This window comes from Micromonospora sp. PLK6-60 (assembly GCF_019890675.1).
Taxonomy (GTDB): Bacteria; Actinomycetota; Actinomycetes; order Mycobacteriales; family Micromonosporaceae; genus Micromonospora.
On record NZ_JAIOAA010000021.1, the window covers coordinates 1 to 57552 of the forward strand.

Genomic DNA, 57552 nt, shown 5'->3' on the forward strand with positions numbered 1-57552 from the left:
GGGCGGGGCTGCCCGGGGTGCCGGCGGGGGGGGGGGGGGGGGGGGGGGGCCGGCGGGGGGGGGGGGGGGGGGGGGGGGGCGGGGGGGGCCGCCCCCGCCAGCAGGGCTGATCCGGTGCCCTTACAGAGCGTTCAGGATCCGGTTGAGCAGCGCGACCAGACCGTTGAGCACGCCACCCAGGCCGCCGGTCGGGCCGTCGAGCAGCCCGGCGACCGCACAGAGCAGGTTGCCGAGCAGGTTGCCCGCGCCCTGGACGGCGGTGATGTCGAGGTTGATCTCGTTGAGCTGGACCCGCAGGCCGAGCAGGTTCAGGTCCAGCGGCCCGAGGTCCAGGTTGAGGATGTCGCAGGTGCCGTTGATGGCGGCCACGGGCACGGTGATCAGCTCCGTCACCGTGCCGAGCGACGCGCCGGCCGAATTCGTCAGGGTGCCGGTGAGCGTGCCGATGGCGGCGAGCTGACCGTTCTGGTTGACGAACCGGGTCGGCGTGAAACTGCCGGCGAAGGTGCCGGTGCCACCGAGCGCGTCGGTGAAGCTACCGGTGACCGGGGTGGTCACCGCCGACGCGGAGGGTGCCGCGGCCGCGGCCTGCGCCGGCTTGCTGGCCGGGGCGGCCTGCGCCACGCCGGTGCTGCCGAGGAACAGGGCGGCACCGGTGCCGAGGGCGACGAGAGTGGTGCCGAAGCGAGTTGCTCGCATGAAATTTCCTTCCTCTCTGGTTGCCTTGCCTGGATGTCGGTACCCCCGGCGTGGGTGATAAACCATGTGAATATTGCTCATCTCGGATCGATTGTGGCCGCTGATCTCGGTCTCCCCGCCCGAGAGCGGGCGACGAGGCGTCGGCCGTCCGGTCGGCGTCGGCTCGTCCGATCGGGCCTATCCGGCGTACGCCGGCTGGGGGACGGAATTCATCTGCCCGTCATGTCGGAAACGTCGGGAGGACTGGAGCGGGCTCCCTGACCCTGCTGTGCTGCTCGTGTCGACCGATCGCGGTACGGATGAGAGGCTGTCCCGGGCAGCGTCGTGACCCCCACCGCTGCCAGCCCGTGATCGACCCCTGTCACCGGCGTCCCCCCGCCCGGCGCGGCACCCGCCCGGGCATGTGCGCCGAATCTCACGAGGAGTTCCATGTCCATCCCCGGGATGCGTCGGGCCACCATCGGCCTGACCGCGCTCGCCGTGACCGCGCTCGGCGCCGTCACCGCCGCCCCCGACCAGGCGGAGGCCGGCCCGAAGCCGGTCGACGTCAAGCTGCTCGCCATCAACGACCTGCACGGCAACCTGGAGCCCCCGAACAGCGCCAGCAGCAGCGGCGTCATCAACGGGGTGCCCGCCGGTGGTGTCGAGTACCTGGCCACCCAGCTCGCCAAGCTGCGCGGCGACTCCAAGAAGGAGCAGAAGCACACGATCACGGTCGCCGCCGGTGACCTGATCGGCGCCTCGCCGCTGCTCTCCGCCGCCTTCCACGACGAGCCCACCATCGAGTCGCTCAACCTGGCCGGGCTGGACTTCGCCAGCGTCGGCAACCACGAGTTCGACGAGGGCGCCGCCGAGCTGCTCCGGATCCAGAACGGCGGCTGCCACCCGGTCGACGGCTGCGCCGACGGCACCCCGTACAAGGGCGCCGAGTTCCAGTACCTCTCCGCGAACGCCTTCAAGACCGAGACCGGCAAGCCGCTGCTGCCGCCGTACGCGGTCAAGAAGATCGACGGCGTCAAGGTCGGCTTCATCGGGATGACCCTGGAGGGCACCCCGGAGATCGTCAGCCAGCAGGGCGTCGCCGGCCTCACCTTCGCCGACGAGGCGGAGACCGCCAACAAGTACGCCCGCGTCCTGCAGGCCCAGGGTGTGCAGAGCATCGTCGTGCTGCTGCACGAGGGTGGCGTGCAGACCACCGGTTCCGACATCAACGGCTGCGCGGGCTTCTCCGGCCCGATCGTGGACATCGTCAACCGGATGGACCCGGCCATCGACGCGGTGGTCAGCGGGCACACCCACCAGGCGTACAACTGCGAGGTCAACGGCAAGCTGGTGACCAGCGCCAGCTCGTTCGGCCGCCTGGTCACCGACATCGACCTGTCCATCGACCGCAAGACCGGCGACGTGCTCACCGCCACGGCGAACAACGTCGTCGTCACCCGGGACGTGGCCAAGGACCCGGCGCAGACCACGCTGATCAACCACTACAAGACGGCGCTCGGCCCGGTCGCCACCAAGGTGGTCGGCCAGACCACCGAGGCGATCACCAAGACCCCCGAGGTGCTGATCGGCACCGCGCCCTGCGACTACAAGGTGATCAAGGGGTCCTGCGGTGAGTCCGCGCTGGGCAACGTGATCGCCGACGCGCAGCTCGCCGCCACCGACGACGAGCAGGGCGCGGTCGCCGCCTTCATGAACCCGGGCGGCGTCCGGGCCGACCTCGACGCCGGCCCGGTCACCTACGAGGAGGCCTTCACCGTCCAGCCGTTCGCCAACAACCTGGTGACGCTGGACCTGACCGGGGCGCAGCTCTACTGCATGCTGGAGCAGCAGTTCACCGCGGGCCCGACCCTGCTGCCGTCGTCGACCGTCCGCTACGTGGTCGACCTGAACGGCACCAACGGCACCACCGCCGACCCGTGCTCGGGCACCCGGATCGTGCGCGGCAGCCTCACCATCGGCGGCGCCGCGGTCACCGCCGACGCCACCTACCGGATCACGGTGAACAACTTCCTCTCCGGCGGTGGTGACGGCTTCACCGTCCTCACCGGCGGGAAGAACGCGGTCACCGGGGCGATCGACCTGGACGCCTTCGTGGCGTACCTGACCGAGAAGTCCCCGATCTCGGCGCCGGCCCTGGACCGGATCCGCACCACGGCCGAGGTTCCGGCCGCCTGATCCACCGCAACGCCCGAACGGGCCCCGGAGCACCCGCTCCGGGGCCCGTTCCACGTCCGCGTCCGCTGTCCCGGCCGACGTCCGCGGCTGGCGCCGGCCGGGTCGCGGGATGCGGCGTATCCCGGCCGAGGATGCCGCGACGTGCGGCATGTCGGCGTGTCGGCTTGGGCCGAGGGCGCCGCGACGTGCGGCATGTGGGCGCGTCCCGGGCCGGGGAGGCCGCGACTTGCGGCATGTTGGCCTGTCCCGGGGCGGGGGCCGCGATGTGCGGCATGTCGGCCTGTCCCGGGGCGGGGAGGCCGCGACTTGCGGCATGTCGGCCTGTCCCCGGACGGGGAGGCCGCGATGTGCGGCAGGTCGGCCTGTCCCGGGGCGGGAGGCCGCGGGATGCGGCAGGTCGGCCCGTCCCCGGCGGCCCCGACCGGGGCGGGCCGGGTGAGGTCAGGCGACGGGGGTCGGGTCGGGCGTGCGGGCGGGTGCCCGGCCGTCCTGGGCCGCGGTGAGCATCGGACGCAGCGACAGGGCCAGCAGTGAGGCGGCCAGGCAGCCGCCGACCACCAGCGCCACCCAGATCTTGCCGTCCGCCGCGCCGATCAGCGGGCCGGCGGTCACCGGGCCGATCACGCCGCTGATGCCGAAGATCATCGAGCTCATCGCGTTGTACCGGCCGCGCAGCTCGTCGGTGGCGAGCGCGTTGGTCAGCGCCGGCATCACCGGCGAGAGCATCGTCTCGCCGAACCCGAAGATCATCGCGCAGGCCACCACCGCGAGGGCAGCGAGCAGCGCGTGCTCCGGCCCGACCAGGCCGGCCACGCCGAGCACCAGCCAGGCCGCCGCGAAGAACCCGCCCACGGCGGCCAGCGCCCCGGTGCGGCTGCGCCCCTCGAGGTGCCGGAGCACCAGCAGCTGGGCCAGCACGATCATCATGGTGTTGGCGGCCAGCCCCCAGGCCACCACCCGGGGACTGACCTCGGCCACCCGGATGGCGAACGCGGTGAAGCCGACCTCGACCTGCGCGTACCCGCAGGTGGTCAGGACCAGGCCGAAGATCACCAGCCGGCGGAACGGGCGGTCCCGCAGCACGGTCAGGTAGCCGCCCGCGGAAGCCTGCCCGTCGGTCGCCCCGGCGGCGACCAGCCGGTGACCGACCCCGGGCAGGCTCAGCAGGATCAGCGCCGGCACCAGGTAGGTCACCGCGTCCAGCAGGTAGATGAGCTGGAAGGTGGCCGGCCGGGCGATGTCCACGATCGCCCCGGAGGTCAGCCCGCCGATGCCGATGCCGAGGTTGAGCAGGGCGAAGTTCAACCCGTACACCCGCTGCCGCTCGCCAGCGTCGGTGAGCGAGGCGAGGATGGTGTTCTGGCCCGACCAGATCGCCGAGCCGCCCACCGCCATCACCGTGGCCACCAGGAACGCCGACGCCGTCGAGTCGACAAGCGCCAGCGCGCCGGTGCCCGCCGCCTCGATCAGCAGGCAGGGCAGCACCACCCGGCGCGCGCCGAACCGGTCGATAAGCGTGCCGCCCAGCGGCGACAGGGCCAGGGTGACCGCGCCGTACCAACCGATGACCAGCCCGGCCCGTGGGTCGGAGAGACCGCGCACGTCGGTCAGGTAGATGAAGAGGAACGGCAGGGTCAGGCCCCGGCCGATCGCCGAGAGCAGGGTGCCGACCAGGATCCGGCGGGCTTCCGGACGGCGGGGCAGGGCGCGACGCAGCATGGCTCGGATTCTCTTCGTACGGTGTGACAGGCCGCGACCCCATTACGGCGGGCGTACGCTGTCGCCGACCGCGACGTGACCGAGCACACGGACCGTCGGTGCGGTCTGGAATGCTGGACCGGTGACCGTGACCTGGCGCCACCTGCCCGCCCCGGCCCGCGAGATCGCGGTCTCCGCCGAGGAGGCGGTGGCCGCCGCGCGAACCCGGGACACCGCGGCGTACGAACCGGCGGTCGCCCGGCTCGCCGCCACCGACCGCGCCGGTCTGGTCCTCGGCGCGGTGGTACGGCTGCTGCTGGAGGAAACCAACCCCGACGGTCTGGCCGGCGACGACGTGCGGCGGGTGCTGGAACGCTGCGTCCGGGGCGCCGCGCAGTGGCGGGCGGACGTCGACCCGCACGTGGTGCTGGTGCTGCTCGCCTCCGCCCTCGGCGTGTACGACCCGGGCGACGACGACGCCCCGCCCGACCCGGCCGCGATCGCCCGGCACGCGCCGCTGCTGGTGGCCGACCTGCTCGCCGCGTCGGGCCGCCCGCTGGACGGCTACCTGGACGCGGCCTTCGCCGAGGTCGCCCGCACCGAGCTGCACGACTGAATCCGGTCGGCGCCGACCGTCACCGCGGGCTCGGCTCCGCCGCGCCGGCCAGCAGGTTCTCGATCAGATCGCCGGCCGCCGCCGGACCGCCGGCGGCGGTGAGCGCGGCGCCCAGCTCACCGGCCCGGGCCCGGAACCGCTGCTCGCCCAGCACCCGCTCGACCGCGCCCCGGACCTTGGCCGCGGCGGGCCGGCCGGTGCGGAGGTCGAGCCCGACGCCCGACCAGGCGACCCGCCGGGCGACCTCCGGCTTGTCCAGCGAGTCACCGGCCACCACCAGCGGCACCCCGGCCTGCACCGCGCCGAGCACCCCACCCCAGCCGCCGTTGGTGACCATCACGTCGACCAGCGGGAGCAGCAGGTCGTGCGGCAGGAAGGGCGCGACGCGGGCGTTGTCCGGCAGCCCACCCAGGGTGGCGGCCGACGTGCGACCGGTGGTCGCCACCACCAACGCCGGATGCCCGGCCAGCCCGTCGATCGCCGGCCGGAGCAGGTCGGCGGGGTCGACGTCGAGGGTGCCCTGGGTGACGTGCACGACGGGCCGGCCGGCGGCCCGCGCCGCCGCCAACTCCGGCCACCAGGACGGCAGCTCCCGCGTCGCGGCCGGCCCCGGCGGCGGGGCGAGCCGCCCGACGAACCGCACCTGCCCGGGCAGGTCGCTACGGGGATACTCCAGCCCCGGCACCCCCTGCGCCAGCACCAGGTACGGCGAGTACAGGCCCTCCAGGCCGGCGGCCGGCGCCGGCCCGAGCCCCACCTCGGCGCGCGCCCGGTCCAGGCGCGGGTTGATGAACCGGCGCTGCGCGAGCCGCACCAGGTGGCGCAGCACGGCGTCCCGGACCCGGGCCACCGGGCTGCCGGACGGCGGGAACGGCAGGCCCGACGGGGCCAGGTCCCGGCTCGGGATGGTCAGGGGGGTCACCGCCACCGACACCCACGGCAGGCCGAGCCGTTCCCCGGCGAGCGCCCCGCCGAAGGCGAGCTGGTCGGCGACGATCAGGTCGAACGGCTCCCGGTGGGCCACGTCGAGCAGGTCCCGTGCCTGGCCGGCAGCGGTGCCGAGCAGCACCTGCTCGACGTTGGCCTTGCCGCCGCGCATGCCTTTGCCGTCGCCGACCTCGGGAAACGTGGCGGCCAGGTCGCTGTCGTCGAAATCCCGCGCGGCGCGCCACGACGTCCACTCGGCACCCGCGCCGACGAACCGGTCACGGTATTTGTGCCCCGAGTGGGCGACCACCCGGTGCCCGCGCCGGCGCAGCTCGGCGGTGAGCGCCGACAGCGGTCCGACATGCCCCGCGAACGGCATCGACGTCAACAAGATCCGGGCCATCTGGCCTCCTCGACGTTCGGTCGCGCTGTCCCGCGCGGCTTCCCTCGACAGCCTCCATTGTGGCCGGTGCGAGAGGTCCGGCGGTCACGGGCTGGCGGCGAGGAACACGAAGGCGGCCATCAGCACCAGATGCACCCCGCCCTGGAGCAGGGTCGCCCGGCCCGGGACCACGGTCAACACGCCGGCCACCACGGTCAGCGCGAGCAGCGCCATCTGGGTGCCGCCCAGGCCGAGCAGCAGCGGCCCCTCCAGCCAGATCGACAGCAGCGCGATCGCCGGGATGGTCAGACCGATGCTCGCCATCGCCGAGCCGAGCGCCAGGTTGAGGCTGATCTGCACCCGGTTGCGGCGGGCCGCGCGGGCGGCGGCCAGCGTCTCCGGCAGCAGCACCAGCAGGGCGATGATCACGCCGACGAACGACTGGGGCAGGTTGGCCGCCTGGACGCCCGCCTCGATCGCCGGGGAGACCGTCTTGGCGTCGCCCACCACCGCCACCAGCGCCACCAGCAGCAGGATCAGGCTGAACAGGGCGGCCCGGTTGGTCGGCGGGTCGGCGTGCCCGTCGCCGTCGGCGTCGACCGGACCGCCCTCGGCGTTGACCGGCAGGAAGTAGTCGCGGTGCCGGCCGGTCTGCACCATCACGAACAACCCGTACAGCGCCAGCGACGCGACGGCGGCGAAGGCGAGCTGGGGCGGGGAGAACTCCGGGCCGGTCCGGCTGGTGGTGAAGGTCGGCACCACCAGGCTCAGCGTCGCCAGGGTGGCCACCGTGGCCAGCGCCCCACCGGTGCCCTCCGGGTTGAACACCGCCACCCGTTGCCGCAGCGCCCCGAGCAGCAGGGACAGGCCGAGGATGCCGTTGCAGGTGATCATCACGGCGGCGAACACGGTGTCCCGGGCCAGCGACTGGGTCTCCTTCCCACCGCTGATCATCAGGGTCACGATCAGGGCCACCTCGATGACCGTCACGGCGACCGCGAGCACCAGCGACCCGAACGGCTCGCCCACCTTGTGGGCGACCACCTCGGCGTGGTGGACCGCCGCGAGCACCGCGCCGGCGAGCAGGGCGGCGACCACCGGAACCAGATAACCGGGAAGTTCCCGACCCCAGGTGAGAACGAGGATCAGCACCGCGAGTACGGGCGCGACCGTGCTCCAGTCGGCGAGGCGGGGGCGGGTCAGGGCGGACATGCGCTAAGCCTGCCAGGAAAAGTCGATCAACCGCCCGTGACCTTTCTCCTTCCGACCGTTACGGGGTCCCCCATGATCGGAAGGGTGGCCCCGGGCGACCGTTTCGGGGGGTGGCACGCCCCTGCTACCCAGGAGCCATGGAGACGATCGTGCTGCTGCCGTCCCTCTGCGCCACCAGCCGGGTGTGGCACCGCCAGGTCGAGGCGCTCGGCGAGCGGTACGCGGTGCTGACGCCCGACCTGCCGGGGCACGGCGACAACCCGGGCCCGTTCAGCTTCGACCGGGCCGTCGCCGACCTCGGTGCCCTGCTGGACCGTACGCCCGGTCCGGTGCACCTGGTCGGCCTGTCGCTCTCCGCGACGGTGGCGGTGCTCACCTGCCTGGCCCGGCCGGAGGGGGTCCGCAGCCTGGTGCTCTCCGGGGGCGTCCCCGGTCCGGTGGCCGCGCTGGCGGTGCAACGCGCGGTCGCCGCGGTCACCCCCGAGCGGGTCATCGTGCGCTCCGCCGTACGCGTGCTCGCCCCGACCATCACCTGGATGCCGCCGCCGCAGCGGCAACGGACCCTCACCGAGGCCGCCGAGGACTTCCGCACCACCGGCCGGCGCACCTACCTGGCCGCGCTGCGCGAGCTGGCCCGTACCGACCTGCGGCCCCGGCTGCCCCAGGTGGCGGTGCCGACGCTGGTGCTGTGCGGCTCGCGGGACCGGGTCAACCTGCCCGGCGCGCGGCAACTGGCCGCCGGCATCCCGCAGGCCCGGCTGGAGGTGGTGCCGGACGTGGGACACCTCTGGCAGCTGGAACGACCGGACCTGTTCTCCCGTACGGTCGCCGGTTTCGTCGACGAGGTCGCGGGCGCCTGACCCGCGCCCCCCGATCAGCCGTGCTGCGGCAACCAGAAGACCGAGACGGCGTGGAACTTGTCCGGGCCGGCGTTGCGGAGCTGGTGCGGCACCTCGCTGTCGAACGCCACCACGTCACCGGCGCGCAGCGCGGTGCTCCGGTCGGCCCAGGTCAACGTGCCGGTCCCGGACACCACGATCCACAGTTCACGGGACCGGTGCACGTCCAGGTCGTTGGCGGTTCCCGGGGCCACCGACCAGCGGGCGACCTCGAACGGGGCCGGGTCCGCCGGTGGGAACGGCAACCGGCCCCGGTGCACCGGTCCGCCCTCGGCGAAGGCGTACCAGGGGTCGAAGGTCACCGGGCCGCTGGTGAGAGCCGGGTTCGTGGTTGGCATGCCGTCGAGCCTGCCGGGTCGCGGGCGGGGAGTCCGGCGGTAATCGGACGTGGCGTCGCGGGGAGCGGCGCGCAGGCTGCGCGCCCTCCGCCGGGGAGCCGGGCTGCAGCGACGAGCTCATCGACTCGGTTCATGCTCCGGACAGTCGGCGGGGAGCCAGGTCGCGTCCAGGTCCTGGCTCGTGACGATCAGCCTGCCGGCGAGGCAGACGATCTCGTGTCGGCATCCGTGCTCGTGCGGCAGTGTCTCGTCCAGCATCACGTCGCCGAGCTGGGCCACGTCCAGCCCCCGGGCAGCCGGCTCCACCGTGAGGCTCTGCACGCCGCGGTAGCGGATCGTCAGATCCTCCTCGTGCTTCCAGCAATTGTGCCGCAGTTGCAGCTCAAGCCAGCGGCTGCCGTCCACCTCGCCGGACGACAGGCGCGCCGGCTTCAGGTCCTTCACGCACCGCCGGCCGAAGAAGTTGTAGTGGCCGGGGTCGGCGGCGAACCGACGTGCTCCCTCGGGCAGGGAGTCGGCAAGCGCCGGCAACTGCCGGAGGTACGCCTCGGGATCCAGCGACATGCCGTCACTGGTGCGCTCGATGATGACGTACCTCACTGCCGCGCCCTCCGATCCCGCCGGCCGCGTCCTGAGCCCCCGGCTCTGGATCAAGCCCGACCGGTCCTCGACGAAGCCTGACGCGCGCTCATCCAGGATGCACGAGAGGGCACATCCGTCGATCGGATGTGCCCTCTCACCTCTGGTCGGGGTGGCCGGATTCGAACCGACGACCTCTTCGTCCCGAACGAAGCGCGCTACCAAGCTGCGCCACACCCCGAGGCGTGCCGACAAATAGTAGCCCACCCGCTCTGATGGTCAAACTCGGTACCCCCTCGGCGCCCGCCACCCCTGATTCGTTTACGTCATCAAGTTGGTAGGCGCCGAAGCGGACCCCGGGGAGGCCGGTCGGGCGACCCCGGCAGGCGGCCTGAGGCCGAGCACCGGGACAAAGCCGCTCAGCGCGGGATCAGGGTGAGCACGCTCGCCTCCGGCGGGCAGGCGAACCGGATCGGCGCGGTCGGGTGGGTGCCGAGACCTGCCGAAACGTGCAGCCAGGCGTCCGAGCCGGGCCAGCGGTGCAGCCCCTTGGCCATCGAGCGGGGCAGCCCGCAGTTGGTCACCAGCGCCCCGTAGCCCGGCACGCACACCTGCCCGCCGTGGGTGTGCCCGGCGAGCAGCAGCCCGAAGCCGTCGGCGGCCATCCGGTCCAGCACGGCCGGCTCCGGGGAGTGGCTGAGCGCGATGGTGACGTCCGCCTCGGCCGACACCGGTCCGGCCACCGCGTCGTAGTCGTCCCGCTCGACGTGCGGGTCGTCGACGCCGGCCAGCTCGACGGCCCGCCCGCCGGCCTTGACGGTGGTGCGCGCGTTGTTCAGGTCCGCCCAGCCGGCGCCGGTGAGCACCGCCCGCAGCTCCTCGTAGGGCAGCTCCACGCCCTCGGTGTACTCCCGGTCGGGCAGGAAGTAGGTGAACGGGTTCTTCCACACCGGCCCGGTGTAGTCGTTGGAACCGAAGACGAAGGCGCCGGGGAAGTCGAGCAGCGGGTGCAACGCGCGCAGCACGCCGGGCACCGCGCCGGGGTGGGCCATGTTGTCCCCGGTGACCACCACCAGATCCGGGTCCAGGGCGGCCAGCGAGGCCACCCAGTCCTGCTTGCGCCGCTGGTCGGGCATCATGTGCAGGTCCGACAGGTGGAGGATGCGCAGCGGCTCCGCGTCGGCGGGCAGCACCGGCACGTCGTACCGGCGCAGGGTGAACATGTTGCGCTCGATCAGGGACGCGTAGGCCAGCGTGGCGGCGCCCAGCGCCGTGACGGAGGTCGCGAGGCGGAATAGTGTGCGCTTTCGCATGCCGATCAGGGTAGTTTGACCGTCCATGAGCACGCTGAAGGACCGCCTCACCACGGACATGCGCGCCGCCTTGAAGGCGCGCGACGAGCTGACCACGTCCACGCTGCGGATGGCGCTCGCCGCCGTGGGCAACGCCGAGGTCGCCGGGAAGGAGAAGCGCGAGCTCAGCGACGACGAGGTGCTCGCGGTGCTGACCAAGGAGGCGAAGAAGCGGCGGGAGGCCGCGACCGCCTTCGCCGACGCCGGCCGGGCCGAGCAGGCGGGCAAGGAGACGGCGGAGGGCGAGGTGCTGGAGCGCTACCTGCCCAAGCAGCTCTCCGACGACGAGCTGGCCGAGCTGGTCGCGGGGGCGCTGTCCGCGGGCGGCTTCACCGGCAAGGCGCAGATGGGCCCGGCCATGAAGGCGGCCCAGGCCGCGGTGGCCGGCCGGGCCGAGGGTGGTCGCGTCGCCGCCGAGGTACGCCGACAGCTCGGTCTCTAGTCAGCGCGTACGCGAAACGGGCGGGCACCCCGCGAAGGGTGCCCGCCCGTTGTCGTCGTCCGGGGTCTCAGCCGCGTGGCCGGCCGGGTTTGGTCGGTCCCCCCGGCGGCGTCGGCACCGTCGGCGTGGCGCCGCCGGTCGGCGGCGGGGCGGCCGGCGCACCGGCGCTGACCTCGATGCTGACCACGCCACCCTTGATGGTCTTGCCCGACGGGGTGGTGCCGGCTGCGGTGTTCTTCGGGCAGTCGGACGAGACCGGGGTGCTGGCGACCACCGGGTCGAAGCCGGCGTCGCGGAGCTTGGACTTCGCCGCGTCGATGGACAGGCAGGTCACCCCCGGTATGGACTTCTGATCACCGTTGATGATCTTCCCGTTGGGCGGGGTGAAGTTGATCCGTGGCTTGCCCTTCATCGCGTCCCGCAGGGTCTCCATGACCGGCGGGTTGATGCCCCACGGCTCCTTGTGACCCATCTTGACGTTGGTCTGCGGGAAGTCCGGGTCGGCCATGATGCCGGCCACCGCGTACTGCTTGGTCATCGCGACCAGGGCGGCCGTCTTGTCCGAGTCGGTGGTGCCGGACTTGCCGGCCACCGGCGCGTTGACGATGCCCTTGGTCTCGCGCGCGGTGCCGCCGTTGCACTTCGATGTCGAGGAGCTGTCCCCCACCGGGCAGCGGGCCGCGTCGACGGCCGCCCGGGCCACCTGCGGGCTGAACCGCTGCTCACAGTTCGGGTTGGCGATGTCGAGCTTCTTGCCGTCCGGGCCCTTGATCTCCTGCACCGGAATCGGCGCGCAGTATTTGCCGTCGGCGGCCAGGGTGGCGTACGCGTTGGCCAGCTCCAGCGGGGTGGTCTGCGAGACGCCCAGGGTGAACGCGCCCCACTGGTTGACGCCGCCCTCCTTGGTCGCCCGCCGCGCGTCGTCGCTGTCCCGGAAGCTGATGCCGAGCCGCTGCGCCACCTTGACCACGTTCTCCGCGCCGACCCGCTGCTCAAGGTCGACGAAGAAGGTGTTCACCGACTTGCCGAAGCCGCTCCACATGGTCTGGATGCCGGTCATGCTGGGGCTGGAGTTCTTGGGGCAGTAGAAGTGCGTGCCCGGGCAGGCGGCCTTGCTGCCCTTCTGGATGATGTAGTTCGACTTGAACTGGTGCTGCGCGTTGATGGTGTAGCTGAGCGGGTAGCCCTTCTCCAGCGCGGCCACCACCGTGAAGATCTTGAAAGTCGAGCCGGCCTGGTAGCCCTTGATGTCGCCGCCGCCGCTGAGCAGGGGCACCACCGTGTTGGGGTAGTTGCCCTTGATCCCCTTCTTGCGCTTCACCGGGTCGCTGTTCGGCTTGTTCTGCGGGCGCTTCGGGTCGTCGATCTTGAAGACCCGGTTCACCGCCAGCGCGCGGACCCGGCCGGTGCCCGGCTCCACCACGGCCACCATCGCGGCCTCCTTGGCGTTGATGCCCTTGGCCCGGCGCACCGCCCGGTCGGCGCCGTCCTGCGCCTGCGGGTCGAGCGTGGTGGTGATGGTGTAGCCGCCGCTCTTCAGCCGCCGCTCACGGTCGTACGTGGTGGAGCCGAAGGTCTCCTGCTGCATCCACCAGCGGTAGAAGTAGTCGCAGAAGAAGCCCCAGCCCTTCTTGTTGGTGGAGACGCAGCCGTTGGGGGTGCGCTTGTCCTTCACCACCATCTTGGTGGCGAGCGCCTTGTCCGCCTCGGCCTGGGTGATGGCCTTGGTGGTCACCATGTTGCGGATGACGTAGTCGCGCCGGTCCAGGGCGAGCGGGTAGCCGGCCTTGGTGGTGGGGTCGTTGGTGGTCGGCGCCTTCACCATGCCGGCCAGCATCGCCGCTTCCTCGATCTTGAGCTTGCTCGGCGGCTTGCCGAAGTAGACCTGGCTGGCGGCGTAGATGCCGTACGCGCCGTTGCCGAACGAGGCGATGTTCAGGTAGCGCTCCAGGATCTCGTCCTTGGAGAGCTCCTTGTCGATCTGGAGGGCGTAGCGCATCTCGCGCAGCTTCCGGCCGCCGGTGTCCTCGGTGGCCGCGACCACGTCCGCCGGGTGGGTCGCCGAGTAGGCGATGGCCAGCCGGACGTACTGCATGGTCAGGGTGGAGGCGCCCTGCCGGCCGTTGGTGCCGGACTGGTTGTTGACGAACGCCCGGGCGACGCCGTTGAGGTCGACGCCGTTGTGCTTGTAGAAGTCGTGGTCCTCCGCCGCGATGATCGCGTTGCGCATGTACGGCGAGATGTCGGCCAGCCTCGTGTTGCGCCGGTTCTCGTCGTACATCGTCGCCAGCGGCGTCTTGCCGTCCTTGGCCAGCAGGTAGCTGATCTGCGGCGCCTGCGCCACGGTGAGCTCGCGCGGCAGCGCGGCGAACGTCTCGGCGCCGGCCTTGGCGGCCAGCCCGGACATCGCCACCGCGGGGAAGGCGGCCGCCGCGACCACCACGCCGGCCAGTAGGCCACAGATGATCAGCGATGCGGCGTTGGCAAAGATGTTGTGGTCACGTTTCCGCATCCAGGTCACCTCGACAGGGTACGCGAACAGGTAACGAGGGGCGCGCGGGCGTACTTTCCCCATTTCCTGCGCGCGCCGCTCTCGTTGTGCTAAACGCACGACCCCCGGTGCGTGGTTGCGTGTGACCTGGCGCCGAGTCTCCTCTCGACCGAGGAGTCGCGCAGCGTTTTCACCGACTCCGGCGGGGTATGCGGCCGGCGAAAGCCCGGGAAGCCGGGACTGTCCGGAATGATGGATTTCGCCGACAACGTTGCGTAATCAGGCGACTACAGAGCATGATGATGGCGGCGACAGCCAGATGTCGTCCGGATGCCCTCCTTGGGGAAGGACGGGCCGGACGGCCGGGGGGATACGACGGCTGGTCGCGCGCGAAGTCGGTAGGTACTGCAAGGGGGGACGTGTACAAATGGGCATGATCGCTGACTGGCCGTCACTGGCGGCGTGTCAGAACGGGGACCCGGACGCATTGTTCGTACAGGGCGCCGAACAGAACGTGGCGAAGAGGATCTGCCGCAGCTGCCCAGTTCGGTACGAGTGCCTGGCCGACGCGCTGGACAACCGCATCGAGTTCGGCGTGTGGGGTGGCATGACCGAACGCGAGCGGCGGGCGCTGTTGCGCCGGCACCCGCAGGTCGCCAGCTGGCGGAAGATGTTCGAGGCCGCCATGAAGAAGAACGCCAAGGACAAGAGCGGCAAGGACAAGGTCCTGGTCACCGCCGGCTGACGCCCGGTCAGCGGTCGCTGATCGCCGCGCCGATCGTCCGCAGCCCGTCGACGTCGTGCACGTCGGCGGGCTGCGCCGGCACCGACACCGTCGGCACCCCGGGGAACTCCGCGCTGAACCGGGCCGCCACCCGCTGCTCCCGCTCGGCCTGCTGGGCCAGCGCGGCGTGCGCCCGCAGCACCTCGGCCGTGCCGGCGTGCCCGCCGGCCCGCTCCAGCCGCTCCGCCGCGGCCAGGCTGTCGTCCGCGCCGAGCGCCGGCGCCGCCGGCTGGTGCACCCGGTTGAGCACCAGACCGGCCAGCGGCATCCGCTCGGAGCGCAGCCGGCCGGCGAAGTATGCCGCCTCCCGGACCGCGTCCGGCTCCGGCGCCGCGACCAGCAGGAAGGCCGTCTCCCGCGCCTGGAGGATGCGGTACGTCTGCTCGGCCCGCTGCCGGAACCCGCCGAACATCGAGTCCAGCGCGGCGACGAAGCCCGACAGGTCGGTGAGCAGCTGGGCGCCGATCACCTTCTGCACCACCTTGGAGAACATCCCGAACGAGGCGGTGACGAAGCTGAACATGCTCCGCCCGCCGGAGCGCGCCGGGGCGAGCAGCAGCCGCAGCATCCGGCCGTCCAGGAAGCGGGAGAGCCGGGCCGGCGCGTCCAGGAAGTCCAGCGCCGAGCGGGACGGCGGGGTGTCCACCACGATCAGGTCCCACTCGCCCCGGGCGTGCAGCTGGCCGAGCTTCTCCATCGCCATGTATTCCTGGGTGCCGGCGAAGGTGGAGCTCATGGCCTGGTAGAAGGGGTTGGCGAAGATCTCCGCCGCCTTCGCCGGGTCGGTGTGCTGGAGCACCACGTCGTCGAAGGTGCGCTTCATGTCCAGCATCATGGCGTGCAGCTCACCGCCGCTGCCCTCGACGTCGATCCCCTTGACCTGGCGCGGGGTGTTGTCCAGCTCGCTCAGGCCCAGCGACTGTGCCAGCCGGCGGGCCGGGTCGATGGTCAGCACGACCGTACGCCGGCCGTGCCGCTCGGCCGCGCGCAGCGCGAGGGCCGCGGCGGTGGTGGTCTTGCCCACCCCGCCCGCGCCGCAGCAGACGACTATCCGCACGCCCGGGTCGGCGAGGATCTGGTCGACGTCCAGCTGCGGCGCCGCGTCTTCGGAAGGCACCAATCGAGCGTATCGGGCCGCCTGCCGACGCGCGCCCGTGCCGACCGGAGGTGTGAGTCAATCCGCCCGGACGAGCGCCTCGGCCAGCCGGGCCAGCCCGGCCCGGTCCACCCCGTCGGGCAGCAGCGGCAGCTCGGTCAGCGGGCGGCCCAGCTCCACCAACTCGGCCCGGAGCGTCTCCTCCAGCTCCCGGCGGACGACCTGGTCCGCCGCCTCCTGGTGCAGCCCCCGCACGGTGGCCCGGTCCGCCGGCAGGCCGGCGGCGAGCAGCCCCTGGCGCAGCTCCGCGGTGGTCACCGCCCGGCCGGCGGGCAGCGCGGGTCGGGCCCCGTTGACGATCACCCGGCCGACCGGGAAGCCGAGTGAGGTCAGCTCGGCGATCGAGTCCACGGTCTCCTGGACCGGCATCTCCTCCAGCAGCGTCACCACGTGCACCGCGGTCATCGGGGACCGCAGCAGCGCGGAGACTCCCTCGCTCTGGCTCTTGATCGGGCCGACCTTCGCGAGCCGGGCCGTCTCCGCGGTGACGTTGAGGAACCGGCCGATCCGCCCGGTCGGCGGGGCGTCCAGCACCACGGCGTCGTACGCCCGGCGCTGGCCGGCGGTGCGCGTGGTCGCCTCCTTAACCTTGCCGGTGAGCAGCACGTCGCGCAGGCCCGGGGCGATGGTGGTGGCGAAGTCGATGGCACCGAACCGGCGCAACGCCCGCCCCGCCGCGCCCAGCTTGTAGAACATGTCGAGGTATTCCAGGAGGGCCTCCTCGGCGTCCACCGCCAGGGCCCGTACCTCGCCGCCGCCGGGGGCGTCGGTGAGGTGGCGCTCCTCGTACGGCAGCGGGTCGACGCCGAACAGCTGGGCGATGCCCTGCCGCCCCTCCACCTCGACCAGCAGGGTGCGCCGGCCGTCGGCGGCCAGCGCCACGGCCAGGGCCGCGGCGACGCTGGTCTTGCCGGTCCCGCCCTTGCCGGTCACCACGTGCAACCGCGCCGGCCATCCCGTACCGGCCGGGTCGGCCGGCTGCTTCCCTGCTCGCACCCGTCGAGCCTATCCAGCCGGGCGGGTCAGGAAACCTCGCAGACCCACCATCCGGTCCGGCGGACCACGGTGAACCGCAGGTCCTGCTCGGCCACCCGCTCGTCGGCCGTGCTCACGCTCACCTTGGTGGTGACCGTGGCCCGGTCACCGGTCTCGTTCGCCACCGTCGGCGTGGTCCACCGGAAGCGGGGCTCGCGGTACGTCTCGACGTACCGCTCCACCTCGGCGATCTTGGCGGCGATCTTCCGCTCGTCCCGGCTCGACGAGCAGACCAGGGCGCTCGCCTTGCTGACGCTGCGCTGCTGGTAGACGGCGGTGAGGAAGTCGTCGACGGCGACCGCCGGCTCGCTGGCGCCGGTGCCGTCCTCGGTGTCGCGCAGGGCCAGGAACGCGACCGTCCCGCCGCCCCCGCAGAGCAGCAGGGCGCCGACCAGCGCGAGCGAGGCGATCAGCAGGCTGCGCGGTCGCCGGCGCCGGGGCGGCTGGCCCGTCGCCGCGTGCTGCGGCGACCCGCCGGCGTCCGACGGCTTGTCGGCGCCACCGCTGGGTGGGTGGGTCATGTCGTTCCCCCGGGGTCCGGCGCCGCCGCCACACCCCTGAGGCGGCGACGCGTGGTCGACCGTGCCGGGCGCGCCCTCGACGCCCGTCGCCCGGAAGGGTAATCGGTCGATGGATGGCTCGGTGGGTCACGGCCGGGCCGGTGGACGCGATCCCGTTCCCAACCCGGGATGTGTCGTATATGTGACTCGAAGTGACCATTCGTGCGAGTCCCGTTGTAGCTGTCGACATTCGGACCTAGGTTCTTGGCCGGCGCGGGGGCCGGTCGGGCAGAGAGTCCGCACCGGAAAGCCACTTGACCAGGTACGACGGCCGGAGGCAGCGCATGCGCGACGCGGAAAACATCCCTCGAGCCCAGTTCCCGGTGAGCGGCCGGGCCCGCCGGGGTGCGACGGTGGAGGGGGTGGCGATCCCGGTCAACGAGCGGTCGTACCGCCGGTGCGCGGAGCCGGCCGCCGAGGCGTTGCGACCGCTGTCCCGGCCGGCCGGGCGCGGCCGGGACGAGGAGGAGCCCGGATACGTCATCCACCTGCCGATCCGGGTCGCCGACCTGGCGACCGCTACCGCGCTGGCCAGCACGGTGGCGGTGTCGCTCGGCTTCCTGCCCGAGCTGGACGCCGGGGAGACCACCGTCTCGACCGCCGACGACCAGAACAACCGGCACCGGGTCTTCTGCGACCTGCTGCTGCCCGACCGCAGCCGCTGCCCCCAGCGGTACGGCCACGAGGGCCCCTGCGGTGAGCTGCCGGCGGCTCCGGAGCAGCGTCCCGCGCCCCGCCCGACCGCCGGACCGTAGGCTGTTGCCCGAACAGTCCACGTCAGGCAAGGGAGCCTTCCACCGATGCAGAAGTGGGAATACGCCACCGTTCCGCTGCTGGTCCACGCCACCAAGCAGATCCTCGACAACTGGGGTGAGGACGGCTGGGAGCTGGTCTCCGTGGTGCCCGGGCCGAACCCGGAGCAGCTCGTCGCGTACCTGAAGCGCCCGAAGGGCTGACCAGCATGAGCAACGGACCGCACGCGAAGCTCGCGGAACTCGGCCTGGCCCTGCCCGAGGTGGTGCCCCCGGTGGCCAGCTACGTGCCGGCCGTGCAGTCGGGGCAGCACGTCTACGTCTCCGGCCAGCTGCCGATGGCCGAGGGCAAGCTGCTCGCCACCGGCAAGGTCGGCGCGGGCGTCTCCGCCGACCAGGCGAAGGACCTGGCGCAGCGGTGCGCGCTGAACGCGCTGGCCGCGATCGACTCCCTGGTCGGCCTGGAGAACGTGGTCAAGGTGGTGAAGCTGACCGGCTTCGTGGCGAGCGCGGCCGGGTTCACCGGCCAGCCCGGCGTGATCAACGGCGCGTCCGACCTGTTCGGGGCGGTCTTCGGTGAGGCCGGCCGGCACGCCCGCAGCGCCGTCGGGGTCGCCGAGCTCCCCCTCGACGCCCCCGTCGAGGTCGAGGTCATCGTCGAGGTCGCCTGACCCACCCCGCTCCACCCCGCGATCTTGCGGTTTCCGCCCGGTCGAAAGCCGTGAACGGCCACAAAACCCAGGCCGAACCTGCAAGATCGCGGGGAGTGGCGGCGGGGGTCGTACGATCGCAGCCATGGGCGGGCATGTGACGGGGGCGGTCGGTGCGCTCGCGGACGAGCTGCCGGCCTGGGTGACGCTGCTGCGCGCGCCGAATCCCGGGCCGATGACGCTCGACGGCACCAACACCTGGGTGCTGCGCGCCCTCGGCGCGGAGCACGCGGTCGTCGTCGACCCCGGCCCGGCCGACGAGGCGCACCTGGCCGCGATCGCGGCGCACGGGCCGGTCGGGTTCGTGCTGATCACCCACGGCCATCCGGACCACACCGAGGGCGCTCCGCGCCTGAGTGAGCTGCTCGGCGGCGCGCACGTGCTGGCCGTCGACCCGGCGCACACCATCGGCGGTGAGCCGCTGAACGAGCCGGGCGAGCACTTCGGCATCGAAGGGCTGGAGATCCACCTGCTCGACACCCCCGGGCACACCGCCGACTCGGTCTGCTTCCTGGTCGAGCACGGCGACGAGCGGGTGGTGCTCACCGGGGACACCATCCTCGGCCGGGGCACCACCGTGGTCGCCCACCCCGACGGGCACCTCGGGGACTACCTGTCGAGCCTGGAACTGCTCTCGACGTACACCGGGATCCCGGCGCTGCCCGGGCACGGCCCGGCGCTGGCCGACTGCGGCGCCGCCGCCGACTACTACCTGGCCCACCGGCGGGCCCGGCTGGACCAGGTCCGGGCCGCGGTCGCCGCCGGGGCGACCACCGCGCCGGAGGTGGTCGCGGTGGTCTACGCCGACGTCGACCGCTCCCTGTGGTGGGCGGCCGAGTGGTCGGTCCGGGCCCAGCTCGAACACCTCGGGGTGGAGCAGCCGTGACCTGCCCGGTGTGCGGAACGGTGGCGGTGCCCGGCGCCCGGTTCTGCCACAACTGCGGGGCGGCGCTGCCGGCCGCCGCGACGCTGCCCGCCGCCGAGCGGCGGGTGGTCACCGTGCTCTTCGGCGACCTCTCCGACTTCACCTCCTGGTCCGAGGACCTCGACCCGGAACGGGTCGGCGCGGTCACCGACCGGGTGCTCGCCGCCCTCGCCGGCGCGGTCAAGACCTTCGGCGGGCACGTCGACAAGCTCACCGGCGACGGGATCATGGCGGTCTTCGGCGCGCCGGTCGCCCACGAGGACGACGCCGAGCGCGCGGTGCGCGCCGCGCTGTCCATGCAACGGGCGGTCCGCCGGGTGCTCGACGACGAGCGCGGCGGCGGCGCGCCACTGGGCCTGCGGGTCGGCCTGAACACCGGGGACGTGATCGCCGGCATCCAGGCCGCCATCGAATACACGGTCATCGGCGACACGGTGAACACCGCCGCCCGGCTGGCCGACGCCGCCGCCGTCGGCGCCGTCTACGCCGGCGCGCGCACCTCCGCCGCCACCCGGCACGTCGCCTCCTGGCGGGCGCTGCGCCCGCTGCGGCTCAAGGGCAAGCGGGAACCGGTCGAGGCGTACGAGCTGCTCGGGCTCCTGGACGCCCCGGGCACCCGGTCCGGCCTCGGCGACGAGGCGCCCTACGTGGGCCGGGAAACCGAGATCGGCCGGGTCGCCGGCCGGCTCGCCGAGGTGATCGACCGGGGTGAGCCGCGGGTGCTGCTGATGACCGCCGAGGCGGGCATCGGCAAGTCCCGGTACGCCGCCGAGGTGGAACGCCTCGCCGCCGGGTACGACGTGGGCGCCGGCCGGTTCGCCGCGCACACCGGGGCCCGGGTGCTCTCCGTACGCTGCGCCGCCTTCGGCGAACGGCGCCGGCTCGCCCCCCTCGCCGACCTGGTCCGGGCCGCCACCGGCCTGCCCAGCGACCCGGCCACCGCGCTCACCCGGCCGGCCGTGGAGGAGCGGCTGCGCCGCCTCGCCCAACGGCTCGCCCGGCTGCGCACCGAACCGGTCCCGCTCGCCACCGACCAGCTGCTCGCCCTGCTCGGGTACGCCGAACTGCCCGCCGCGCACGGCACCGACAACGGCGAGTGGAGCGCCACCGCCCCGCCACCGGACGCCGAGGCGGTGCCGAACGCGGTCGCCGGGCTGCTCAACGGGCTCGCCACCGAGGCCCCGCTGGTGGTCGTGGTGGACGACCTGCACGACGCCACCGCGGAGACCATCGACGCGCTCGGGGTGACCCTGTCCCGGCTCACCGGGCCGGTCCTCGTGCTGCTGCTCGGCCGGCCCGAGCTGGTGCGCACCGCCGGCGCGCTGACCCGGGTCGCCGACGCCGAGGTGCACGCGCTGCCGCCGCTGCGCGGCGCGGACGCGGCCCGGCTGCTGACCAGCTACCTGGCCGGCGGGAAGCTGCCGCAGCCCGACACCGACCGGCTGCTCGCCACCGCCCAGGGCAACCCGTTCTACCTGGCCGAGCTGGTCACCCTGCTGATGGAACGCGGGGCGCTGACCGTCGGGCCGGGCCGGGGCACCTCCGGCGGCTGGCGGCTGGCCCCCGGCTCGCTCGGCAGCCGGCTGCTCTCCCGCGACCTCGCGGCGGTGCTCGCCGCCCGGATCGACGCGCTGCCGCCGGACGCCCGCTCGGTGCTGCGCGACGCGGCGGTGGTCGGCGACACCGTGCCGAACGGCGCGCTGGAGGCGCTGCGCGAGCAGCGGACCGGGCGGGACGGCCGGCCGGCGGCGGTGGCCGCCGTCGAAGCCGACCGGGCCGTCGAGGAACTGCTGCAACGCCGCATGCTGCACCGCACCCGATCCGGCTACGCGTTCGCCACCCCGCTGATGCGGGAGGCCGCCTACGCCGGGGTGAGCAAGGCCGAGCTGGCCGAGCGGCACGCCGCGCTGGCCCGCTGGGCGGTCGGCCCGGACGGCGGCGGCGAGACGACCGCACCGGGCGGCCTCACCGACGCGGCCCGCGACGACTTCGTCGCCGAGCACGTGGAACGGGCGGCGGCGCTGGCCGACGCGGTGAAGCTGCGGCCGGACGCGCCGGCCCGTACGGTCACCCCGCTGGGCGTGACCGCGCTGGGCCGGGCGGCCCGCCGGTCCCTGCAGGCCGGTGAGCCGGCACTCGCCGTCGAGTACGCCGAACGCGCCGCCGAACTGGCCCGCGACGGCGTACCGGCGGCCGACCGGGTGGTGCACGCCCGGGCGCTGCTCCAGATCGGCCGCCCCGCCGACGCGCTCGCCTTCGCCGAGAAGATCGCCGCCAACACCAGCGATCCGGGCACCCGGGCCAGCGCGTTGCTGCTCGCCGGGCAGGCCCAGCAGACCCTCGGTGACCAGGGCCGGGCGGTCTCCTGCTGGCAGGAGGCATTGCAGGTGGCCACCGACGGCGAGCTGCCCAACCTGCGGGCCTCGGCGATGCGCCGGCTCGGGATGGCCGACTTCATCGCCGGCCGGCTCGGCCAGGCGAGCAGCCGACTGGCGGCCTCGTACCAGGTCAGCCTGGCGCACCAGGATCCGCGCGGGCAGGCCTGGTCGTTGCAGAACCTGGCCTGGGTGACCACCACCCGGGGCGACTTCGCCGGCACCGACGCGGTGCTCGGCCGGGCGGCCCGGCTCTTCGCCGAGCTGAAGGACCCGTACGGGCGGGCCTGGCTGCGCGGCACCACGGCGTTCGCCCGGCTGCTCGCCGGCCGGCTGAAGGAGGCGTGCCGGATGGCGCAGGTGTTCCTGCCCTTCGGCGAGCGGGTCGGCGAGGCATGGGCGGTCGGCACGCTGCGCGCGGTGCAGGCGTTCGCCACCGCCGAGCTGGGCGAACTGGGCGACGCGGACCGGGAGGCGCGGCGGGCGTACCGGGAGTTCGCCGCGGTCTCCGACGACTGGGGGCGCGGCTTCGCCCTGGTGGTCCGCGGGGTGGTGGCGCGCGGGCTGGGCGAGCCGGAACACGCGGCGGACCTGCTCACCGACGCCATGTCGTACGCGCAGCGCACCTCCCACCCGCTGCTGACCGGGATGGCCGGCACGCTGCGCGGCTTCGTGGCCCTGGACATGGGCGACCATGAGGCTGCCGAGCGGGACGCCCGGGCCGTGCTGACCGCCGTCGAGCCGCACAACCCGCAGGCGCCGGCCCAGGTCGGCCCCCGGGTGCTGCTGGCCACCGCCCGGCTGGCCGCCGGTGATCCGGCCACCGCCGTCGGGCTGCTCGCCCCGGTGGCCACCGCCGCCGCGCACGCGCCCTCGCTGCTCTTCTCCCGCCGCCAGACGATGGCCCGGTACGCGTCCGCGCTGCTCGCCCACGGCCAGCGGGAACAGGCGCTGGACTGGGCCCGCCGAGCGGTCGAGGCGCCGGCCGAGGACGTCCGCAGCCAGGTGATCGCGGCCAGCGTGCTGGCCGAGGCGTTGGCCGCCTGCGGCCGGCCGGCGGAGGCGCTGGCCAGCGCCGAGGAGGCGGTCCGGCTGGCGTACGCCACCGAGCAGGCCGGCGAGCGACCCGCCGCCGACGCCCTACTCGCCCGCCTCACCCCCGCCCCCGTCTGACCCCCGCGCGCCGCCACCCCTCCCACACCCCGCCCCGCCCCGCCACCCTCGCGGTCCCGCCCCCTCGCGTCCCGCCCCTCGTCGGTGGGCCGTGAGGGGGCAACTTCGTGGAAGTTGTTGCCTCGGTCGGGTGGGGAGGGGACAACTTCCCTGAAGTTGCTGCCGGGCCGGGCCGGGTGGGGCCGGCGCAGTGACCGCACCGGGTCGTGGTCGCGCCGGTGCGGCCGGGCGGCGTCGGGCGGCGCGGGGTCGGGTCGGGCGGGGTCGGGCCGGGCGGGGTCGGGCCGCCGTCGGGCGCGGCGGGTACGGGGGGAGGTTTGGCGGTTGAGGGGATGTGGGTGTCGGTAGTGACCGCTAGCGTGTCGGGGTCGACAGCGGCCGTCCACGATGGCGGCCCGGGGCCGGGGGAGGACGAATGAGGCTGCCGCGATCCGGTGCGGGGTGGACGATCGCGGTGTTCGGTGTGCTGGCGGTGGTGCTCGGCGCGCTCGGACTGATCTGGCCGGAGACCCAGTTGCGGATGCTCGGCTTCGCGGTGCCGGCCGAGCGCGGCGCCGGGGACTACACGGGCACCTTCCTGATGGCGTCCTCGATGGCCTCGTTCAACATGGGGGTCTACTACCTGCTGGCGACGGTGACCGAGTGGCGGGCCTTCTTCCGGTTCACCGTGGTCTTCCGGCTGGTCACGTTCACCGTGTTCAGTATCGCGGTGCTGGCGGACGTGGCGCCGGACCGGTTCTTCGCGGTGGCCGCCTGGGAGGGTTTGGGCGCGGTGGCGACCGCGGTCGGATTGTGGTGGGACGATCGGCGGTCGGTGTCCGGGTCGGTGTCCGGGGCGGCCACCACCGGGGCGGGTCCCGTCCCGGCGGCGGACGCGGCCCACTGAGCGGGCCGGGTCATTGGGTATTTTCGAAGCTGTGACCGACACCCCGTCCGGCGCCCTCCGGGCACCCATAGTGCCCGGTCTGACCGATCTGGAGATTTTTGCCCGGGGCGGTTACGCGACCGTCTACCGGGCCACGCAGATCTCCGTGGGGCGCGAGGTCGCGGTCAAGGTGGAGAACCGCACCCTGGACAGCGACCGTGACCAGGCCCGCTTCCTGCGCGAGGCGCGCGCCGCCGGCCGGATGTCCTCGCACCCGCACGTGGTCGACCTCTTCGACGTCGGGGTCACCGTCGACCAGCACCCCTACCTGATCATGGAGCTCTGCGACGGCTCGTACGCCGAGCGGATGCGCACCTCGCCGCTGGACGCCGTGGAGGCCCGCGACCTCGGGGTGAAGATCGCCGACGCGCTCGCCCACTCGCACGCGGCGGGGGTGCTGCACCGGGACGTCAAGCCGGCCAACATCCTCCACTCGCAGTTCAACTCGGCGGTGCTCGCCGACTTCGGCCTGGCGGTGCTCGCCGAGGTGCGCGACGCCTCGGTGACCCTGGAGGTGCTCACCCCCGCGTACGCCCCGCCGGAGATGTTCAGCCACAGCCCGCCGTCGCCGGCCGTCGACGTCTACGCGCTCTGCGCGACGCTCTACGCGGTGATGCACGGCCGGCCGCCGCGCTGGCAGTCCGAGCGCAACCCCAGCCTGGTCACCGTGCTGGAGATGTTCCACCAGCCGATTCCGGGGCTGCCCGGGGTGCCGGACGAGCTCATCGACGTGCTCCGCGCCGGGATGGCCAACGAGCCGGGCGACCGGCCGTCCGCGGTGGAGTTGCGCGACCGGCTGGCGGCCCTGCCACTCGGCGGCCCGGCCACCCCGGTCAGCGGCGCGCCGATCAGTGGCGCCCCGGTCAGCGGCGGCGCGGCCCGGTCCGGCCCGGCCAGGTCCGGGGAGACCGGCTCCGGCCGGGGCGCTCCGGCGACGCCCGGCGCGGACCATCCCACCGAGCCGACCACCGGCCGCCGCTGGCGGCGGCGCTGGTTCCTCGGCTCGGTCGGGGTGCTCGCGCTGGCCGCGTCCGCCAGTGCCGGCGCCTGGATGGCGGGCGGCGCCCCGCCGGTGACCGCGCCGACCCCGGGCGGCACCGGGGCGACCAGCCCGGCGGCGGCCCGGTGGGCGCTGCCCGGCTGCGGGCCGTCCGGCGCCGAGCTGCCCGCCGGGGCCGTCTGCACCCCGAGCCTGGAGTGCTTCGGCCCGGTGCGGGTGCGCGGCAGCCAGGCCGAGGCGACCCGGCTGCCCTGCGACGGCCGGCACACCTGGGAGACGTACGCCCTGGGTGAACTGCCGGCCGCGCTGGTCGGCGCGTCCCACGCCACGATCAGCGCCGACCCGCGGGTGCGCCGGGTGTGCGGCCCGGAGACCTTCCGGCTGACCAGCGGCATCCGCTACCCGACGGGCTGGCGCCTCGAGGTGCTGCCGCCCGACGACACGGGCGCCGACCGGACCTTCCGTTGCCTGGCCGGGCGGGGTGTGGACGCGCTCGACTCGCCGACGCTCACCGGTCGCTGAGGCCGTCGATCCGGCGGTAGCGCTCGCGCAGCGCCCGGATCGCCTCCGGGTGGTCCAGGGTCTCCAGGGTGTCGGCGTCCATCCGGTACGGCCCGCCGCCCGGTTGCCGGGGCGGCTCCGGCGGGACCGGGTCCCGGTCGTCGCCCTGCCGGGCGGCCGCCACCGAGACGCCCGCCACCATGGCGCAGAGCAGCGCCAGCAGCGCCAGCACCACTGCCAGGACGCCGCGTGGACGCCCGACGGCGAGGGCGACCAGCAGGGCCGCCGCCGCCAGTGCCGCGGCGATCGCTCGGGTCCGCGCGTCGTTCCTCGGGAATCGCCTCACCCGTCAAGCATCTCGCGGCGGTGCAAACTGTCAATCCGCGCATCGGTGGGAGGCGGGCGGTGCACAGCGCCTCGGCGCCACCACCACGGAGATGGACGGGCGTCGTTACCCTCGGTGTCCCGCCGGTCCTCCCCTCAGCGAGGTAACCCGATGAGCGACGTCACCGCCCGCCACCGCCTCCGGTCGGTCGCCACCACGCTGGCAGTGGCCCTGACCCTCACCCTTGCGGCGGCGGCCGGCTGCGACAACCGCAAGGATCCGCCGTTGCCGTCGGTACTGGACAAGCTCCGCGAGTCGCACATCGACGGACAGCCGAAGATCAAGATTGGGGTGGCGACCACCGAGCCGTTGATGGGGGAACTGCGCAACGGCGTACACGGCGGATTCGATGTGGAGATCGCCCGCTACCTCGCGGCCTTCCTCGGCTTCGCCGGGGACCAGCGGATCGAGTGGGTGTCGCTGGCGACCGAGGACCGGATTCCGGCGTTGCAGGGTGGCGTGGTCGACCTGGTGGTGTCCAGCTTCTCGATGACCGAGGAGCGCGAGAAGCTGGTCAGCTTCGCCGGGCCGTACTTCGTCACCACCCAGGAGGTGATGGTGCCGGTGCGCCTCAAGAACCGGATCAGGACGATCGAGGACCTCCGCCGGCCCGAGTACCGGATCTGCACCAGCGGGGGCTCCACCACCGAGGCCGAGCTGGAGAAGCACGACGTCAAGGCGTACGTGGTCAAGGAGGTCGGCGACTGCGTCCGGGGCATCCGCGAGGGCAGGTACGACGCGGTCAGCACGGACGAGACCATCCTCGCCGGCTTCCTCTCGCTGTACCCGAAGGAGTTCGAGATCGTCGACATGCCCTTCGGCACCAGCGAACTGCTCGGCGTCGGTGTGCCGATCGGCGATCCGGCGCTGCGCGACCTGGTCGCCTTCGCCCTGCAGAAGAGCTACCTCCAGGGACGCAGCGGGCTCAGTAGTCCCTGGCTGACGGCGTACAACCGGACCCTCGGGCCGTGGCTGAAGGCGGACAAGTCGCAGCCGCAGCCGCTGAACGTGCCGAAGCTTGTCGACTTCGACGACAAGGCGCCGGTGAGGTGAGCGCCGCCGTCACCGAAGAGGCCCGGCCCGCCACGCCGCCGCCGGCCGTACGCGATCCGGCGGAACGGCGCGCCCGGGCCAGCCAGTCCTTCTGGTCGGCGGTGGTGGGCGTGCCGGCGATCTTCTCCGTACTCCGGCTCGGCGTGGAGGCCGGCGGTGAGCTGCAGACCACGCTGCTGCTGGTGGCGAACGTCGGCACGGTGAACCTGCTCGCCGGTTTCCTCACCACGGCGGCGCGGCTGCTCTCCACCGGCCTGGTGGCGACCTTCGCGCTCGGTGCGGTGCTGCGGGTGAGCGTGGAGCGGATGCCGGCCACCGTCCGCCGCCCGCTGCTCGCCCGCTGGGTGGACGTCACCCCGGCGTGGTTCGCGGTGGCCAGCTTCCTGCTCGCGCTGATCACCTGGCAGCTGCTCTATCTGCCGCTGCTGGTGCCGGCGTTCGTGGCCGCCTTCCAGTTGACCCCGGCGCGGCTGCACGAGCGACGGATCCCCCGGCTGCTCATCCTGGCCGGGCTGCTGGTCGGGTACGCCTGGTTGCTCGCCCCGACGCTGGTGGACGCCGCTCGGCAGCGGGAGTGGCTGGCGGTGGCGCTGCTCGCCGCCCCGCCGCTGCTCGCGCTCTGGATCACCGGCCCGCTGCCCGGGGCGGTGATCCGGCCGCTCGCCTCGATCACCGAGGCGGCCGTACTGGCCACCCTGGTCTGGGCGGCGTTGCCGGTGATCAGCACGCCGGTCCTGCCGCTGACCGTCACCACGGTGGAGTCCGCGCCGGGCGTCACCGAGGACATCCGCGGGCACGTGGTGACCACTGACGACGTGAGCATGGTGCTGCTCCAGGACCGCGGTGGCGTCCGGTACGTCCCGACCGACCAGGTACGCGCGCAGGTGCTCTGCCCGGGCGAGGAGGAACTGCCCCGGCACCGGCTGCGCATCCATGACTTCCACGTCGACGACTCGCTGTTGGAGGGGCTGGGCCGGCGGGTGCGCCCGGTGCACCGGATCGACGCCGCCTGCCGGGCGGTCGGCTGAGGGCTGGCGACACCTCACCGGCCCGCAGCCGCCCGGCTCAGTACGACTTGTCCTGGCCGAGGACGTGCTGGGCGACGAAGTTGAGGATCATCTCCCGGCTGACCGGGGCGATCCGGCCGGCCCGGACCCCGCCGAGCAGCGTCGCCACCCCGTACTCGGTGGTCATGCCGGCCCCGCCGAGTGCCTGCACGGCGGTGTCCACGGCGAGCGCGGCGGCCTCGGCGGCGGCGTACTTGGCCATGTTGCCGGCGACGCCGGCCTCCAGGTCCCGCCCGGCGTCGTAGAGCGTGGCCGCCTTGTGGATCATCAGCCGGGCCAGTTCCACCTGCACGGCCGCGTGCGCCAGCGGATGCGCCACGCCCTGGTGGGAGCCGATCGAACGCCCGGCCCAGACCTTCCGGGTCGCCGTGTACTCCGAGGCCCGCTCGATGGCGTAGCGGCCGGTGCCGGCGCTCATCGCGGCCACCGTGATCCGCTCCGGGTTCAGCCCGGCGAACAGCGCCGGCAGGCCGGCGTCCAGCGACTCGCCGACCAGCGCGTCGGCGGGCAGCCGGACGTCGTCCAGATAGAGCAGGAACTGGTTCTCCGGGGAGAGGATCTCCATGTCCAGTTTGGACGTCGTCAGCCCGGGCGCGTCGGTGGGCACGACGAACAGCGCCGGCTTCAACTTCTGCCCAGCGGCGTCCCCTGCGCCAGCACTGACGTCTTCGACAGCGACGCGGGCCACCACCAGCACGTGGCCCGCCTCGTCGAGGCCGGAGATGTAGCACTTGCGGCCGGTGAGCAGCCAGTCGTCGCCGTCGCGGCGGGCCACCGTGCCGAGCCGGTGGAAGTTCGAGCCGGCGTCCGGTTCGGTGATCGCGAAGACGATCTTCTGGGAGCCGTCGGCGAGACCGGGCAGGTGCCGCTTGCGCTGCTCCTCCGTACCGTGTTTGTTGATCACCGTGGCGGCGATGGCGGGGGAGACGACCAGGAGCAGCAGCGGGCAGCCGGCCGCGGCCAGCTCCTCGCAGACGATGGCCAGCTCGGTGATGCCGCCGCCCCCGCCGCCGTACTCGGTGGGGATGTTGACCCCGAGGTAGCCGAGCCGGCCGGCTTCGTGCCACAGCTCGGTGGTGTGTTCCCCCGACTTCGCCTTCTCGACGAAGTAGGAGTGGCCGTACCTGCGCCCCAGCGTGCGGACGGCGTCGCGGAGCTGGTCCTGCTCGGGGGTGAGGTCGAAGTTCACTGCGGGTCCTCCTCGGGGTCGACCACGGCCAGGACGGCGCCCGTCTCGACCTGACCGCCGGCCGGCACGGGCAGCGCGGCGACCACGCCGTCGGCGGGGGCGAGCACGGGGTGTTCGAGCTTCATCGCTTCCAGGGTCAGCAGCAGGTCACCGGCGGCGACCCGCTGGCCGACCTCGACGTGCACCCGGGCCACCGCGCCGGGCAGCGGCGCGAGCAGCGACCCGGCCGCCAGCTCCGCGGTGGGCAGCGGGAACCGGGGCAGCTCGGTGAGGCTCGCCGCCCCCGCCGGGCCGTCCACGAAGACCGCCGACCCCACCCGGTGTACGCGGAACGAGCGCCGCACCCCGTCGACGTCGAGCACGACGCGATCCGGGGCGGTCGTCACCAGCGTCACCGCCGGCGGGTCGTCCGCACACGTCGGCTCGCTGTTAAGAGGGGCACCCTCCTCTACCGGAGGCGTTAACAGGGGGCCCCTCCTTTCACCTGTGCTCGACCACTCGGCCAGCGCGCCGTCGCGGTCCAGCCGGTAGCGCACCTCGATCTCGCCGCCGTCCGCTGCCGCGAAGCGGGCGACCTGCGGGAACGCGGGCACGTTCCGCCAGCCGGAGGGCAGCCCGGCGAGCACCGGGGCGGCCGCCCGGCGCGCGGCGGCCGAGGCGAGCGCGGCGGCCAGTGCCGTCACCGGCAGCAGGTCGGCCGAGACCAGCGGGGCGAACACCTCCGGGTGCCGGTCCAGGAAGCCGGTGTCGACGTCCGCCGCGCCGAACTCCCGACTGCGCAACGTCCGGACCAGCAGGTCCCGGTTGGTGGCCACCCCGTGCAACTCGGCGCGGGCCAGCGCACCCGCGAGGGCCCGGGCCGCCTCGGCGCGGGTGGGCGCCCAGGCGATCAGCTTGGCGAGCATCGAGTCGTAGTGGACGCTCACCGTCGAGCCGTCCACCACCCCCGAGTCCAACCGCAGGCCCTTCGTCGGAGTGAACTCGCCGGCCAGCTGCGGGACCGCGAACCGGTGCAGGGTGCCGGTGGCCGGGCGGAAGCCCTGCGCGGGGTCCTCGGCGCAGAGGCGTACCTCGATCGCGTGCCCGTCGACCGGCGGGGTCGCCGCCAGCGGCAGCGGCTCGCCCTCGGCGACCAGCAGTTGCCACCGGACCAGGTCCAGCCCGGTGACCGCCTCGGTGACCGGGTGCTCCACCTGGAGGCGGGTGTTCATCTCCAGGAAGTAGAACTCGCCGTCCGGTGCGAGCAGGAACTCGACAGTGCCCGCGCCGACGTACTCGACGGCCCGGCCGGCGGCCACCGCCGCCGCGTGCAGCCGTTCCCGCAGGCCCGGGTCGAGGACCGCCGGGGCCTCCTCGACGATCTTCTGGTGCCGGCGCTGGATCGAGCAGTCCCGCTCGCCGAGGGCCAGCACCGTGCCGTGGGTGTCGCCGAAGATCTGCACCTCGACGTGCCGGCCGCGCTCGACGTACCGCTCGATGAAGACCGTGCCGTCGCCGAACGCCGCAGCCGCCTCGCGGCGCGCGGAGGCCACGGCCTCGGCCAGGCCGGCGGCGTCCCGGACCACCCGCATGCCCCGCCCGCCGCCCCCGGCGGACGCCTTCACCAGCACCGGGAAGTCGGTCACCTGGTCGGCGTCGGTCCAGGTCGGCAGCATCGGCACGCCGACGTCGGCGAGCAGCGCCTTGGCGGCCATCTTGTCGCCCATCGCGGCGATCGCCTTCGCCGGGGGCCCGACCCAGGTCAGCCCGGCGTGGTCGGGGTCGCCGACCCGCATGGCGAACTCGGCGTTCTCGGCCAGGAAGCCGTAGCCCGGGTGCACGGCGTCCGCGCCGGTGCGGCGGGCCGCGCGCAGGATCTGCACCATGTCCAGGTACGTCTCGGCGGGCGTGTGCCCCGGCAGGCGGGTGGCCACGTCCGCCTCGGCGGCGTAGGGCGCGTCGGCGTCCGCGTCGGAGTACACGGCGATCGTGGTGATGCCGAGCGTGCGACAGGTGGCGAAGATCCGGCGGGCGATCTCCCCCCGGTTGGCGACCAGCAGTCGTGAGATCACAGCAGCTCCTACATCCGGAAGACGCCGAAGCCGTCGGCGCCCTTCACCGGTCCGTTGTGGATCGCCGACAGGCAGAGCCCGAGGACGGTACGGGTGTCCCGCGGGTCGATCACCCCGTCGTCGTAGAGCCGGCCCGAGAGGAACAGCGCACCGGACTGCGACTCGATCTGCTGCTCGACCATCATCCGCATGGCCGCGTCGGAGTCCTCGTCGTAGTCCCGGCCCCGGGCGGCGGCGGCCTGCCGGGCGACGATCGACAGCACGCCGGCCAACTGCGCCGGCCCCATCACCGCCGACTTGGCGTTCGGCCAGGTGAACAGGAACCTCGGCTCGTACGCCCGGCCGCACATGCCGTAGTTGCCGGCCCCGTACGAGGCGCCCAGGTTGACCGTCAGGTGCGGCACCTTCGAGTTCGACACCGCGTTGATCATCAGGGCGCCGTGCTTGATGATGCCGCGCTGCTCGTACTCGGTGCCGACCATGTAGCCGGTGGTGTTCTGCAGGAAGACCAGCGGGGTGTCGGCGGCGTTGGCGAGCTGGATGAACTGGGCCGCCTTCTGCGCCTCCTCGCTGAACAGCACGCCCCGGGCGTTGGCCAGCACGCCGACCGGCCACCCGTGCAGCTCGCCCCAGCCGGTGACCAGCGCGGTGCCGTACGCCGGCTTGAACTCGTCGAACTCGCTGCCGTCCAGCACCCGGGCCAGCACCTCGCGCGGGTCGAACGGCACCTTGAGGTCGGCGCTGGCGATGCCGAGCAGCTCCTCCGGGTCGTACCTCGGTGGCTGCGGGAGCGGGTTGCGTGGTGGCGGGCCCTGCTTGCGCCAGTTGAGCCGGCGTACGCACTGCCGGGCCAGCCGGATGCCGTCCCGCTCGTCGGCGGCGAGGAAGTCGGCCAGACCCGACGTCGTGGCGTGCATCGCCGCGCCGCCCAGCGACTCGTCGTCGGTGATCTCGCCGGTGGCCATCTTCACCAGCGGCGGCCCGGCCAGGTACACCTGCGACCGGTCCCGGATCATGATCGTGTAGTCGGACATCCCGGGCACGTACGCGCCCCCGGCGGTGGCGTTGCCGAAGACCACGCTGACCGTGGGGATCCGCTCGGCCGAGAGCCGGGTCAGGTCGCGGAACACCCGGCCGCCCGGGATGAAGATCTCCGCCTGGGTGGGCAGGTCCGCGCCGGCCGACTCGACCAGGTTCACCATCGGCAGCCGGTTGGCCAGCGCGATCTCACCGGCCCGCCGGGTCTTCGCCAGCGACCACGGGTTGATCGCGCCGCCGCGTACCGTCGGGTCGTTGGCGATGACCAGGCACTCCACCCCCTCGACCACGCCGATGCCGGTCACCGTGCTGGCCCCGACCGGGAAGTCTGTGCCGTACGCGGCCACCGGGGACAGCTCCAAAAACGGGCTGTCCGGGTCGAGCAGCAGCTCGATCCGCTCCCGGGGCAGCAGCTTGCCGCGCTTGTGGTGCCGGGTCACGTACTTCTCGCCGCCACCGGCGCGGGCCTGGTCGAGCGCGGCCTCCAGCTCGGCGAGACGTTCCCGCAGCGCCTCCCGGTTGGCCGTGAACGCGGGTGCGGACGGGTCGAGCGCGCTCTGGAGAACAGTCACAGGCCCATGCCCTTCGCGATGATCTCGTTCATGATCTCGGTGGTGCCGCCGCCGATGCCGAGGATCCGGGCGTCCCGGTAGTGCCGCTCGACCTCGGCGTCGCGCAGGTAGCCGAAGCCGCCGTGCAGTTGCAGCGCCTGGTCGACCACCCAGTCGCAGGCGGCGACCGCGACGTTCTTCGCCATCGCCACCTCGGTCACCACCGGCTGGCCCGCGGCGACCCGTTCCGCCACGTCGTGCACGTACGCCCGGGCCGCCTCGGCGCGGGTGTGCATCTCGGCCAGCCGGTGCCGGATCAGCTGCCGGCCGGCGAGCGGACGACCGAACGTGGACCGGTCCCGGCACCAGCGGATGGTCAGCTCGACGCAGCGTTGCGCGGTGGCATACGCCTGCGTGGCCAGGGAGAGGCGCTCGGTGCCGAACTGCTGCATGATGGCGAGGAAGCCGGTGTCCTCGGGGCCGATCCGGTTCGCCACCGGCACCCGTACGTCGACGAAGGACAGCTCGGCGGTGTCCGAGCAGTGCCAGCCCAGCTTCTCCAGCCGCCGCCCCACGGTGAAGCCGGGCGTACCCTTCTCGATCACCAGCAGGCTGAGCTCGGCCGAACCGGGGAACTCGGCGCACACCGCGGTGGTGACGAAGTCGGCCCGCAGGCCACTGGTGATGTACGTCTTCGCCCCGTTCACCACGTAGTGGTCGCCGTCCCGCCGGGCGTAGGTGCGGATGCCGGCCACGTCGGAGCCGCCGTCCGGCTCGGTGATCGCCAGCGCGCCGATCATGGTGCCGGCCAGCGTGGGCCGGACGTACCTGTCGACAAGCGACTCGTCGCCGGCGGCGATCATGTGCGGCAGCGCGATGCCGTGCGTGAACAGCGCGGCGATCAGCCCGGACGAGCCGCCCGAGCGGATGATCTCCTCGGTGACCACGATCGAGTCGAGCAGGTCGCCACCGCTGCCGCCGAACCGCTCCGGGAAGCCGATGCCGAGCAGCCCGATCTTGGCGGCGGTCTGGTGCAGCGCCCGGGGCACCTCGCCGGCCCGCTCCCAGTCGTCCAGGTGCGGCAGCACCTCCCGGGTCACGAAGGCGCGGGTCAGCTCGCGCAGCTGCCGGCGCTCGGGAGTGTCCACGATGGTCACGCCGGCACCTCCGCCGGCAGGTCGACCACCCGCGAGCGGAGCAGCTCGCCCAGCGCCTTGGCCTGCGGGTCGAACCGGGTGGAGGCGGCCACCCCCTGGCCGAGCAGCCCTCGGATGACGAAGTTGACCGCCCGCAGGTTCGGCAGCTCGTACCGCTCGACGGTCAGCGGGGCGGTCTCCGGCAGCAGCTCGGCCAGCCGCTCGACGGTGAGCCAGCCGCGCAGCCAGGCCCAGGTCTGGTCGGTGCGGGCCCAGACGCCGAGGTTCGCGTCCCCACCCTTGTCCCCCGAGCGCGCCCCGACCAGCTCACCCAGCGGCCCGCGCCGGGTGGGGTGCGAGGAGAGGCCCCCGGTCAACGCATTCCGTGGTACCGGGGCCGCCGGCAAACCGGTCACCGGCGGCGGGGCGATCGTGACGCGCTCGCCGGACGGCAGCACCGCCACGTGCCCGACCGCGCCCTGCGGCACGGCGTCGGCGGTGAACACCCCGTACGGGGTGGCGTCGCCCGGCAGGGTGGTTAGCGTGCAGCCCGGGTAGGAGGCCAGCGCCAGCTCCACCGCCGCCGCCGAGAACGCCCGCCCGGCCCGCGCCTTGTCCCCGTCGCGCAGGTGTACGTGCAGCAGCGCGCTGGCCGCCTCGGTGTCGGCGGCGTCCGGATGGTCGGTCCGGGCCAGCGTGAACTCCAGCCCGGCCGGGCCGACCGCCGCCTCGAGCTGCCCCCTGACCAGTGCCGCCTTGGCCGGGATGTCCAGCCCGCACAGCACGAAGGTCATCGAGTTGCGGAAGCCGCCCAGGTTGTTCACCCCGACCTTGAGGGTGTCCGGCGGTGGGGCGCCCCGTACCCCGCTCACCCGGACCCGGTCCGGCCCGTCGGCGGTCAGCTCGACGGTGTCCAGCCGGGCGACGACGTCCGGGCCGAGGTAGTCGGGGCCGCCCACCTCGTACAGCAGTTGGGCGGTGACCGTCTCGACGGTCACCGCGCCGCCGGTGCCCGGATGCTTGGTGAGCACCGACGAGCCGTCCGGGTGCAGCTCGGCGATCGGGAAGCCGGGCCGGTGGCCGCCGTCGGGCAGTTCGGTGAAGAAGCTGAAGTTGCCGCCGGTGACCTGCGCGCCGCACTCGATCAGGTGCCCGGCCACGGTCGCGCCGGCCAGCGCGTCCAGGTCGTCCCGCCCCCAACCGAACCGGGCGATGGCCGGCCCGACCGCCAGCGAGGCGTCGGTGACCCGGCCGGTCACCACCACGTCCGCCCCGGCGTCGAGGCAGGCGGCGATGCCGAACGCCCCCAGGTAGGCGTTGGCGGTCAACGCGTCCGGCCGGTCGAGCGCGTCGCCCTCGACGTACCCGATCCGCACGGTCAGGCCGAGTCGGTCGGCGAGCGCGCCGATCGCGGCGGCCAGGCCGGCGGGGTTGAGGCCGCCGGCGTTGGTCACGATCTTCACGCCCCGGTCCAGCGCGGTGCCGAGGCAGCCCTCGGCCTGGCGCAGGAACGTCTTCGCGTAGCCCAGGGAGGGGTCGCGCAGCCGGTCCCGGCCGAGGATCAGCATGGTCAGCTCGGCCAGGTAGTCGCCGGTGAGCACGTCCAGCTCACCGCCGTCGAGCATCTCCCGCCAGGCGGCGAACCGGTCGCCGTAGAAGCCGGAGGCGTTCCCCACCCGCAACACGCCCGGCGGGTCACCCGCCGTCACCGGCCGCGCGCCGTCGGGACCCGCCTCGCTCACGCGGTCACCTCGCGGCCCGCCGGCTCCCGCTTGCCGCCGGGTGGGCCGGCGAACGCCTGGGCCACGTCCAGCCACTCGTCGGCGATCGGGCCGGTGGCGACCAGGGCCAGGTCGCCGCGGTGCCGGCGCTGGGTGACCAGCAGGCAGAAGTCCAGCGCCGGGCCGGTGACCCGGTCGGCGGCCTCCGCCGGCCCGAACGTCCAGGTCCCGCCGTCGGGTGCGGCCAGCTCGACCCGGACCGGCACCGCCGGCACGGCCCGGCCGTGGGCGGCGAAGCCGTGCCCGAGGGTACGGAAGCCGAGGTGCGCCACGTGCCGCAGCCGGTCGGTCGGGGTACGCCGCACGCCGAGCGTGTCGGCCACGTCCTCGCCGTGCGCCCAGGTCTCCATGAGCCGGGCGGTGGCCATCGAGGCGGCGGACATCCGGGTGCCGAACCAGGGCAGCTTCTCGGTGGCCGGCACGGCGGCGAGCGCGGTCGCCAGGGCGTCGCGCCCGGCCCGCCAACGGGTCAGCAGCTCGGCCGGCGGGGCCAGGAAGGATGCGGCCCCGTCGTCGACCAGCCGGGCCGGGTCGGGGGCGGCGGCCACGGTGGCGTAGAACGCCTCGGCGTCGGTGGCGGCCAACCGGCTCACGTGGTCGGTCCAGGCGAGGTGCGCGATCTGGTGTGCCACCGTCCAGCCGGGAGCGGGTGTCGGTCGGTCCCACGCCGGTGCCGGCAGCGCCGCGACCAGGGCGTCGAGCTGTGCCGACTCGGCGGCCAGCTCGGTGAGCAGTGCGGTGTGGTCGACCATCGTGCCTCCGGGCGGGGTGGGCCGGTCAGGGTCAGTGCCGTCCGTCGGCGTCGGCGCGGCCGGGGCGGCGCGCGGCCTCGTCGGGGGTGAGCAGGGTGGACAGCTGGTGTTTCCAGGTGGCGAGCAGCGCGGTGCGCCGGGCCGAGTCGTCGCTGAGCAGGTTCGCCACGCCCAGCCCGCGCATCAGGTCGAGGGTGGCCTGGACGGCCTCCCGGACGCCCGGGCGGCGCTCGTCCACGCCGAGCAGCTCGACGGTGAGCCGGTGCATCTCCCGGCCGACCCGCGCCTCCAGCGGCACCAGCGCGGCGCGCAGCTCGGCGTCGGTGCGGGCGGCCACCCAGAGCTCGAGGGCGGCGACGAAGAGTGGCCCGGTGAAGGCGGCGGCCAACAGGTCGATCACCCGGTCGAGTCGGCGCGGGCCGGCGGGAACCGCGTCGGCCTCGGCCCGCAGCTCGGCGGCCCGGCGTTCGGCCAGGTGGTCGACGGCGGCGGTGACCAGGGCGGTCTTGGTGGGGTAGTGGTGCAGCTGCGCGCCGCGGGAGACCCCGGCGCGGGCGGCGACCACCGTGGTGCTGGTGCCGGCCCAGCCGTGCTCGATCAGGCAGTCGACGGTCGCCTCCAGCAGCCGGGCCTGGGTGGCGCGGCTGCGCTCCTGCTGCGGGACGCGGGTCGATGCGGCGGGCACGGGGACAGCCTGCCGCCGCCGAAACAAACAGTCAAGACTGACTTTTTCTCGTGACCGTCAGCCGAACGTGTCGCGGCGCAGGCCGCGACGATGAGCCACCGGCGGCGAGGCGCTGCCGGCCCCACGGTGACCGGCGGGGCGGGTGTCATGAGCCGTCAGCGTAGGCAGCCGGTGCGGCACTCGATCACGATCGGGGCACGGATCGATGCCGGGTGGAGGTCGATGCAGAGTTCGGCGTCTCCGGCCCCGGCTGAGTCAGGTGGGACGGCCGTCGCGCGGGGCGAAGGCGGTGAGCGCGTCCAGGTCGCTGTGCCGGGAGCGGACGTACTCGTCGGCCCAGGCGGCGGCGTCCGGAAAGCCGGACTCGGCGGTGATCCGGGCGCAGGCGGCGGGCACGTCGAACTCGGTGCGGCGCAGCTGCACGCCGGGGCCGAGCAGCGCCCAGCAGGCGCCCGAGCTGCCGTACGGCATCCCGACGCTGCCCGGGTTGACCACCAGCCGGCGGTCGACCAGCCGGCTGAACGGCATGTGGGTGTGCCCGCAGACCACCGTGCGGACCTCGGCCGGCACCCCGGCGAACACCTCGGCCCAGCGCTGCGGCCGGGAGTCGACCAGGACGACCTCCTCGTCGTCGCGGGGCGTGGCATGGCAGAAGAGCGTCGGGCCGAGGCCGGCGACGTCCAGCGTGACGGTCAGCGGCAGCCCCGCCAGCCGGGCCACCTGGTCGTCGCGGAGCTGCGCGGCGGCCCAGTTCGAGACGTCGTAGGAGGCCGGTCGGCCGGCTCGGGCCGCGACCAGATCCCGCTCGCCGTTGCCGCCCACCCAGCAGGCCCGGTCACCGAGCGAGACGAGCAGGTCCAGCACCTCGACCGGTTGCGGGCCGTCCGCGATGTCCCCGGTGAGCACGATCAGGTCGGCGGCGGCCACGTCCGGCTCGGCCAGTACGGCCTCCAGCGCCGGCAGCGCACCGTGGATGTCGGAGAGGACGGCGACTCGTTCGATCATCCTGCCACCCTGACCGGCCGTGTCCTGCCGGGTCCAGACCTTCTGCCGTCGGCAGACACCGCCGGGCCCGCCGTCCACCGGCCCGCGCAGGGCGATGTTCGTCCCGGCCTGCTTCTGGGCGGCCGGCGGCTGCGGAGCGGGTGGCCAGGGCGGCGGCGCGAACGGGACCGGCCCGGACCGCACGACGGCGGGCCGGGCCGGGAGGCTGTCCGGGATCGGTCAGACGCGGGCGCGGCGGGCCAGGCGCTCCGGGTCGAGGATGATGATGCTCTTGCCGTCCAGCCGCAGCCAGCCGCGCGACGCGAAGTCGGCGAGGGCCTTGTTGACGGTCTCCCGGGAGGCGCCGACCAGCTGGGCGATCTCCTCCTGGGTCAGGTCGTGGGTCACCCGCAGCACGCCGCCGTCGCGGGTGCCGAACCGGCCGGCCATCTGGAGCAGGTTCTTGGCGACCCGGCCGGGCACGTCGGTGAAGATCAGGTCGGCCAGCGAGTCGTTGGTCCGGCGCAGCCGGCGGGCCAGCACCCGGAGCAGCTGCTCGGCGATCTCCGGCCGGTTGTTGAGCCAGGGCCGCAGCGCCTGCTTGCGCAGCCGGACCAGCCGGGTGTCGGTCACCGCGGTGGCGGTCGCCGTCCGCGGGCCGGGGTCGAAGAGCGACAGCTCGCCGACCATGTCCGACGGCCCCATCACGGCGATCAGGTTCTGCCGGCCGTCCGCCGCCCGGCGACCAACCTTGATCTTGCCGGACAGGAGGATGTAGAGACTGTCGCCGGGCTCGCCCTCGTTGAAGACGACCTCGCCCTTGCGGACCTCGATCGTCTCCATCTCCTTGGCGAGCGCCTCGGCAGCCTCCGGGTCGACGCCCTGGAAGATCCCGCTGCGGGCCAGTACCTCGTCCATCGCGCACCTCCGCCTACGCGTGCCGTCCGTCGGCCCGGGTCCGCCGTCCGCTGATCCCCTCGCGCGTCGCCAAGTCTAGGCGCACGTGAGCTGGAATCAGAGGCGCACCCCTGGAAACTTGATCGTTGGGCGTAACCGCCGCGACTCGAACCAGCAGTACGATCGCCACCCGATCGGGGGAGCCGGCCCGCCGCCGTAGGGTCTCCCCGTGCTCGACGACCCCGTGCTGACCACCCGTGCCGAGGACGGCCGGGACGACGTCCCCCTGCTCGTCTGGCGGGCCGCCCGGCCGCTGCTGACGGTCAGCAGCGCCCCGCTCGGCGGTGGCCTCGGCCCGCGCCGCTGGGTGGTCAACGCGACAGTGCCCATGTCGTACGCCCGGGACGACCCGGCCGACCACCTGGCCGAGCTGGCCGACCGGCTCGGCCTGGACGGACCCGGGGTGGGCCTGTTGACCGGGGTGGACGTCGCCGAGGTGGTGGCCCGCGCCGACGGCGGCGTCCGGGTCTGGGCGACCGTCGGGCTGGGCACCCCGGTCCCCGCCGCCGCGCCCACGCCGGCGGCGCCCGGGCAGCGGGTCGGCACGGTCAACATCATCGGGTACGTCCCGGTGCGGCTCGGCGCGGCGGCGCTGGTGAACGCGGTGGCCACGGTGACCGAGGCGAAGGTCCAGGCGATCGCCGACCTCGGCCTGCCCGGCACCGGCACCCCCACCGACGCGGTCACCGTCTGCTGCCCCGCCGACGGGCCGGCCGCCCCGTACGGCGGGCCCCGCTCGGCCTGGGGCGCCCGGCTGGCCCGGGCCGTGCACGCCGCCGTGCGCGACGGCGGCGCCGGCCCGGTGGTGCCCTGGTCGGAGCGGGTGACGCGGTGAACTTCCGGCCGTTCGGTCGTCGTCACCGTCCGGCCCGGCCGGTAGGGTCGCGGGCGATGCCCGCAACCGCCCGCCTCCGCTCCCGCCGCCGGCTGACCGCCGCGCTGACCGTGCTCGTCGTCGCGCTGCTCGCCGCCGGCTGCGGCGACGACCCGCCGTCGGAGTCCGTCTGGCAGCCCGGCCCCGGGGCGACCCGGTCGGCCGGCTCCGCCGCGCCGACGCAGTCCCCGGCCGAGTCGGCCGGCCAGGAGCCGGAGAAGGCGATCTCGCTCGCCGCGACCGGCGACATCATCATGGGCAACGCGCCGTCCCGGCTGCCGGCCAACGGCGGGAAGGGCTTCTTCGACGACGTCGCCAAGGCCCTCAAGGCCGACCTGGTGATGGGCAACCTGGAGGAACCGCTCACCGAGGACACCGGCACCGGCAAGTGCGGTCCCAACCCGACCAACTGCTACCAGTTCCGGGCGCCCCCCGGCTACGCCGCGCACCTGCGCGACGCCGGCTTCCACCTGCTCAACCAGGCCAACAACCACGGGTACGACTACGGGGAGCGCGGCTACGCCAACACCCAGCGCGCCCTGGAGGAGCACGGGCTCGAGCACACCGGCGCGCCCGACCAGATCACCGTGGTGGACGTGCAGGGCGTCAAGGTCGCGGTGGCCGGCTTCTCCTCGTACGTCTGGTCGAACAGCCTGGTCGACATCGACGCCGCCCAGCAGGTGATCAAGAAGGCGGCCGGGATGGCCGATCTGGTCGTGGTGCAGGTGCACATGGGCGCGGAGGGGTCGGACAAGACCCGGGTCAAGCCGGGCACCGAGACGTACCTCGGGGAGAACCGGGGCGATCCGGTGCGGTTCTCGCACGCCATGATCGACGCGGGCGCCGACCTGATCGTCGGGCACGGACCGCACGTGCTGCGCGGGATGGAGTTCTACCAGGGCCGGCTGATCGCGTACAGCCTCGGCAACTTCGCCGGCGGCGGGAAGTCGCTGCGCAGCGACGGCCGGCTGGGCTGGGGCGGCGTGCTCAAGGTGTCGCTGCGCCCGGACGGCAGCTTCGCCGGCGGCTCCTTCACCTCCACCCGGATGAACTCCACCGGCAAGCCGGTGACGGACGACGCCGGCCAGGGGCTCGGCCTGGTCAAGGAACTCAGCGGGAAGGACTTCCCGGACACCGGCCCCCGGTTCACCTCGGCCGGGAAGATCAGCCCACCGGCGGCCGGCTGAGCGCGTCCCCACGGGCGTGGGGCCGGGGCCGACGGTCGTACCGGCGACGTAGGCTGGCCGGCGTGACCATCAGCTCCGAGACGGCCCTCGGCCGTACCCGCCGCGCCCGGCGGATCGGCCGGGCACTGACCGAGGCGCACCCCGACGCGCACTGCGAGCTCGACCACTCCAGCCCGCTGGAGCTGGCCGTCGCGACCATCCTCTCGGCCCAGTGCACCGACAAGAAGGTCAACGAGGTCACCCCCAAGCTCTTCGTCCGCTACCCGAGCGCCGCCGACTACGCCGGGGCGGACCGGACCGAGCTGGAGGAGCTGATCCGGCCGACCGGCTTCTACCGCAACAAGACCGACTCGCTGATCAAGCTCGGTCAGGCCCTCGTCGAGCGGTACGACGGGCAGGTGCCCGGCAAGCTCGCCGACCTGGTGACCCTGCCCGGCATCGGCCGCAAGACCGCCAACGTGATCCTCGGCAACGCGTTCGGGGTTCCGGGCATCACCGTCGACACCCACTTCCAGCGGCTCGTCGGGCGCTGGGGGCTGACCACGCAGACCGACCCCGTCAAGATCGAGCACGAGATCGGCGCGCTCTTCCCGAAGCGGGAGTGGACCATGCTCTCGCACCGGATCATCTTTCACGGCCGGCGGGTCTGCCACGCCCGCAAGCCCGCCTGCGGGGCCTGCACGCTGGCCAAGCTCTGCCCGTCGTACGGCACCGGGCCGACCGAGCCGGCGCTGGCCGCGAAGCTGCTGAAGGGCCCCCGGGCCCGGGACCTGGCGGCCGCCGCGGGCGTCGACCCGGCGCTGGTGCCGCAGCAGGCGGTCGTGGCGGAGGTGCCGTGAACCGCACGCTCGTCACGCTGCTCGTCCCGGTGCTGCTGCTGGCCGGCTGCACCGCCACCGAGCCGGACCAACCGGCCGGGCCGTCCGCCCGGGCCGAGCGGCCGTCACCGTTCGCCGACTGCGCCGGGCTGACCGCCCCGCCGGCCCCGACCGGGCCCGCCGAGCCGACGGGCACCACGCCCCCGGGGCCGTCGGCCGGGGCGGTGCCGTCGGGTGGGGCCGTGCCGTCGGGTGGGGCCGTGCCGTCGGGTGCGGCCGGGGCACCGTCGGCCGGTGCCGGTGCCGGTGCCGGTGCTGGTGCTGGGGCGGCGCCGGTCGTCGGCACGCCGTCGGGTGGGGCCGTGCTGCCGGACGGTGGGGCCGGGACGGGCGAGCCGCTGCCCGACCTGAGCCTTCCCTGCTTCACCGGCGGCGCGCAGGTGGCGCTGCGGGACGTGACCGGGCCGGCCGTGGTCAACGTCTGGGCCTCCTGGTGCCCGCCCTGCCGGGCCGAGCTGCCCGCCTTCCAGCGGCTCAGCGAGCGCACCGCCGGCCGGCTGCACGTGCTCGGCGTGAACAGCCGGGACCGCCGCGCCGGCGCCCAGTCCATCGGCGAGGACTTCGGCGTACGGTTCCCGATGCTGGTCGACCAGGGCGACGCGGTGCAGCGGGAGCTGCGGCGCAACGCCATCCCGCTGACCGTGTTCGTCGGCGCCGACGGCCGGGTCCGGCACGTCGACACCTCCGGTGCGCTCGACGACACCCGCCTCGCCGAGTTGGTCACCCGCCACCTCGGGGTACGGGTGGCCGCGTGACCCGTACCCCACCACCCTGGATCGACCCGCTGCTGCGCCGGCTCGGCACCGCCCGCGCCGAGGACTTCACCCAGCTGACCACGCCCGAGCAGGGCGGCCGGGAAAGCGCGGTGCTGGTGCTGCTCGGCGAGGAGCCGACGGCCGGCCCCGACCTGCTGGTCCTCCAGCGCGCCGCCACCCTGCGCAACCACGCCGGCCAGCCAGCCTTCCCCGGTGGCGCGGCCGACCCGGAGGACGCCGACGCCCCGGCCACCGCGCTGCGCGAGGCGAACGAGGAGGTCGACCTCGACCCGGCCAGCGTCACCGTCCTGGCCGAGCTGCCCAAGCTCTGGATCCCGGTCAGCGACTTCGTGGTCACCCCGGTGCTCGCCTGGTGGCACGCGCCGCACCCGGTGCACCCCCGGGAGCCGGCGGAGGTGGCGCACGTCGCCCGGTTGCCGATCGCCGAGCTGGTCGACCCGGAGAACCGGATGCGGGTCCGGCACCCCAGCGGCTGGATCGGTCCCGCCTTCTCGGCGCGCGGGATGCTGGTCTGGGGCTTCACGGCCGGGGTGATCGCCACCCTGCTCGAGATGGGCGGCTGGGCCCGCCCGTGGCCCCGGGACCGGGTGATCGACCTGCCGCCGGTCGGGGCCACCCCGGCGCCCTCCGCGGGCACCGACGAGGTCGACGAGATGGCCGGCCCGCTGACCTGACGGTCACGTTCGGCAAGCGGTGGGCGCGGCCCGGGCGGGCTCCCCGTACCCTTGATCCGTGTCCGCCGTGGATCTCGTCCTGCTGCTGCTCATGCTCGTGTTCGCGATCAGCGGATACCGGCAGGGCTTCGTCATCGGAGCGCTGTCGTTCTCGGGTTTCTTCCTCGGGGCGCTGCTCGGCCTCCAGGTCGGCCCGCTGATCGCCCGGCAGTTCGCGGACACCGGCACCCGGGTGCTGGTCTCCCTGGTGGCCGTCTTCGGCCTGGCGGTGATCGGCCAGGCGCTGGCTGGCTGGCTCGGTTCCAACCTGCGCGCCGCGATCACCGGCGCCACCGGCAAGACCATCGACGACATCGGCGGGGCGTTCGTCTCGCTCTTCGCGGTCATGATCGTGGCGTGGCTGGTGGCGGTGCCGCTCGGCTCGTCGTCGGTGCCCTGGCTGGCCGCCTCGGTCAAGAACAGCGCCCTGCTCAACGTGGTCGACCGGGTGCTGCCCGACCAGGTGCAGCAGCTCTCCACCGCGCTGCGCGACACCGTCGACACCAACGGCTTCCCCGAGGTCTTCAAGGGCCTCGGCCGCACCCAGGCCCGGCAGGTCTCCCCGCCGGACCCGACGCTGGCCGGCTCCGAGGTGGTGGCGAACAGCCAGCGCGCGGTGGTCAAGGTGCTCGGCTCCGCGCCCAGCTGCTCGCGCCGGATCGAGGGCTCCGGTTTCGTGTACGCCGACGACCGGGTGATGACCAACGCGCACGTGGTGGCGGGCACCCGGTCCGTCGCGGTGGAGCTGCGTGGCGACCGGTACGACGGTGAGGTGGTCGTCTACGACCCCGACCGTGACCTGGCCGTGCTGCGCGTGCCGGGGTTGCCCGGGCCGTCCCTGCGGTTCGCCGCCGGTCAGGCCGGCGTCGGGGCCGACGCCATCGTCCTCGGGTTCCCGCTCGACGGCCCGTACGACGCCCGCCCGGCCCGGATCCGGGACGTGGACCGGATCACCGGCCCGGACATCTACGCCTCGGGGGACGTCACCCGGGAGATATACACCATCCGGGCGCTGGTGCGCAGCGGCAACTCCGGTGGCCCGCTGGTGGCCTCCAACGGGCTGGTGCTCGGGGTGATCTTCGCGGCGGCGGCGGACGACCCGAACACCGGCTTCGCGGTGACCGCCGCCGAGGCCCGCCCGGTGGCGCTGGCCGGCGCGGAGCGCACCCGGGCGGTGGCGACCGGCGACTGCACCTGACCGTCCCGGGCCCCGTTGTGCTCGGGGGTTGGTGCGCCCGTTGGGGTCGGGCCGTGGGCGCGGTTCGCCGCAATCCGGCCTTTCCCCGCGCGTTGAAGCGCCCACTCGCCGCAACCTGGGGTCGTGCGTCTCGGGGTCGTGCGTCCTGAGGGGCGTGTAGCTGGGAGGCGTGCGCCTGGGGCGCGCTGCTGGGGATCGCGCCCCAGGGGTGGGGTCAGCTGCCGGCGGGGGCGGGGGCCTCGGCGACGTCGCCGTCCGGCCGGCCGATCGACGGCAGCTTCGCCCGACCCCACTTCACGCTGCGATCCAGGACCGCGCGCGCCATGATCACCACACAGGTGCCGCCGTTGAGGAACGAGGCGACCACGTCGCTGGGGTGGTGCATGCCGCGGTACATCCGGGTCAGCGCCACCCCGATCGGCACCAGCAGCAGCGACCAGCAGGCCACCTTTGCCACGGTGCTCTTGGCCCGCAGCGCCAGCAGCAGCGCGATGCCGACATAGAGGGCGACCGCCGCCGAGGTGTGCCCGGACGGGAAGCTGGAGGTCGGCGGGGACACATCCATGTGCGAGACGGTCGGCCGCTTCCGGTCGATGGCGATGGTGGTCAGCAGGAACACCAGCGCCTGGGCGCTGACCGCGGCACACAGGAAGAGCGGCTCCCGCCAGCGGTGCAACACCAGCCGCAGCACCAGCGCCACCAGCACGGTGACCACCACGATCAGTTGGGTGCTGGCCAGCGTGCTGAACACCAGCGACACGTCGTTCCAGCCGCCGGTCCGGTCGCCGGCCAGCTCCCGGTTCACCGCGTCCTCGACGGTGAACGGCCAGCTCCGGGTGAGGACCTTGGTGACCAGCAGCCCCAGCCCCACCATCGTGGCGAGCAGCAGGGCGATCGGCAGCAACACCCGCCGGGCGACGTGGACCGCGACATCGGACATGAGCCGCCCTTTACCCCGGGGGGTGGGTAACTACGCCACGTCCCGGCCGCCGGTGGCGTTCGGGCTGTCGGCGAGTTCCGGTTCGACGCCCTCCCGGGCCGTCCGTACCGGCCGCCGGCCGACCTGCCGCCGCCAGGTGGTGAAGGCCGACGCCGTCGCCACGATCACCGCCACCCCGAGCAGCCAACCGCCGAGCACGTCGCTGGCCCAGTGCACCCCCAGGGCGATCCGGCTGAAGCCGGTGGCCACGGCGATCAGCAGGGCCACCGTCCAGAGCGCCAGCTTCGCCCACCACCGGTCGCGGGCGTACGGCAGGAGGACCAGCAGCAGCACCCCGGCGAACAGGGTGGCGTTGAGCGCGTGCCCGGAGGGGAACGACCAGCCGGCGGCCCGGGCCACCGGGTCGAGCAGTTCCGGGCGGTGCCGGCCGACCAGGAGCTTCAGCACGGCCCCGAGCAACGCGCCGACGGTCATCGTGGTGACCACCCAGAGGGCGAGCCGGCGGGCCCGCCGCCACAGCAGCCAGAGCACCCCGACGAGCGCGACGAGCCGCAGCGGCGTCGGCCCGAACACGTCCGTCCACCAGCTCATCGCCCGCACCCAACCGGGGTGGGTGAGGGCGTAGCCGTGCAGGGCGTCGGTGACCGACCGGTCCAGGTCGTGCAGGGGTGGCCAGGCGGTCAGCACCAGCAGCATCAGCAGGGCGAACGGCACCAGGACCAGGAACGCGGCGGTCGCGGCCAGGGTGAGGCGCAGGCCCAGGGAGTGCTGCCGGTCGAGCCGACGGCGCCGCCACGACGGGGCCGGTGTGGTGGTGTGCGATCGGGGCGCGGACATGTCGGAGGTGCTACCCAGTCGAGCGTCGGCTAAGGCCTGCCCCGGCTCGGCGCCGGTCGGCGGGCCGTGGCCGGTCGGTGGCTCGTGGCCGGTCGGCGGGCCGTGGCCTGCGGCCGAGTCCGGGACGGGTCGGTCACCCACCCCACTGCCGGAAGCGACGGACGATCAGCGCGGACCCGGTGACCAGGGCGACGAAGAGGGCCAGGCCGGTCCAGAGTCGCTCCGGGTCGGCGCCGTTCCCGCCACCGCCCGCGTGGATCGTCCAACCGGCCCGCTGTCGCGGCGCGGCGAAACCGAGCGGGTCGGACCCGGAGCCCGCGGCCCGCACGTCCTGCGCGGAGCCGGGGGCCGCGCCGAAGCCGACGACCGCCGGGGTCTCGTTGTTGTCGAGCGGGTTGCGGCCCACCTTCGGGACCTCGGTGGTGAGCGCCGCGACCGGGTCCACCAGGCCGTAGCCGAACCGGTCGTCGCGGCCGAGCGGCCCGAGGTCCCGGGCGGTCTGCAGCAGCCGGTTGACCACGTCGCCGGCGGACATCTCCGGGTAGCGTGCGCGGACCAGAGCGGCGGTGGCGGCCACCAGCGGCGAGGCGAAGCTGGTGCCCTGCACCCGCCAGTAGGCGTCCGGGGGGCGCGCGCCGACCAGTTGGGTCGCGGGCGCGGCCAGCACCGTCTCCTGGCCGGTGATCGACCCGGACCAGAGGTTCGCGCTGTCCCGTTCCAGGCCGGCCACGGCCAGCACGCCCGGCTCGCGGGCCGGGTACCAGACGTCGGGGGAGGTGGAGGTGGCGACGTTGCCGGTGCAGGCGACCACCACGACGTCCCGGGCGAAGGCGTAGTCGATCGCCGCGGCGAGGGCGGGGCTGTTGCCGCTGCCGCCCAGGGACAGGTTGATCACCCGGGCGCCGTTGTCGACCGCCCAGCGGACCCCCTTCGCCACGATCATCGCGTCGTCGTAGCGGTTCTCCTCGTCCAGCACCCGCACCGGGAGGATCTTCGCGTCCGGGGCGAGGCCGACCACCCCGCGCTCGTCGTCCCGGCGACCGGCGATCAGCCCGGCCACGGTGGTGCCGTGGCCGACCGGGTCCGGCTCGGCGCCGCCCGGGGCGACCAGATCGATGCCGGGCAGCACCTGGCCGGCCAGGTCCGGGTGCGATCCGTCCACCCCGGAGTCGATGACGGCGACCGTGACGCCCTTGCCGGTCGAGGTGCGCCAGGCCGTCTCCGCCCGGAGTTCGTCGAGCTGCCACTGCTCGTCGCGGATCTGGTCGAGCCGGCGCGGGTTGTCCACCGGGGCGACGGCGAACGGTGCCGTGACGCCCTCCCGGGAGGCCGTCGCCGCGACCGGCGCGGCCACCCGCCACCCCTCCGGAGCGGACCGGTGCGGCGCCGCCTGCGCCGCGGTGGGCGTGCCGGCCAGCGAGACCACGGCCAGCGCCCCGAGCAGCGTCCGCGCGGCGGGACGCCGGGGCGCCGTCGGGCGGCGGTGCCGAAGACTGGTCACATTCTCAGCCAATCATCGCGACGGACACATGCTGGGAGAGATTACCGGGTTTCCCGCCCGCGACGGGGAAATCCCGGGACACCGGTCATCCGGGCGGGAGGTGTGCCAGTTGCACCAGCCGTACGCCGTCGCGGCGGGTGACCAGCCGACCCCGGCCCGGCGGCAGCGGTCCGGGGCGGACCGACCCGACCAACTGGCCCTCCTCGGGGCTGCCGTCCATCACCAGCCCGGCGGTGGCCAGTTCCCGCAGCCGCTGCACGATCGGCTCGTACTGGGCGCGGCCCGCGCCACCGGCCCGGCGGGCGAGCACCAGGTGCAGGCCCACGTCCCGGGCCTGGGGGAGGTATTCCTCCAGGGACCGCAGCGGGTTGGCCGGGCCGTTGGCGACCAGGTCGTAGTCGTCGACCAACACGAACAGCTCCGGCCCGGACCACCAGGACCGGTCCCGCAGTTGTGCCGGGGTCACCTCCGGCCCGGCGATGCGGCGTTGCAGGTAGCCGGCCGCCGACTCGATCAGGTCGGTGGTGTAGGCCGCCGCGCTGCCGTAGCCGATCACGTGCGGCAGCTCCTGCAACTCCATCAGCGCGCGCCGGTAGTCGACCAGGATCACCCGGGCCTGGTCCGGGGTGAACCGGGTGACGATCGAGGTGGCCAGGGCGCGCAGGAAGGACGACTTGCCGCACTCCGCGTCGCCGAAGACGAGGAAGTGCGGCTCGGCGGCGAAGTCCAGCTCAACCGGGCGCAGGTCCGCCTCCGCGATGCCGACCGGCAGCCGGAGCCCGGCCGACGCCGACAGGTCCAGCTCGGCGTAGAGCAGCACCGGCGGCAGCAGCCGCACCGGCGGCGCCACCGGCCCGGACCAGGCGGCGGCGACCGCGTCGACCAGGTCCGCCGGCTCCGCACCGAGACCGGTCACCCGGGGCAGCGCGGTCAGGAAGTGCAGCTTCTCCGCGGTCACCCCGCGCCCCGACTCGTCCGGGACGTTCGCCGCCGCCTGCCGGTTGGCGACCTGTGAGTCGGACGGGTCGCCGAGGCGCAGCTCGACCCGGGAGCCGAACAGGTCCCGGATGGCCGGCCGGAAGTCCGTCCAGCGCACCGCGCTGGCCACCACGTGCACCCCGTAGGACAGGCCACGGGTGGCCAGGTCGGTGATCAGGGGCTCCAGGTCGTCGTACTCGCCGCGCAGGGTGCTCCAGCCGTCGACAACGAGGAAGACGTCGCCGTACGGGTCGGCCGCGCCCGGCGCCGCCCGCCGCCGTCGCCAGGCCGCCATCGACTCCACGCCCAGCTCCGCGAAGCGGCGTTCCCGCCCGGCGAGCACGGCGGCGACCTCGCCGACCGTGCGGCGCACCGTGGTCGGGTCACGCCGGCCGGCCACCCCGCCCACGTGCGGCAGGCCGCGCAGGGTGCCCAGCCCACCGCCGCCGAAGTCGAGGCAGTAGACCTGCGCCTCGGCCGGGGTGTGGGTGAGCGCCAGCGCGCAGACCAGCGTGCGCAGCAGGGTGGACTTTCCGCGCTGCGGCGCGCCGACCACGGCCACGTGCCCGGCGGCGCCCTCCAGGGCCAGCCAGAACAGGTCCCGCCGCTGTTCGAGCGGCCGGTCCACCAGCGCCACCGGCACCTGGAGGGCGCCGTGCAGCTCGGGGTTGCCCACGGTGAGCCCGCGGACCGGGTCGGCCGCCACCGGGCCGAGCAGGTCGTCCAGGGTGGGCGCCGGGCCCAGCGGGGGCAGCCAGACCTGGTGCGCGGGTGGCCCCTGCCCGGCCAGCCGGTCGACAAGCGTGTCGAGCAGGGTCGCCCCGTCCGCCGGGCCGGCGGTGAGCTCGGCCGGGCCGACCGGCTCGGGCGGCGGGACGTGGTGGGTGGTGAAGGCGAGCAGTCGGGGCGTACCGGCCGGGCCGGCGCCGGCCCCGACCGGTCGGCGGACCGGCCCGGAGACGTACGTCGCCTTGAACCGGATCAGCGGGTCGGTGCCGAATCGCAGGTAGCCGTGCCCCGGTGAGCGGGGCAGCTCGTGGGCGTCCGGCACGCCGAGCACCGTGCGGGACTCCAGGGCGGAGAACGTCCGCAGCCCGATCCGGTAGGACAGGTGGGTGTCCAACCCGCGCAGCCGGCCCTCCTCCAGCCGCTGCGAGGCCAGCAGCAGGTGCATGCCGAGCGACCGGCCCACCCGTCCGATCTGGACGAACAGCTCGATGAAATCCGGCTTGGCGGCGAGCAGCTCGGAGAACTCGTCACAGATCAGCAGCAGGGACGGCAACGGGGCGAGCGGGGTGCCGGCGGCCCGGGCCCGCTCGTAGTCGCGCAGGCTGGCGTAGTTGCCGGCCCGGCGCAGCAGCTCCTGCCGGCGGAGCACCTCACCGTTTATCGCGTCGACCATCCGGTCCACCAGCGGCAGCGCGTCGGCCAGGTTGGTGATCACCGCGGCGGTGTGCGGCAGCCGGTCGAAGCTGGCGAAGGTGGCGCCGCCCTTGAAGTCGACCAGGACGAAGTTGAGCTGCTCGGAGCTGTGCGTGGCGGCCAGCCCGAGCACCAGCGCGCGTAGCAGCTCCGACTTACCGGAGCCGGTCGCGCCGATCAGCAGACCGTGCGGGCCCATCCCGTCCTGGGCGGATTCCTTCAGGTCCAGCTCGACGGCACCGCCGTCGGCGCCCACCCCGATCGGCACCCGCAGCCGGTCCCGCGCGGACCGGGGACGCCAGCCCTGCTCGGCGGTGAAGCTCTCCGGGTCGCCGAGGCCGAGCAGCTCCGGCAGGCCCGGCTCGGCGCCGGCCGGGCCGTCCGCGCCGCGGACCGCGGCGGCCAGCCGCAGCGGCGCCAGCCGGCGGGCCACCGCCTCCGCCTCGACCAGGTCCAGCCGGTCGGCGGTGCCCACCTCGGCGTGGCCGTCCGCGGAGGACGAGTGCAGCCGCTCGCCGCGCAACTCCAACAGCAGCGCGTACCGGTCGAGCAGCCGGGGCGGTGGGGTGTCCAGGTCGACGACCGTGACGGCGTCGATGCCGCCGTCCCCGGTCAGCTCGGTCGCCCCGGTCAGGTCGCCGCCGTCGAGGACCACCACCACGTGCGGGCCGTCGGTGGCCGGGCCGGCCGGGCTGAACCGGGACCGGCTCGCCAGCACGTCGTCGAGCAGCCGCTCCAGCTCGGCGGCGGAGCTGGTGACCAGGCGCACCGGCCCGAGGGCGTCGGTGCGGGTGGGGTGGTGGGCGTGCGGCAGCCACTTCACCCACTCCCACCGGGCCCGCCGCTCCGGCCCGGCGCAGACCGCGACGAGCAGCTCGTCCGGGGCGTGGAAGACGGCGAGCTGGGTGAGCATCGCCCGGGCCAGCGCCGGGGCGGAGGCACCGCCGCCGCCGGGCCGGGCGCCGCCGTCGCGGACGAAGACCCGGGCGAAGCTGCGCAGCGACAGCGCCACCGGCAGCTCCGGCACCACCGAGTACGCGTCGAGGAACCGGCGCAACGCGCCGGCGGTCATCGGTTCCAGCTCCTCCAGCGGCCGGGTGACCGGCGGGACCAGCGGGGTGGCCAGGGTCTGCGGGCCGACGCCCACCCGGACCACCGCGAAGTCGGGGTCGTCCGGGCGGCGTTCCCACACCCGGTGGCTGTGCACGGTGGACCACAACCGGCCCGGGTCGGGGTGCCGGTAGTAGAGCCCGGCGCGCTGCCGGCCGGCGGTCTGCCGGACCCGACGGCGCAGCGCGGTGAGGTGTCGCAGGTATTCCCGGCGGGCGGCCATCATCTCCGACCGGCGCGGCGTCCCGGCGGCGCTGCCCCACGAGGTCACCAGCATCGCCAGCGAGGAGAGGCCGAACATCCCGCCCACCACGTACGAGTAGGCGCCGCCGCCCCGGCCGAACATCATCGCCATGGCCACCGTCCCGCCCAGCATGGGCAGCACCATCAGCGCCTGCTGCCACCGCCCGCCGGTCACCGAGGGGATCTCCGGCGGCGCGTCGACGGGCAGCTCGCCGGCCGGGATCTCCGGTGCCGGCCGGCGGGGCGGCCGCTTGATGACGACGGTGGACACGCGACCTCCTGGGTAGCTCTCGGTAACCCGAGCCTGGCTCATGGTAGGTAAAGTCCTGTCGTCCGCGCAGCCACCGTTACCGCGATATGGAGACAACTGGATGACAACGGGGTTGGCCCGGGTCACCATCAGCGCGCCCCAGCGGCGGGTGGACGTGGCCCTACCCGAGCAGACACCCCTGGCCGAGCTGCTGCCGGAGGTGCTGCGGCATGCCGGTGAGGGGCTCGCCGACGACGGTGAACGGCACGGCGGCTGGGTGCTGCGCCGGGCCGACGGCGCGGTGCTGGCCGGCGCGCAGGCGCTGCTGCCGCAGGGGGTGCGCGACGGCGAGGTGCTGCACCTGGTGCCGGCCCGCGCGCAGTGGCCCGAGCTGGAGTACGACGACGTGGCCGAGGCGATCGCCGACGGCGCGCGCCGCCGGGGCAGCGCGTGGTCGGCCCCGGCCACCCGGGCCGCCACCCTGGTCGGGGCGGCCGTCCCGCTCGCCGTCGGGCTGCTCGCCGTGCTCGCCGCCGGGCCGCGGCAGCCCGCCGGGGCGCCCGTCGCGGCGGCGGTGGCGCTGCTGCTCACCCTCGCCGGCACGGCCGCCTCCCGGGCGTACGCGGACGGTCCGGCCGGCGCCACCCTCGGCGGCTACGCGCTGCCGTGGGCCGCGGCGGCCGGGGCGCTCGCAGTCGGCTCCGGCGACCGGGTCGGCCCGTTCGGGCCGCTGGCCTGGCTCGGCGCCGCCGAGTTGCTCGCCGGCTCGGTGACGCTGCTGCTGGTCGCGGTGCTCGGGTTGATCGGGGTGGCCAGCCGGCTGCGGGTCTTCGTGGCCGGCGCGACGGTCGGCCTGGTGGGCGCGCTCGCCGGGGCCGGTGGGCTGGCGCTCGACGCGGCGGGGACCGCGGCGGTGCTGCTCTGCCTGCTGGTCTTCGCGCTCGGGGCGATGCCGCTGCTGGCCATCCGGCTGGGCAAGGTACCGCTGCCGCCGGTCACCCTGCCGTCCGGCGAGCCGGACGACTCCACCGGGACGCGGGACCTGCCGGACCGGGGGCGGGTACACGCGGCGGTGGCCCGGACCGAGGAGATGCTGACCGGGATGCTGCTGGGGCACGCCGTGCTCGCGGTCGCCGCCGTGGCGGTGCTGACCAGCGCGGGTGGCCTGGCCGGCCGGCTGCTGGTCGGGGTGGTGGCGGCGGTGCTGCTGCTGCGTTCGCGGCTTTTCGTCGCGGTGCGGCACCGGGTGCCACCGGTCACCGCCGGCCTGGCCGGGTTCGCCGTCCTCGGTGGGGTGCTCGCCGCCGGAGCCGGCCCCGGCGGGCGGCTCGTCCTGGCCGTCGGGGGGCTGGCGTTGGCGCTGGTCACCGTGGCCGCCGGCAGCACGTACGCCCGGCGGCCGGTGTCGCCGTACGTCGGTCGGGTGGCCGACCTGGCCGACACCGCGCTGGTGGTCTCCGTGGTGCCGGTGGCCTGCGCGGTGCTGGACCTCTACGACCGGGCCCGCGGCCTGCTCGGTTGATCGCGGACGGACCGGGCCCGGGTCGGCGTGCGACCCGGGCCCGGTGACGTCCGTGGCTCAGTGCAGCGTCTCGCCGCGCTCCTCGGCCTCCCTGGCGCGCCGGTACGACGCGGCGATCTCGGCCTCGGCCTCGACCCGGCCGACCCAGGTGGCGCCCTCGACCGACTTGCCCGGCTCCAGGTCCTTGTACACCTCGAAGAAGTGCTGGATCTCCAGCCGGTCGAACTCGCCGAGGTGGTGGATGTCGCGCAGGTGCTCCTGGCGCGGGTCCTCGTAGGGGACGCAGAGCACCTTGTCGTCGCCGCCCTTCTCGTCCGTCATCCGGAACATGCCGATGGTGCGGCAGCGGATCAGGCAGCCGGGGAAGGTCGGCTCGGGGACCAGCACCAGGGCGTCCAGCGGGTCGCCGTCCTCGCCCAGGGTGCCCTCGATGAAGCCGTAGTCGGCCGGGTACTGCGTGGACGTGAAGAGGGTGCGGTCCAGCCGGATCCGGCCGGTCGCGTGGTCCACCTCGTACTTGTTGCGGTGACCCTTGGGGATCTCAACCGTGACGTCGAAATCCATCTTCCACGCTCCCTCGTTTGCCCACGCTGGCTAACGGAACCAGTGGCGCCGCTCCCGGACGGGTGAATGTAATCCCGCCGGCTCCGGCCGCCGCATAGTGTTCGGACCGAAGTAGTGTCACCCAAGGTGCTTTCGTGCGGGGGAGGAGGGGGTCGTGGGGAGGGAAGATTCACACTACCGCCCGGAGGGGGTTGACGGGCGGCGGTTCGACGGACCCGGCTCCGGTGACCGCGATGGCCGCTTCCCGAATCGGGACGCGCCGCCCCCGGCGCGCCCCCGCCCGGCCTCCGGCGGCCCCGGCCGTGGCGCCGGCACCGTGTACGGCGGCGCTCCGGCGGCCGGCCAGGCCGGCCCCGACGGTTACCCCGCACCGCCCGCCGGCAGCTACGGCGCGCCGACCGGCCCCCACGGTGCGCCCTCCGGCGGCACCTACGGTTCCCCGTCCGGCGGCACCTACGGGTCTCCCACCGGCGGCACCGCCGGGTCCCCGCCTGGCGGCAGCCATGGATCGCCGCCCGGGGGCACCTATGGTGCGGCGTCCGGCGGCACCTACGGCTCCCCGTCCGGCGGCGGCTACGGTTCGCCCGCCGGTGGCGGCTACGGTGCCCCGGCCGGCGGCTACGGACGGTCGGGGGGACCCGGTGCGACCCCGGTCAGCCCCGCCCCGACCGGCGCCGCCCCGGTCAGTCCCGCCCCGGCCGGCCGGGGCAACCCCGCCGGCCGTCGACCCGACGACCGCTTCCCAACCCTGGACCCGCCGCGGTCGGCGGCGGGCGGTACCCCGGCGGCCGGGACCGCGGTCGTCGCGCCGCCCGGCGCCGCGCAGCCGCCGGCCCGCCGGCGCCGGGCGCTGCCGCTGGCCGTGCTCGCCACCGTGCTGCTGCTCGTCCTCGCCGGGGCGGGGCTCTTCGTGGCCCGTCCCGGCCCGGTCGCCGGCTGGCTGGGCGAGGGCGCCCCGGAGCCGACGGCGAGCCCGGTGCCGCCCGAACCGGACCCGCAGGCGGTGCTCGCCGCGTTCGACCCGAACGCCCCGGAGCCGACCCCGGCCGGGGTACGCGCCGCGCTCGCCGCGCTGGTGGGTCAGCCCGCGCTCGGCAGCCGGGTGAACGTGTCGGTGGCCGACGTGGCCACCGGAAAGTCGCTGTACGCCAAGGGCGAGGACGCCCCCACGGTGCCCGCGTCGGTGACCAAGTTGGTGACCGCGGTGACCGTGCTGGAAGCGCGCGGGCCGGCGTACCGGATTCCGACCCGGGCGGTGGCCGGGGCGGCGCCGGGCGAGGTGGTGCTCGTCGGCGGCGGCGACCCGACGCTGGCCGTGGACGGCAACGGCTTCTATCCGGGCGCGGCCCGCCTGGACAACCTCGCCAAGCAGGTACGGGAGGCGCTGGGCGGCACCGCGCCGACGAAGGTCACCGTCGACTCGACGCTCTTTCCCGGGCCGGTGCTCGCGGCGGGCTGGGACGACGACATCCCGGTCGGCGGGTTCGGCGCCCGGATCACCGCCCTGATGACCGACGGCGCCCGGGTCGACCCGGTCTACGCCCGTAAGCACCACGAGGAGACCAACCACGCCGCGGAGCGCTCGCCGGCGCCGGACCTGCTCGCCGGCCGGGCCTTCGCCAAGCTGCTCGGCGTGCCCGCGGAGAAGGTCGGCAAGGGTACGGCCCCGGCCGCCCCGGCCAGCCCCGCCGCCGACAGCGCGGCCCCCGGCTCCGAGTTGGGCAAGGTCGAGTCGCTGCCGGTCATCCGGCTGGTCGACATCATGATCAGCGACAGCGACAACGTGATCGCCGAGGCGCTGGCCCGCCAGGTCGCGCTGGCCAAGGGCAAGCCGGCCAGCTTCGCCGGCGCCGGGGCGGCGATGGACGCGGTCGCCGGTGAGCTGGGCCTGCCCGCCGGCGAGCTGGACCTCTCGGACGGTAGCGGCCTGTCCCGGAAGAACCGGATCAGCCCGTCGCTGCTGACCGAGCTGCTCACCCTGGCCGGCAACGGGCGCCATCCGGAGCTGGGCGCGATCTTCGGTGGCCTGCCGGTCGCCGCCTGGTCGGGCACCCTGGACGAGCGCTACCAGGGGGCGGCCACCAGCGCCGGCGCCGGGGTGGTCCGGGCGAAGACCGGCACGCTGACCGGGGTGCACGCGATCGCCGGCCTGGTCACCACGGCCGACGGCCGGCTGCTCACCTTCGCCGTGCTCACCGACCAGACCGTCGGTTCCCTCGACGACACCCGCCAGGCGTTGGACCGGATCACCTCCGCCCTGGCCACCTGCGGATGTCGCTGACCCGGCGGCCCCGGGGCAGCGGGAACGGCGGAGGACGGGTGGGGTGTCGCCGCGCGGGTACCGTGGGGTCATGGCGCAGTTCGTGGACTGGGATCTGGCGGCCGCGACGGCGGGGGCCCTGAGCAAGTCGGGCCCCCGGGTCTCGTACGCCGAGGCCACCGAGGTCGTCGCCGACCTGCGGCGGCTGACCGACGAGGCGGCCGGGCACGTCGCCGACTACACGGGGCTGCGCTCGCAGGTGGCGCACCCGCCGGTGCGGGTGGTCGACCGGCGGGACTGGGCGGCGGCCAACATCGCCGGGCTGCGCGAGGTGATCAGCCCGCTGGTCAGCCGGCTCTCCAAGGACAAGCTGCCCGGCCCGGTGACCGAGGCGATCGGCTCGCGGCTGACCGGGGTGCAGGCCGGCACCGTGCTGGCGTACCTGTCCGGCCGGGTGCTCGGCCAGTACGAGGTCTTCTCCGGCGACCCCGGCCAGTTGCTGCTGGTCGCGCCGAACATCGTCGAGGTGGAGCGGAAGCTCGGCGCCGACCCGCGGGACTTCCGGCTCTGGGTCTGCCTGCACGAGGTCACCCACCGGACCCAGTTCACCTCGGTGCCCTGGATGCGGGCCTACTTCCTGGGCGAGGTGCAGGCGTTCGTCGACGCCTCGCAGAGCAGTGAGCACCTGCTGGAGCGGCTGCGCCGGGGCGTGGCCACCCTCTCCGACGCGGTGAAGGACCCGGAGAGCCGCACCAGCGTGCTGGACATCGTGCAGACCCCGGCGCAGCGGGCCGTGCTGGACCGGCTCACCGCGTTGATGACGCTGCTGGAGGGGCACGCCGAGTTCGTGATGGACGGCGTCGGCCCGCAGGTGATCCCGAGCGTCGAGTCGATCCGCGCCGCGTTCAACCGCCGCCGGGAGTCGGGCAACCCGCTGGAGAAGGCGATCCGCCGGCTGCTC

At 74.3% G+C, this 57552-nt stretch carries 49 protein-coding genes and 1 tRNA gene (1 of these 50 only partly in view); 23 read left to right on the plus strand and 27 right to left on the minus strand.

The window, feature by feature from the left end; all coding sequences use genetic code 11:
* Positions 1–120: 120 nt before the first annotated feature.
* Positions 121–699, minus strand: a complete 579-nt coding sequence (locus tag K7640_RS26590) for a hypothetical protein (RefSeq protein ID WP_222957669.1) — start codon at positions 697–699, stop codon at positions 121–123.
* Positions 700–1128: 429 nt separating this feature from the next.
* Between K7640_RS26590 and K7640_RS26595 the strand changes: the two genes are divergently transcribed.
* A complete protein-coding gene (locus K7640_RS26595) occupies positions 1129–2877 on the plus strand; it encodes a bifunctional UDP-sugar hydrolase/5'-nucleotidase (protein ID WP_222957670.1) in 1749 nt (582 codons plus the stop codon).
* Between the two features lie 441 nt (positions 2878–3318).
* Here the strand turns inward: K7640_RS26595 and K7640_RS26600 are convergent, their stop codons facing one another.
* On the minus strand, positions 3319–4596 hold the full coding sequence (locus tag K7640_RS26600) for an MFS transporter (protein WP_222957671.1): 1278 nt from the start codon (positions 4594–4596) through the stop codon (positions 3319–3321).
* Positions 4597–4717: 121 nt separating this feature from the next.
* On the opposite strand from K7640_RS26600, the gene K7640_RS26605 reads away from it, so the two are divergent.
* On the plus strand, positions 4718–5191 hold the full coding sequence (locus K7640_RS26605) for a hypothetical protein (RefSeq protein WP_222957672.1): 474 nt from the start codon (positions 4718–4720) through the stop codon (positions 5189–5191).
* A gap of 19 nt (positions 5192–5210) precedes the next feature.
* Here the strand turns inward: K7640_RS26605 and K7640_RS26610 are convergent, their stop codons facing one another.
* Complete coding sequence (locus tag K7640_RS26610) at positions 5211–6521, minus strand: glycosyltransferase (protein WP_222957673.1); 1311 nt, start codon at positions 6519–6521, stop codon at positions 5211–5213.
* An 84-nt stretch (positions 6522–6605) separates the two neighbouring features.
* Positions 6606–7712 (minus strand): calcium:proton antiporter, encoded by a 1107-nt coding sequence (locus K7640_RS26615; RefSeq protein ID WP_222957674.1) that lies wholly within the window; start codon positions 7710–7712, stop codon positions 6606–6608.
* 137 nt (positions 7713–7849) lie between these two features.
* Here K7640_RS26615 and K7640_RS26620 point away from each other — a divergent pair, with 137 nt between their 5' ends.
* Positions 7850–8572, plus strand: a complete 723-nt coding sequence (locus K7640_RS26620) for an alpha/beta fold hydrolase (protein WP_222957675.1) — start codon at positions 7850–7852, stop codon at positions 8570–8572.
* A 14-nt stretch (positions 8573–8586) separates the two neighbouring features.
* Here K7640_RS26620 and K7640_RS26625 read toward each other — a convergent pair whose 3' ends face one another.
* From K7640_RS26625 to K7640_RS26640, 4 genes are all read right to left on the minus strand, one after another.
* Positions 8587–8949, minus strand: coding sequence for a cupin domain-containing protein (locus K7640_RS26625; RefSeq protein ID WP_222957676.1), 363 nt, complete (start codon positions 8947–8949; stop codon positions 8587–8589).
* Between the two features lie 117 nt (positions 8950–9066).
* On the minus strand, positions 9067–9549 hold the full coding sequence (locus K7640_RS26630; RefSeq protein WP_222957677.1) for a hypothetical protein: 483 nt from the start codon (positions 9547–9549) through the stop codon (positions 9067–9069).
* Positions 9550–9692: 143 nt separating this feature from the next.
* Positions 9693–9769, minus strand: a tRNA-Pro gene (locus K7640_RS26635).
* A gap of 178 nt (positions 9770–9947) precedes the next feature.
* The gene (locus K7640_RS26640) at positions 9948–10841 is read right to left on the minus strand and encodes a metallophosphoesterase (RefSeq protein WP_222957678.1); all 894 of its coding nucleotides are present in this window, start codon (positions 10839–10841) and stop codon (positions 9948–9950) included.
* Positions 10842–10866: 25 nt separating this feature from the next.
* On the opposite strand from K7640_RS26640, the gene K7640_RS26645 reads away from it, so the two are divergent.
* A complete protein-coding gene (locus K7640_RS26645; RefSeq protein WP_222957679.1) occupies positions 10867–11322 on the plus strand; it encodes a GatB/YqeY domain-containing protein in 456 nt (151 codons plus the stop codon).
* Positions 11323–11389: 67 nt separating this feature from the next.
* Here the strand turns inward: K7640_RS26645 and K7640_RS26650 are convergent, their stop codons facing one another.
* The gene (locus K7640_RS26650) at positions 11390–13834 is read right to left on the minus strand and encodes a transglycosylase domain-containing protein (protein WP_222957680.1); all 2445 of its coding nucleotides are present in this window, start codon (positions 13832–13834) and stop codon (positions 11390–11392) included.
* A gap of 406 nt (positions 13835–14240) precedes the next feature.
* On the opposite strand from K7640_RS26650, the gene K7640_RS26655 reads away from it, so the two are divergent.
* Positions 14241–14558: a WhiB family transcriptional regulator gene (locus K7640_RS26655; RefSeq protein WP_222957681.1), complete on the plus strand. Its 318-nt coding sequence runs from the start codon at positions 14241–14243 to the stop codon at positions 14556–14558.
* 7 nt (positions 14559–14565) lie between these two features.
* Here K7640_RS26655 and K7640_RS26660 read toward each other — a convergent pair whose 3' ends face one another.
* From K7640_RS26660 to K7640_RS26670, 3 genes are read right to left on the minus strand one after another with little or no spacing between them, the layout of a single operon-like run.
* Positions 14566–15717: an ArsA-related P-loop ATPase gene (locus tag K7640_RS26660; protein ID WP_222957682.1), complete on the minus strand. Its 1152-nt coding sequence runs from the start codon at positions 15715–15717 to the stop codon at positions 14566–14568.
* A 54-nt stretch (positions 15718–15771) separates the two neighbouring features.
* Positions 15772–16749: an ArsA-related P-loop ATPase gene (locus tag K7640_RS26665; RefSeq protein ID WP_222957683.1), complete on the minus strand. Its 978-nt coding sequence runs from the start codon at positions 16747–16749 to the stop codon at positions 15772–15774.
* Between the two features lie 26 nt (positions 16750–16775).
* The gene (locus K7640_RS26670) at positions 16776–17309 is read right to left on the minus strand and encodes a hypothetical protein (RefSeq protein WP_222957684.1); all 534 of its coding nucleotides are present in this window, start codon (positions 17307–17309) and stop codon (positions 16776–16778) included.
* 323 nt (positions 17310–17632) lie between these two features.
* Here K7640_RS26670 and K7640_RS26675 point away from each other — a divergent pair, with 323 nt between their 5' ends.
* The 7 genes from K7640_RS26675 to K7640_RS26705 all read left to right on the plus strand — a co-directional run bounded on the left by K7640_RS26675 (position 17633) and on the right by K7640_RS26705 (position 25730).
* Positions 17633–18103, plus strand: coding sequence for a hypothetical protein (locus K7640_RS26675; protein ID WP_222957685.1), 471 nt, complete (start codon positions 17633–17635; stop codon positions 18101–18103).
* 45 nt (positions 18104–18148) lie between these two features.
* Positions 18149–18304: a DUF4177 domain-containing protein gene (locus K7640_RS26680; protein WP_013289021.1), complete on the plus strand. Its 156-nt coding sequence runs from the start codon at positions 18149–18151 to the stop codon at positions 18302–18304.
* A 5-nt stretch (positions 18305–18309) separates the two neighbouring features.
* Positions 18310–18771 (plus strand): RidA family protein, encoded by a 462-nt coding sequence (locus K7640_RS26685; RefSeq protein WP_222957686.1) that lies wholly within the window; start codon positions 18310–18312, stop codon positions 18769–18771.
* A 124-nt stretch (positions 18772–18895) separates the two neighbouring features.
* Positions 18896–19696 carry an MBL fold metallo-hydrolase gene (locus K7640_RS26690; protein WP_222957687.1) on the plus strand — a complete coding sequence of 267 codons (801 nt, stop codon included), beginning with the start codon at positions 18896–18898 and terminating at the stop codon, positions 19694–19696.
* Complete coding sequence (locus tag K7640_RS26695) at positions 19693–23283, plus strand: adenylate/guanylate cyclase domain-containing protein (RefSeq protein WP_222957688.1); 3591 nt, start codon at positions 19693–19695, stop codon at positions 23281–23283. The genes K7640_RS26690 and K7640_RS26695 overlap by 4 nt, the downstream gene beginning before the upstream one ends.
* 415 nt (positions 23284–23698) lie before the next feature.
* Positions 23699–24169, plus strand: a complete 471-nt coding sequence (locus K7640_RS26700) for a hypothetical protein (protein ID WP_222957689.1) — start codon at positions 23699–23701, stop codon at positions 24167–24169.
* 31 nt (positions 24170–24200) lie between these two features.
* Positions 24201–25730, plus strand: a complete 1530-nt coding sequence (locus K7640_RS26705; protein WP_222957690.1) for a serine/threonine-protein kinase — start codon at positions 24201–24203, stop codon at positions 25728–25730.
* On the opposite strand, the gene K7640_RS26710 is transcribed toward K7640_RS26705, so the two are convergent.
* Complete coding sequence (locus K7640_RS26710) at positions 25717–26055, minus strand: hypothetical protein (RefSeq protein WP_222957691.1); 339 nt, start codon at positions 26053–26055, stop codon at positions 25717–25719. The two genes, K7640_RS26705 and K7640_RS26710, sit on opposite strands and share 14 nt — an antisense overlap.
* Before the next feature lie 150 nt (positions 26056–26205).
* Between K7640_RS26710 and K7640_RS26715 the strand changes: the two genes are divergently transcribed.
* Together K7640_RS26715 and K7640_RS26720 are read left to right on the plus strand one after the other, a co-directional pair.
* Entirely contained in the window at positions 26206–27147 is a 942-nt protein-coding gene (locus tag K7640_RS26715) for a transporter substrate-binding domain-containing protein (RefSeq protein WP_222957692.1), read from the plus strand.
* On the plus strand, positions 27144–28175 hold the full coding sequence (locus K7640_RS26720; RefSeq protein WP_222957693.1) for a hypothetical protein: 1032 nt from the start codon (positions 27144–27146) through the stop codon (positions 28173–28175). Before K7640_RS26715 ends, K7640_RS26720 begins: the two co-directional genes overlap by 4 nt.
* Positions 28176–28212: 37 nt before the next feature.
* Here the strand turns inward: K7640_RS26720 and K7640_RS26725 are convergent, their stop codons facing one another.
* From K7640_RS26725 to K7640_RS26765, 9 genes are all read right to left on the minus strand, one after another.
* Positions 28213–29403: an acyl-CoA dehydrogenase family protein gene (locus K7640_RS26725; protein ID WP_222957694.1), complete on the minus strand. Its 1191-nt coding sequence runs from the start codon at positions 29401–29403 to the stop codon at positions 28213–28215.
* Positions 29400–31454 carry a biotin carboxylase N-terminal domain-containing protein gene (locus K7640_RS26730; protein ID WP_222957695.1) on the minus strand — a complete coding sequence of 685 codons (2055 nt, stop codon included), beginning with the start codon at positions 31452–31454 and terminating at the stop codon, positions 29400–29402. Before K7640_RS26730 ends, K7640_RS26725 begins: the two co-directional genes overlap by 4 nt.
* 8 nt (positions 31455–31462) lie before the next feature.
* On the minus strand, positions 31463–33064 hold the full coding sequence (locus K7640_RS26735) for an acyl-CoA carboxylase subunit beta (protein WP_222957696.1): 1602 nt from the start codon (positions 33062–33064) through the stop codon (positions 31463–31465).
* Positions 33061–34200: an acyl-CoA dehydrogenase family protein gene (locus K7640_RS26740; RefSeq protein ID WP_222957697.1), complete on the minus strand. Its 1140-nt coding sequence runs from the start codon at positions 34198–34200 to the stop codon at positions 33061–33063. Before K7640_RS26740 ends, K7640_RS26735 begins: the two co-directional genes overlap by 4 nt.
* Positions 34197–35921 (minus strand): acyclic terpene utilization AtuA family protein, encoded by a 1725-nt coding sequence (locus tag K7640_RS26745; RefSeq protein WP_374198128.1) that lies wholly within the window; start codon positions 35919–35921, stop codon positions 34197–34199. Before K7640_RS26745 ends, K7640_RS26740 begins: the two co-directional genes overlap by 4 nt.
* Positions 35918–36712 carry a TIGR03084 family metal-binding protein gene (locus tag K7640_RS26750; protein WP_222957698.1) on the minus strand — a complete coding sequence of 265 codons (795 nt, stop codon included), beginning with the start codon at positions 36710–36712 and terminating at the stop codon, positions 35918–35920. The genes K7640_RS26745 and K7640_RS26750 overlap by 4 nt, the downstream gene beginning before the upstream one ends.
* A 31-nt stretch (positions 36713–36743) precedes the next feature.
* The gene (locus K7640_RS26755) at positions 36744–37397 is read right to left on the minus strand and encodes a TetR/AcrR family transcriptional regulator (RefSeq protein WP_222957699.1); all 654 of its coding nucleotides are present in this window, start codon (positions 37395–37397) and stop codon (positions 36744–36746) included.
* Between the two features lie 255 nt (positions 37398–37652).
* The gene (locus K7640_RS26760) at positions 37653–38402 is read right to left on the minus strand and encodes a metallophosphoesterase (RefSeq protein WP_222957700.1); all 750 of its coding nucleotides are present in this window, start codon (positions 38400–38402) and stop codon (positions 37653–37655) included.
* Between the two features lie 219 nt (positions 38403–38621).
* Positions 38622–39299: a Crp/Fnr family transcriptional regulator gene (locus K7640_RS26765; RefSeq protein ID WP_007073398.1), complete on the minus strand. Its 678-nt coding sequence runs from the start codon at positions 39297–39299 to the stop codon at positions 38622–38624.
* 208 nt (positions 39300–39507) lie between these two features.
* Between K7640_RS26765 and K7640_RS26770 the strand changes: the two genes are divergently transcribed.
* From K7640_RS26770 to K7640_RS26795, 6 genes are all read left to right on the plus strand, one after another.
* Complete coding sequence (locus K7640_RS26770; RefSeq protein ID WP_222957701.1) at positions 39508–40173, plus strand: adenosylcobinamide amidohydrolase; 666 nt, start codon at positions 39508–39510, stop codon at positions 40171–40173.
* 56 nt (positions 40174–40229) lie between these two features.
* The gene (locus K7640_RS26775) at positions 40230–41399 is read left to right on the plus strand and encodes a CapA family protein (protein WP_222957702.1); all 1170 of its coding nucleotides are present in this window, start codon (positions 40230–40232) and stop codon (positions 41397–41399) included.
* 62 nt (positions 41400–41461) lie between these two features.
* Positions 41462–42238 (plus strand): endonuclease III, encoded by a 777-nt coding sequence (gene nth / locus K7640_RS26780; RefSeq protein ID WP_222957703.1) that lies wholly within the window; start codon positions 41462–41464, stop codon positions 42236–42238.
* Positions 42235–43032 carry a TlpA disulfide reductase family protein gene (locus tag K7640_RS26785; RefSeq protein ID WP_222957704.1) on the plus strand — a complete coding sequence of 266 codons (798 nt, stop codon included), beginning with the start codon at positions 42235–42237 and terminating at the stop codon, positions 43030–43032. The genes nth and K7640_RS26785 overlap by 4 nt, the downstream gene beginning before the upstream one ends.
* Positions 43029–43727 carry a CoA pyrophosphatase gene (locus tag K7640_RS26790; RefSeq protein ID WP_222957705.1) on the plus strand — a complete coding sequence of 233 codons (699 nt, stop codon included), beginning with the start codon at positions 43029–43031 and terminating at the stop codon, positions 43725–43727. Before K7640_RS26785 ends, K7640_RS26790 begins: the two co-directional genes overlap by 4 nt.
* A gap of 58 nt (positions 43728–43785) precedes the next feature.
* Complete coding sequence (locus K7640_RS26795) at positions 43786–44964, plus strand: MarP family serine protease (protein ID WP_222957706.1); 1179 nt, start codon at positions 43786–43788, stop codon at positions 44962–44964.
* Between the two features lie 214 nt (positions 44965–45178).
* Here the strand turns inward: K7640_RS26795 and K7640_RS26800 are convergent, their stop codons facing one another.
* From K7640_RS26800 to eccCa, 4 genes are all read right to left on the minus strand, one after another.
* Positions 45179–45904: a phosphatase PAP2 family protein gene (locus K7640_RS26800; RefSeq protein ID WP_222957707.1), complete on the minus strand. Its 726-nt coding sequence runs from the start codon at positions 45902–45904 to the stop codon at positions 45179–45181.
* Positions 45905–45934: 30 nt separating this feature from the next.
* Positions 45935–46741: a phosphatase PAP2 family protein gene (locus K7640_RS26805; protein ID WP_222957708.1), complete on the minus strand. Its 807-nt coding sequence runs from the start codon at positions 46739–46741 to the stop codon at positions 45935–45937.
* A 133-nt stretch (positions 46742–46874) separates the two neighbouring features.
* Entirely contained in the window at positions 46875–48242 is a 1368-nt protein-coding gene (gene mycP, locus K7640_RS26810) for a type VII secretion-associated serine protease mycosin (RefSeq protein WP_374198129.1), read from the minus strand.
* Between the two features lie 85 nt (positions 48243–48327).
* The gene (eccCa, locus tag K7640_RS26815) at positions 48328–52266 is read right to left on the minus strand and encodes a type VII secretion protein EccCa (RefSeq protein ID WP_222957710.1); all 3939 of its coding nucleotides are present in this window, start codon (positions 52264–52266) and stop codon (positions 48328–48330) included.
* Positions 52267–52366: 100 nt separating this feature from the next.
* On the opposite strand from eccCa, the gene eccD reads away from it, so the two are divergent.
* On the plus strand, positions 52367–53767 hold the full coding sequence (gene eccD, locus K7640_RS26820; RefSeq protein WP_222957711.1) for a type VII secretion integral membrane protein EccD: 1401 nt from the start codon (positions 52367–52369) through the stop codon (positions 53765–53767).
* Positions 53768–53824: 57 nt separating this feature from the next.
* Here the strand turns inward: eccD and K7640_RS26825 are convergent, their stop codons facing one another.
* Positions 53825–54331, minus strand: a complete 507-nt coding sequence (locus K7640_RS26825; protein WP_222957712.1) for an inorganic diphosphatase — start codon at positions 54329–54331, stop codon at positions 53825–53827.
* 862 nt (positions 54332–55193) lie between these two features.
* Here K7640_RS26825 and dacB point away from each other — a divergent pair.
* On the plus strand, positions 55194–56612 hold the full coding sequence (gene dacB / locus K7640_RS26830) for a D-alanyl-D-alanine carboxypeptidase/D-alanyl-D-alanine-endopeptidase (protein WP_374198130.1): 1419 nt from the start codon (positions 55194–55196) through the stop codon (positions 56610–56612).
* A 70-nt stretch (positions 56613–56682) separates the two neighbouring features.
* Positions 56683–57552, plus strand: the 5' portion of a protein-coding gene (locus K7640_RS26835; RefSeq protein ID WP_222957714.1) for a zinc-dependent metalloprotease. 198 nt of this gene lie beyond the right edge of the window; 870 of the gene's 1068 nt are visible here — the first part of the coding sequence; its start codon is at positions 56683–56685; the stop codon falls past the right edge of the window.

Bases quoted from the DNA above. Each gene is read 5' to 3' on its own strand.
- K7640_RS26590 (WP_222957669.1), bottom strand. From the start codon at position 699: ATGCGAGCAACTCGCTTCGGCACCACTCTCGTCGCCCTCGGCACCGGT.
- K7640_RS26595 (WP_222957670.1), top strand. From the start codon at position 1,129: ATGTCCATCCCCGGGATGCGTCGGGCCACCATCGGCCTGACCGCGCTC.
- K7640_RS26600 (WP_222957671.1), bottom strand. From the start codon at position 4,596: ATGCTGCGTCGCGCCCTGCCCCGCCGTCCGGAAGCCCGCCGGATCCTG.
- K7640_RS26610 (WP_222957673.1), bottom strand. From the start codon at position 6,521: ATGGCCCGGATCTTGTTGACGTCGATGCCGTTCGCGGGGCATGTCGGA.
- K7640_RS26615 (WP_222957674.1), bottom strand. From the start codon at position 7,712: ATGTCCGCCCTGACCCGCCCCCGCCTCGCCGACTGGAGCACGGTCGCG.
- K7640_RS26620 (WP_222957675.1), top strand. From the start codon at position 7,850: ATGGAGACGATCGTGCTGCTGCCGTCCCTCTGCGCCACCAGCCGGGTG.
- K7640_RS26625 (WP_222957676.1), bottom strand. From the start codon at position 8,949: ATGCCAACCACGAACCCGGCTCTCACCAGCGGCCCGGTGACCTTCGAC.
- K7640_RS26640 (WP_222957678.1), bottom strand. From the start codon at position 10,841: ATGCGAAAGCGCACACTATTCCGCCTCGCGACCTCCGTCACGGCGCTG.
- K7640_RS26645 (WP_222957679.1), top strand. From the start codon at position 10,867: ATGAGCACGCTGAAGGACCGCCTCACCACGGACATGCGCGCCGCCTTG.
- K7640_RS26650 (WP_222957680.1), bottom strand. From the start codon at position 13,834: ATGCGGAAACGTGACCACAACATCTTTGCCAACGCCGCATCGCTGATC.
- K7640_RS26655 (WP_222957681.1), top strand. From the start codon at position 14,241: ATGGGCATGATCGCTGACTGGCCGTCACTGGCGGCGTGTCAGAACGGG.
- K7640_RS26670 (WP_222957684.1), bottom strand. From the start codon at position 17,309: ATGACCCACCCACCCAGCGGTGGCGCCGACAAGCCGTCGGACGCCGGC.
- K7640_RS26675 (WP_222957685.1), top strand. From the start codon at position 17,633: ATGCGCGACGCGGAAAACATCCCTCGAGCCCAGTTCCCGGTGAGCGGC.
- K7640_RS26680 (WP_013289021.1), top strand. From the start codon at position 18,149: ATGCAGAAGTGGGAATACGCCACCGTTCCGCTGCTGGTCCACGCCACC.
- K7640_RS26685 (WP_222957686.1), top strand. From the start codon at position 18,310: ATGAGCAACGGACCGCACGCGAAGCTCGCGGAACTCGGCCTGGCCCTG.
- K7640_RS26690 (WP_222957687.1), top strand. From the start codon at position 18,896: ATGGGCGGGCATGTGACGGGGGCGGTCGGTGCGCTCGCGGACGAGCTG.
- K7640_RS26700 (WP_222957689.1), top strand. From the start codon at position 23,699: ATGAGGCTGCCGCGATCCGGTGCGGGGTGGACGATCGCGGTGTTCGGT.
- K7640_RS26715 (WP_222957692.1), top strand. From the start codon at position 26,206: ATGAGCGACGTCACCGCCCGCCACCGCCTCCGGTCGGTCGCCACCACG.
- K7640_RS26750 (WP_222957698.1), bottom strand. From the start codon at position 36,712: ATGGTCGACCACACCGCACTGCTCACCGAGCTGGCCGCCGAGTCGGCA.
- K7640_RS26760 (WP_222957700.1), bottom strand. From the start codon at position 38,402: ATGATCGAACGAGTCGCCGTCCTCTCCGACATCCACGGTGCGCTGCCG.
- K7640_RS26765 (WP_007073398.1), bottom strand. From the start codon at position 39,299: ATGGACGAGGTACTGGCCCGCAGCGGGATCTTCCAGGGCGTCGACCCG.
- K7640_RS26775 (WP_222957702.1), top strand. From the start codon at position 40,230: ATGCCCGCAACCGCCCGCCTCCGCTCCCGCCGCCGGCTGACCGCCGCG.
- K7640_RS26800 (WP_222957707.1), bottom strand. From the start codon at position 45,904: ATGTCCGATGTCGCGGTCCACGTCGCCCGGCGGGTGTTGCTGCCGATC.
- K7640_RS26805 (WP_222957708.1), bottom strand. From the start codon at position 46,741: ATGTCCGCGCCCCGATCGCACACCACCACACCGGCCCCGTCGTGGCGG.
- eccD (WP_222957711.1), top strand. From the start codon at position 52,367: ATGACAACGGGGTTGGCCCGGGTCACCATCAGCGCGCCCCAGCGGCGG.
- K7640_RS26825 (WP_222957712.1), bottom strand. From the start codon at position 54,331: ATGGATTTCGACGTCACGGTTGAGATCCCCAAGGGTCACCGCAACAAG.